Source organism: Kitasatospora sp. NPDC040550, from assembly GCF_055594965.1.
In genome coordinates this window covers 1-57,170 of the sequence record NZ_JBVIWC010000005.1, presented here as the reverse complement: position 1 = coordinate 57,170, position 57,170 = coordinate 1, and the positions used below count along the sequence as shown (strand labels likewise).

Sequence of the window (57,170 nt, the reverse complement as noted above, 5' to 3'; positions counted from 1 at the left end):
GGCAGTGGCGACAGGTCGAGACGGATCAGGGTCTGCCGCTGGTACTACCTCGGTCGACGATCGAACTACCGGCCGGAGGACGTGATGTCCGGAGGCCACCCCCACCTCGCAGGTTCCACGCGTCCACGGAGCATCCCCTCGGCCCCGTGGGCGCGCCCTGCCGTCCGCTAGCGCGGCACCGGGTACCCCATCTCCCAGGCGTGCACCGCGATCCCGACCCGGTTCGGCACGCCCAGCTTGCGCTGGATGCTGGCCACGTGGGTCTTCACCGTCCCCGCGGAGATGAACAGTTCGGCCGCGATGTCGGCGTTGGTGCGGCCCGCCGCGACGTGGCCGGCGATCTCCACCTCCCGCTCGGTCAGCGGCACCACCACCCCTGCCGCCGTCGGACGGGCCGGCCGCCGCGGCGCCGTCACGTGCTGGAGCAGCCGCACCGTGACCGACGGGCTGATCAGGCTCTCCCCGTCCGCCGCCGCCCGCACCGCCTCCGCCAGCAGGGCCGGGCCGGAACGCTTCAACAGGAACCCGGAGGCGCCGTGCCGCAGCGCCGGGTAGACGTACTCGTCGAGGTCGAAGGTGGTCAGCACCACCACCCGCACCGAGCCGGACAGCCGCCTGGTCACCTCCAGTCCGTCCAGCCGCGGCATCCGGATGTCCACCAGCGCGACGTCCGGCCGCAGTTCGGCCGCCAGCTCCAGCGCGGCGACCCCGTCGGCGGCCTCGCCCACCACCTCGATGTCCGGCTGGGCGTCGAGGATCCGCCGCACACCGCGCCGCACGGCCTCCTGGTCGTCCGCGACCAACACCCGGATCACCCGCGGGCACTCACCGTTCGCACTCGTCACACCGGGCAGTCTCCCGCACCGACCGGCGGGCGGGAAAGTTCACGCCACCGGTCCGGCGCGGTTCACCTCCGCCCGGTGAAGCTGGCCGCCATGAACGCTTCCAGTGGACGTCCGCCCGTCACCCCCTCCGTCAGCCGGCGCGGGCTCCTGGCCGGGGCGACCGGCCTGAGCCTCGGCGGCGCCGTCTCCCTCTCCGGCATCGCGGCCACCCCCGCCGCCGCCCCGCTGCTGTGGGAGCGGCCGGACCGCTGCGGCGCCCCGCGGGTCGGCGGACTGCACCTGCAGTTCGGCTCGGACGCCTCCCGCGAGGTCACGGTCTCCTGGCACACCACCGCGTCCGTCGCCAACCCCCGGGTGATGTACGGGACTTCGCACGGCGGCTTCGGGCGCACCGAGCAGGCCGAGACCCGCACCTACCGGGACGCCGACTCCGGCACCGAGGTCCAGGTGCACCACGCCCGGCTCGGCGACCTGCACCCCGACACGGACTACGTCTACGCGGCCGTCCACGACGGCGCCACCCCCGAACTCGGCACCGTCCGCACCGCCCCGCGCGGCCGGGCCGCCTTCACCTTCACCAGCTTCGGCGACCAGGGCACCCCCACCCTCGGCAAGCAGACCGCCAACGGCTACGCCAACGACAACCTCGGCAGCCCGGCCGCGGGCGACACCACCGCCGGGGTCGAGCGGGTCGCCCCGCTGTTCCACCTGCTCAACGGCGACCTCTGCTACGCCAACCTCTCCACCGACCGGGTCCGCACCTGGTCCGACTGGTTCGAGAACAACACCCGCTCGGCCCGCCACCGCCCCTGGATGCCCGCCGCCGGCAACCACGAGAACGAGAAGGGCAACGGCCCGATCGGCTACGGCGCCTACCAGGCCTACTTCGACCTCCCGGACTCCGACGCCGACGACGAACTGCGCGGCCTCTGGTACGCGTTCACGGCCGGCTCGGTGCGCGTCATCAGCCTCAACAACGACGACGTCGCCTACCAGGACGGCGGCAACAGCTACGTGCACGGCTACTCCGGCGGCGCCCAGCAGCGCTGGCTGGAGCAGGAGTTGATCGCCGCCAACGCGGACCCGGGGATCGACTGGATCGTGGTCTGCATGCACCAGGTGGTGATCTCCACCGCCGACAAGTTCAACGGCGCCGACCTCGGCGTCCGCGAGGCCTGGGTGCCGCTGTTCGACGAGTACGGCGTCGACCTGGTGGTCTGCGGCCACGAGCACCACTACGAGCGCTCCCACCCGATCCGCGGCCAGCAGCCCACCGACACCCGCACCCCGATCCCGGTCGCCACCGGCACCGAGACCGTCGACACCACCAAGGGCACCGTCCACATGGTCATCGGCGGCGGCGGCACCTCCGCCCCCTCCAACCACCTCTTCTTCACCCCGCCCAAGGCCCGGGTGATCACCGGCGTCGGCCCGGTCGACCGGGCCACCGGCAAACGGCCCCCGGTCTACGTGATCGAGGACGCCCCCTGGTCCGCCTTCCGCGACGCCCAGAACCCGTACGGCTTCGCCGCCTTCGAGGTCGACCCGGGCGAGCGCGGCGGCCACACCACCATCGCCGTCACGTACTACTCCGTGAGCGGCCCGTACGGCGACCTCGTCCCGGTCGACCGCTTCACCCTCACCCGCCCGCGCGGCCTGCGCGGCGGCGGCCGGGGGCGCTGACCCTCGGCTCCGTCGGCGGGGGCCCGGGCCCTAGATCTGCGTCCACCCGCCGCGCGCGAGGAGCACGATGGGGCCCGCCACGAGCAGGGCGGCGAAGACCGTCCCCACCGAGCCGCGGTCGCGCCGACCGGCGAGCAGCAGCATGACGCCGGACGGGAAGGCGAAGACGAACACCGGCAGCGGGAGCAGCACGTACGGCACCGAGCAGACGGCCTCGATGCCGAACTGGAACCAGCCGACGGCGAGGCAGGCACGCCGGAAGCTCGGCTCGCGAGGTACGGCCAGGGGCAGCACGGTCATCGCGAGGAATCCGACGTACAGGCCCCAGAACCACGCACTGTCGGGCCCCGACGACAGGCCCGCGACGGCATACGGTACCCAGGCGACACCGGCCAGGGCGACGAGGATCCGCCCGCTCGGTCTGACCCGGCCGCGGACGGGGCCGGTACGCGGCTCCCCCGGCCGGTCGGCGAACACGGCCCCGACCGCGAAACCGGGCTGCGCCGGCAGTAGCTTGCTCATCCCTACCCCCTGAGAACGACCCTGAGAACGGTCTCGAGAACGATTTGAACGTGTTCAACATAGCGCTCCGACCGTCCCCCGGAAATCCGGGGGTGCCCCTCGCTACCGCCCCGGCAGGGTGCAGCACACCTGCCAGCCCGACGGGCCCAGCGGGCCGGAGGTCAGGCTGCCGCCGTGGGCGGCGGCCCGGGCCGCCAGGCCGACCAGCCCGGTACCGCCCGCGCCGGGCCGGCGGCGCAGTCGGGGCCGTCGGGCGGCCGGACCGCCGGTGTCGCGGACGGTCACCCGGACCGCCCGGCCGTCCGGCTCGGCAGCCACCCGGACCGTCACCGCGGTGGCCTGCGGGGCGTGCCGGCGGACGTTGGTCAGGGCCTCCAGGACGACGGCGTACGCGGTGGCCTCGGCCTCGGCGGCGAGCAGTCCGACGACCTCCGGGGCGAGCTCCACGGTGGCGCGCGGGCCACCCGTCGCACCGAAGCGCCCCACCAGCTCCGGCAGGTCGGTCAGCCCGACCCGGCGGGTGGTCCCGGCCGTGGCCCGGCCTTCGCGCAGCGCCCCGACCATCTCGTCCATCGAGTCGAGCGCCCGCAGCCCCGCCTCCTCCAGACGCTGCAACAGGGCGGCCGTCTCCTCCGCCTCCTGGCCCGGGAGCTGGCCGGCCTGGGCCTCCAGCACCATGCCGGTGATCTCGTGGGCGACGGAGTCGTGCAGCCCGCGGGCGACGTCCAGCCGCTGCTCGCGCCGCGCCCGTTCGACGGCGCGCTCCCGGCGGACGTCCAGCACCCGCAGGTAGAGGCTCGCCCCGGCCACTCCGAGCACCGGCAGCAACGAGAACAGCACACCGCCCACCGGCCCGGCCGCACCGCCCTGCGGCATCCGGAGCACGAACCGCAACGGGAGCACCACGGCCGCGAGACCGACCAGCCCGCCGACCGGCCCGGCCCAGCGCTCGGGCAGCCGGCGGACGGCCCGGTACAACACGCCCAGCAGCGCGAGCCATTCGAGGGGCAGCCAGAACGCGGGCAGCCGGTACGGGCCCGGGTAGCCCAGATCGACCAGCAGCGAGACCCCGGCCGTACTGGCCGCCGCGGCGGCCAGCGTGACCCTGCCGAGCGGCCAGGGCAGCAGCGCCACCGTGGCGGCGAACGCGGCCGTCAGGGCGAGCAGCAGGGCCGCCCCACGGTCCCCCGGGTGAGCGAGCACGACGGGCGCGAGCAGCAGCGGGGCGGCGACGACGGCGGGCCGACGGCGGCGCCGGGCGGGGCGGGACTGACGGTCGGTGCGCACACCGCCGAGCCTACGGGCAGCTCTCCCGGGGGAGGTCCGCTCCTCCCCGCGCAGGAGGCGGCTCCCCTCCGCAGCGGGAGGTCCGGGCGGCCCGGGCGGGCCAGACTGGATGCCGTCGGAACAACCGCCGCACCGGAGGACGAACCACCGTGGATCTCCGAGCGCCAGGGCGCGGTAGCGTTCACCCGCACGACCGGCGCAGCCGTCGCCGCGCCCGGCTGACCACCGCCCGACCGGGGCCCTCCGGCGCCGACCTCCGGCCTCCGACCGGGGCGGGGCGGGGCGTCACCAGCCGCCCGACCCCCGGCCCCCTGGAGGACCAGATGCACCCCGACCACCCGATCCCGCCGGGGCCGACCGAAGCCGGCGCGGGGTTCAACGACCGTACCGGGGAGGGCCGTTGAACCCCGCGCCCGAAAAGCCGCAGGCGGAACAACCCCAGGCCGAACAGCCGCAGGCGGAACAACCCCGGGCGGAACAACCGCAGGCCGAACGACGGCAGCCCGACTACGCCCGCCTCGCCGCGCTCGGACCGTACTTCGCCCTCGACACCGCCCCCGCCGGTCCCCCGCCGCCCGGCTTCCGCCCGCTGCCGGAGTTGTACGGCAGCGGCCCGGACGCGCCGCTCGCCGCCCGGATCCAGGTGGTGGCGCAGCGCCTGGGCACGGCCGAACTCCGGGTCGCCGCCTCGATCCTGCACCTCGGCCTGGCCGCCCGCTTCTGGTCGGTGGGCATCGGCTCGGCCGTCCTGCTGGGTGCGGTCCCGACCCTGGAGCGCGCCTGGGTGCGGATCCCGGACCAGGGGCCGATCGACCTCTGGACGCCGCCGGAACCGGTCCGCCCGGAGCCCGGGGAACTCGTCGATCAGCTCCACCGCTCCGTAATGATCGGGCAGTTGGAGCCGCTGGCCGCAGCAGTGCGGGCCGCCGTTCCGCTCTCGGTACGCCTGCTGCGCGGCAACGCGGCCTCCGCGCTGGCCGGGACGCTCCGGGTACTGGGCGCCCGGGTGTCGCTCCCGGCAAGGGAGTTGGTGACGCAACTGCTGGACCGTCCGCCGCTGGCGGGCTCCGGCACGCTGCACACCGGCCCGCGCGGGGCCGTGTTCCGGCGAACGAGCTGCTGCCTCTACTACCGGACCGGACCGGGCGCCGGGCTCTGCGGGGACTGCTGCTTCACCCGGCCGCCCGCCCGGCGCGGGCCGCAGGAAACCGCCTGAGGCCCGCACCCGGCTTGTCCAGAGCCGGGTGCGGGCCGCTGTTCCCCACCCGGTTCCGATGCCCTCGCACCGGGTGAAGTCCCTTCGGGCGTACGGTCCTCAGACCGCGACCGCCTCCTCCATCTCCTCCTCGGCCTCGGCCTCCGCCTCGGCCCGCGCCGCCACCGCGCGGCGCCCCCGGCCCTCGTACGCCGCCGCGGCGACCAGGGCCGCCCCGCCCAGCAGCAGCCAGACCACCAGGGTCAGTACGTGCCCGCCGAGGCCGGCGCCGCCGTCGAAGTACAGGAGGTCGCGCGCGCCCTCCAGGTAGCCGGCCCCGGTCCAGAAGCCGTGCAGGGTGCCGAAGAACCCGTTCTGCAGTTCGGGCCGGTAGATGCCGCCGGAGGAGGTGAAGTTGAGCATCACGAACAGCACCATCAGGGCCAGCGTGGTCCACTTCTTCAAGAAGCTGTGCAGGCCGGTGCCGATCAGCACGATGCCCGCGGAGTAGAGCCAGCCGAGCGCCCAGACGGCGGCGTAGTCGTGATCGACCACGTGGAAGAGCGGCCCGGCGGTGGCGATCCCGATCACAGTGACCACCAGCGAGACGGCCACGCCCACCAGGGCCCGGATCCGCATCGGCAGCCCGGCACCGGCCGCGCCGATCACCGCGACGCTGGCGTAGGAGCCGATGCTCAGCGCGACCAGCAGGAAGAACAGGCCCTGGCCGGTCGGGTCGCCCTCGGCGGGGATGGTGAGGTCGGTGACGTGCAGCGGGACGCCCTGCCTGTCCGTGACGTTGGTGAACACCGCCGTGGCGGCCACCACCGAGGTGTCGGAGTTCCCCTTGGCCACGATCAGCTCGGGGCTCCTGGCGTCCGGGACGAAGGCGCCGACCAGGTCGCGGTCGCGCAGCAGCTGCTCGGCGGCGGAGCGGTCGGCGACGGTCCGGACGTCCAGCGCGGCACCGGCCTTGCCCTGGATGACCTGCGCCAGCTCCTGGGTCTGCGGCCCGGCGCCGACCACGGCGACCTCGAGGTGGTGCGGCTCGGGCTGGTGGAAGGCGCCCTGGTAGGCGAGCGCCATGCCGAGGCACATCAGCAGCGGGGTGAGCAGGTGGACGGCGAGGTGCTTGAGCGAGTGGCCCAGGGTGGGCGCTGCGGTGGGGGTCTGGGGTGTGCTCATGGCGTTCGTACCGTCCTCCGGCGATCTCTTCGATGACGATGGCAAATGCAACCAATACAGGTGGTAAATGCAACCATCTATGGATGTAGCTTACAACCATCCGACACGGAGCGGAAGCCGGGCCGCCGAAGAACGCCTCGACGGCCCGGCTCAGGCCCGGCTCAGGCCAGCTCGAACACCCCGTACGAGAACCCCTCGGCCCGCAGCTCACCGTCCACGACCCGCACCCCCTGCACGTCCAGCGGCCGCACCCCGCCCCCGCCCGGGAGGTCCGCCAGCCGGACCGCGCCCCGCTCCCGGCGCGGGTTCACCGCCACCAGGTACCGCCCGGACCGCACGTACACCAGTGGGTACCCGGCCTGCCGCACCTCCACCCCGCCGGAGGCGCCCAGCCCCGGGTGGGCGCGGCGCAGCGCGATCAGGCGCCGGACGGTGTGCAGCAGCGAGGTCGGGTCGGCGCGCTGGGAGAGCACGTCCGGGCGGTGCGGGTCCGGGTCCGGCGGCAGGTAGCACCGCTCGGGCGCGGCCGTCGAGAATCCGGCCGAGGGGCCCGGCGTCCACTGCATCGGGGTCCGCGACCCCGCCCGGTTGAAGCGCGGGCCGAGCACGCTGCCCTCGACGTCCGACAGTCCGGGCAGGTAGCGCATGCCGATCTCGTCGCCGTAGTACACGGCGGGCAGGGTCGGCCAGGTGAGCAGGAAGGCGAAGGCGGGGGCGAGTTGTTCCCCGGAGCGCGGGGCGGTGGCCAGCCGGGAGAAGTCGTGGTTGGCGGTGGGCAGCACGATGTGCCCGTTGCCCTCGGTGAGTTCGGCGGCGGAGCGCCAGGCGTCCAGGAAGGTCCGCGGGGTGCCGCGCCCCTCGGCCTCGAAGTAGCACGGGCCCTGCTGCCAGAACTCCTCGACCGTCCCGCCGCCGTTGTTCCAGAGCGAGCGCAGCGGGAGGCCGTGGTCGTCCCCGCCGAAGTGCAGGAAGAAGTCGGCGTGGAACCCGGCCGCGACGGCGGCGGCCGGTTCGCCCCACTCGGCGAACAGCGCGGCCTCGGGGTGGGTGCGGTCCAGCCAGTCCCGCAGCTCGGTCCAGAGCTTGGCGGTCTCCACCCGGCCCGGGTCGTCCTTGACCAGCGAGTACGCCATGTCCACCCGGAAGCCGGCCACGCCGAGGTCCAGCCAGTGCGCCATGATGTCGCGCAGGGCCGCCCGGTTGGCGCGCGGGCCCTCGGCGTCCACCGGCTGCCGCCAGGGCTCCGACGAACTCGTGCGCGCGTAGCCGAAGTTGAGGGCGGGCTGACAGTCGAAGAAGTTCGGCCGGTACCAGCCCGGCCGGCTCCCCGGCGAAGCCACGAAGCCGTCCACCGGCCGGTCGGACCAGATGTAGCGCTGGTCGGCCGGGTCCTCGGCGGAGGCCAGGAACCACGGGTGGCGGTCGGAGGTGTGCCCGGCGACCAGGTCCAGCAGGATCCGGATGCCCCTGCCGCGCGCGGCCTCGACCAGCGCGACCAGATCCTCGGTGCGGCCGTAACGCGGGGCCGGGGTGAGGTAGTCGGTGACGTCGTACCCGGCGTCGCGGAACGGCGAGGCGAAGCAGGGGTTGAGCCAGACCGTGTCCACGCCCAGCCAGGCGAGGTGGTCGAGGTGCTCGGTGATGCCGGCGAAGTCGCCGATGCCGTCGCCGTCGGAGTCCGCGAAGGACTGCGGGTAGATCTGGTAGAGGACGGCGTCGGCCAACCAGTCGGGGCCGGGGCGGGTCGAGGTCATGGGGCGGGTCCTCCTGTCGGGTCCGGGGGCCGCCCGGGCCGGGGGCCGAGGGGCCCGGGGTGAGCCGGGTGCCACCGATTCTCGTCCGATCCCGTCCGTCCCGACAGCCCGCCGCGCACCTTCACCTAACCGACGCCGGAGCGACGGCGGGCGATTGCGGGCGATTGCGGGTCGACCCGGCGCGAACCCGCTCCGCGAACCCCGCTCCGTGGGAGCCGCTACGCCCCCGCCGAGCAGGCCCGGGTGAACGCCCGGGCCCGCCTGGTGATCTCGGCCCAGTCCCCCGCCTCCACCGCCGCCGGGGGCACCACGTCCGTCCCCGCGCACACCGCGAGCGCCCCCTGCGCCAGGAACTCGGCCGCGTTGCCCGCGTTCACCCCGCCCGAGGCCACCAACGGCACGTCGGGGTACGGGCCGCGCAGGTCCTTGAAGTAGCCGGGGCCGAACGACCGGGCCGGGAAGATCTTGACGGCGGCCGCCCCCAGGTCGACCGCCCGGGCCACCTCGGTCGGGGTCAGCGCCCCCAGCACCACCGGCACCCCGCGCGCCCGCCCGGCCTCGGCGACCTCGGGCCGGCAGCCGGGGGTGACCAGGAAGGAGGCCCCGGCGTCGATCCCCCGCCCGGCCTGCTCGGCGGTCAGCACCGTGCCGACCCCGACCTTCCACCCGGCCGCCGAGGCGCGCTCCAGGTGGTCCGTCACCTCCGGTGTGGTGTAGGTGAATTCGGTGAAGTTGATGCCGCCCTCGGCGAGTGCGGCGCACAGCGCGGCGGCGTCCGGGATCCGGGGTGCGCGGACCACCGCGATCACCGGATCGTTCCGCAGCTCGGAGAGTGCGTTCGTGCGGTTCACAGCATTCGTGGCGTTCATCGGGCCAGCGTTCCTCGATCGGTGCGGCGCAGGGCGCGCCCGGGCCGGGCGCCGGTGGTGCGACCCTGCCGGACGACGGCGGTGCCGTTGACGTACACGTCCTCGATCCCCTCGGCGGGCAGCCGGGGTTGCTCGAAGGTGGCGGTGTCCCGGACCCGTTCCGGGTCCAGCAGCACCAGGTCGGCGTGGTACCCGGGGGCGATCCGGCCGCGCCGGTCCAGCCCCAGCCGGGCGGCGGGCCGGCCGGTCATCCGGGTGATCGCCTGCTCCAGGGTGAGCACGCCCAACTCCCTTCCGTAGTGGCCGAGGTAGCGCGGGAAGGTGCCCCAGGCGCGCGGGTGCGGCCGGGCCCCGACGAGCAGGCCGTCACTGCCCACGGTGTGGGCGGGGTGGCGCATCACCGCCCGGACGTTCTCCTCGTGCCCGACGTGCTGGAGGACGGTGGTGGCCAACTCGTCGCGGCGCAGCAGGTCGAGGAAGACCTCCGTCCCGCCGGTCCCGCGCTCGGCGGCCAGGTCGGCGACCGTCCGGCCGACCGTCGGCGCGAGGTCGGCCGAGCGGACACCGGAGATCTGGACGGTCGCCCAGTCGGCGACCACGCCGTGGCAGCCGTCGCTGCCGGTCCGCTCCATCGTGTACCGGATCCGCTCGCACGCGGCCGGGTCGGCGAGCCGCGCCAGGGTGGCGCCGGGGCCGCCTTCGGTGGCCCAACTCGGCAGCAGGGCGGCCAGGGTGGTGGATCCGGGCAGGTAGGGGTAGCTGTCCAGGGTGAGGTCGACGCCGTCCGCGAGCGCCCGGTCGACCAGTTCCAGGAACTCGCCGGCCCGGCCCCGGTTGACGCCGAAGTTCATCGTGGCGTGGGTCAGGTGCAGCGCGCAGCCGGACCGCCGGGCGATCTCCACCATCTCCGCGTAGCCCTCCAACGCACCCTTGCCGTAGGAGCGTTGGTGCGGCGCGTGGAAGCCGCCGTAGGCCGCGACCACGGTGCACAGTGCGACCAGCTCGGCGGTGTCCGCGTACAGACCGGGGGTGTAGCTGAGGCCGCTGGACATGCCGACCGCCCCGTCCAGCAGGCCCTGCGCCAACACCTGCCGCATCCGGTCGAGTTCGGCCGGGGTGGGCGGGCGGTTGTCCCAGCCCATGGCGAGCATCCGCAGCGAGCCGTGCGGGACCAGGTAGCAGGCGTTGACGGCGACCCGGGTGCGGTCGATCCGGTCCAGGTACCCGCCGACGTCGCGCCAGTCCCAGTCGAGGCCCGTCGGATCGCCGTTCCAGCCGGCCAGTTGGCGGCGCAGCGCGGGCAGGGTGGTGTCGTCCACCGGGGCGTAGGACAGGCCGTCCTGGCCGAGCACCTCGCAGGTGACGCCCTGGGTGACCTTGGCCGGGTGCTCGGGTTCGACCAGCAGGGCGAGGTCGGAGTGGGCGTGCATGTCGATGAAGCCGGGGGCGAGCACCAGGCCGTCGGCGTCCACCGCGGTGCCTCCGCCGAGGGCCGCGCCGATCTCGGTGATCACTCCGTCGGCGATCCGCACGTCCGCCCGGTAGCGGTCGGCGCCCGTCCCGTCGACGACCGTGGCCCCCTTGAAGACCGTAGCCCCCTCGGAGCCGGTCGCCCGCTCGGAGCCGGTAACCCCCTCGGAGCCGGTCGCCCCGCCGAGGACGGTCGCTCTCTCCCCCGTCGTCATCAGAAGAACGTCCTGACCAGCCCGGTGACCTTCGGCTCGGCCGCGTCCGCGGAGTCCAGCACCGGGATCGCGGTCCACTTGTCGAAGGCCGTGCACGGGTGGGAGACGCCGAGCCGCAGCACCGCGCCGACCGGTGCGAGGTCGCCCGCGTCGCGGAGGAAGGCGTGCTGGTCGTTGAGCGCGGTGATCCGGGCCGCCGTGCCGTTCAACGCCGCTCCGCCGCGCACCAGTTGCGGCTCGGGCAGGCCCTCGTCGAAGGGCAGGTCGCGCTTACCCGCGTCCAACAGCGCGAGTTGCGGCTCGGGTCGGGAGGCGACCCGGGCCCAGCCGTGCAGCGCACCGCGGAACGGGGTCGGTCCGCCGCCCCGGGCGAGCGGGGAGATGCCCCGGTAGAACCCGTCGTCGTGGGCGATGTACGCGCCCGAGCGGAGCACCACCAGTGCCTCCGGCAGGGCGGCCAACTCCTCGACCACCAGGTCGAAGTAGGCGCTGCCGCCGGCCGACACCACCGGTGGCGCGCCGTCCGGGTAGGCCCCGGCGAGCCGGCCGTGCAGCTCGCCGAGCGCTTTCAGGTAGCCGCGGACGGCGGCCAGTCCCTCGGCGGTGGCGTCGTGCGCCAGGGCACCCTCGTAGCCACCGACACCGGCCAGCCGCAGGGTGGGGGCGCGCAGCACGGCGGCGGCGACCTCGACGGCGGCGTCCACCCCGCGCACACCGGTCCGCCCGCCCGGGCCGCCGAGTTCGACCAGCACCTCGACCGGCCGCTCGGCCCCGGCGGCGCGCAGCGCCTCGTCCATCAGCCGTACGCCCTGGGTGGAGTCGGTCCAGCAGAGGAAGCCGAAGCCCGGGTCGGCGGTCAGTTCGGCGGCGAGCCAGGCGAGTCCGGCCGGGTCGAGCAGGGTGTTGGCGAGCAGGATCCGCTGCACGCCGAAGGCCCGGGCGACCCGCACCTGGGGCAGGTTGGCGAGGGTGATCCCGTGGCTGCCGGCCGCGAGTTGGGCCTGCCAGAGCTCGGGCGCCATGGTGGTCTTGCCGTGCGGGGCGAGCGCGACGCCCGCCGCGGCACACCAGTCGGCCATGGTGCGGACGTTGTGGTCGAGCGCGGCGCCGTCGAGGGTGAGCAGCGGGGTGGCGAGGGAGGAGAGGGTCGGTCCGATGGCGAGCCAGTCGCGGGTGGTGCGACCCCAGCTCTCCGGCGGGGCGGCCTTGAACCGCCAGTCGAGGGTCTCGTCGGCCAGTGCCGCGACCGCCCCCTCGGCGATGCCGGGCCCGTCCGCGCCGCTCGCGAAGGTGCCCCTGCTCGCGAAGGTCTGCTCCACCGTCGTCCTCCATCCGCCATGTTGCAACATGTGCAACGAGGGTTGCACATGCTGGCAACACGGTTCTAGCATCGGCGCCGGATCACGGTCAACGGAGTCGGACCCCACCGTCAGAGGTCGACACGCCGCCGCCGCAGACGAGGAGCCCAGCAGATGCCGCCACAGGACCACCCGGGGCCCGACCGCCCCGGCCCTCCCCCGACGGCCGTGTGTGTGGGCGAGTCGATGGCCGTGCTCCTGCCCGACCGCCCCGGCCCGCTGGAGTCCGTGGACACCTTCCGGCTGTCCGTCGGCGGCGCCGAGTCCAACGTGGCCGGGGCGCTGGCCGCGCTCGGCGTGCCGACCGCCTGGATCAGCCGGGTCGGCGACGACGGCTTCGGCCGCCGTCTGCTCGCCGAGGTCGCCGCCCGCGGCGTGGACGTCTCCGGCGTCACCGTCGACCCGCACCGCCCGACCGGCCTCTACCTCAAGGAGGTCGGCGGCACCACCGGCCACCGGCACGACCTCGGCCCCGGCCGCAGCCGGCTGCACTACCACCGGCGCGGCTCCGCGGCCGCCGCCCTCTCCCCCGCGCTGCTCACCGACCCGGCCGCCGCCGACCTGCTGGCCGGCGCCCGCCTGCTGCACCTGTCCGGCATCACCGCCGCGCTCTCGGACGACTGCCTCGCCCTGCTGCGCGCCCTGCTCGCGGACCGCCGCCCGGGGCGGCTGGTCAGCTTCGACCTCAACTGGCGCCCCGCACTCTGGCGGGACCGCGACCCGGCCGTGCTGCCACCGCTACTGGACGCCGCCGACCTGCTGCTACTCGGCGCCGACGAGGCCGAGGCCGCCTTCGGCACCGACGAGCCCGCCGCGCTGCGCCGCCGCTTCCCCTCACCCGCCACCGTGGTGGTCAAGGACGCCGCCCGGCTGGTCACCGCCCTGGAGCGGGACGGCACGGCCGTCGCCGAACCGGCCCTGGCCGTCGAGGTGGTGGAGGCGACCGGCGCGGGCGACGCCTTCGCGGCCGGCTACCTGGCCGGCACCCTCCACGCCCTGGACCAGCGCCGCCGGCTGCGGCTGGGCCACGTGAGCGCGGCCTGCGCGCTGACCGCGCACGGCGACCAGGCCGAGCTGCCGCCCGCCCCGGTGCTGACCGCCCTGCTCGACGCCTCCCCCGCCGACTGGGCCGCCACCCGGGTCAGTGCCGAGAGCATCGACTCCCCGGCCCTGCCCGCCGCCCGCCGTTGGCTGCGGACCGGGGCAGAGCCGCCGGTGCGGACACCGGCCCAGGCGGCCCAAGCGGCGGACCAAGCGGCCCAAGCGGACCAAGCAGCCGCCCAGGCGACGGCCCAGGCGACGGCCGGAGCGCGCGCCGACCGGGCCCGGGCACAATGAGCACCGACCCCCGCCACCCGACCGGAGCACGAGCCCGATGAGTCAGACCGTCACCCGCGCCCTGCGCATCCTCGCCGAACTCGGCGAGGGCGAACGCTCCCTGGACCAGTTGGCCGAGGTCCTCGGCGTGCACAAGACCACCGTGCTCCGACTGCTCCAGAGCCTGGAGGAGGAACGGTTCGTCTACCGCGACGCGGCCTACCGCTACCACCTCGGCGCCGGCCTGTTCGCCCTGTCCGGCCTGGCCCTGGAGCAGCGCGGCGTCCGCCGGATCGCCGCCCCGCACCTCGCCGAGCTGAACTCCGCCACCGGCCAGACCGTGCACCTGGCGGCCTACGAGGGCGGTGAGGTGGTCTACATCGACAAGTTCGACTCCCGACACCCGGTCAGGATGTACTCCCGGATCGGCCTGCGCGCCGCCCTGCACAGCGCCGCCGTCTCCAAGATCCTGCTGGCCGACCTCCCGCTGCCCGAGCGCCGCCGGGTGGTGGCCGGGATCGACTTCACCCCGCACACCGAACGCACCCTCACCACGCCCGAGGCGCTGCTCGCCGAGCTGGAGAAGGTCGCCGCCCAGGGCTGGGCGCAGGACCACGCCGAGCACGAGGCCTTCATCAACTGCGTCGCCGCCCCGATCCGGGACGCCAGCGGCCGGGTGGTCGCCGCCGCCTCCATCTCCGTCCCGGACGTCGTGCTCCCGTACGAGCAGGTGCTGGACCTGCTCCCGCAGCTGCTCGCGACCGCCCGGTCCGTGTCGGCCGACTGCGGCCGCCCCGACCAGAACTGACGAACCGTCACCGCACCGCCATCAACCGCAAGGAGCCCAGACCCCGATGTCCTCCGACAAGATCGAGATCCGCACCGACGGCGCCCCGGCCCCCGCCTGGATGTTCTCCCAGGGCGTCCGCAAGGGCCCGATCCTCCAGGTCTCCGGTCAGGGCCCGCAGGATCCGGCGACCGGCGAGTACCTCCACCACGGCGACGTGAAGGCGCAGACCCGCCGCACCCTGGAGAACGTCAAGGCGATCGTCGAGGCCGGCGGCGCCACCATCGAGGACGTGGTGATGTTCCGCGTCTACCTCACCAAGCGCGCCGACTTCCCGCTGATGAACGAGGTCTACGCCGAGTTCATCGAGGAGAACGTCAAGCCCGGCGGGGTGAAGCCCTGCCGCACCACGATCTTCGTCGAACTGCCGCAGGAGCCGATGCTGGTGGAGATCGACGCCCAGGCCGTCATCGCCTGACCCGCCGCCACGACGCCCCGAGGGCCCGGACGCCACCACGCGTCCGGGCCCTCGCCGCAGCTCCGCACCCCGCTGCACGCCTCGACGTCGCCGCGCGCCCACTTGCCACACCCCCAGGGGGACATTAGGTTAGGCTCACCTAACTACCAGGAGGTCCGTCCATGAGCATCACCGCCGGTGACGCCGAGGTGCCCGAGCCCACCACCGCCGAACGGGTCCGCAGCCTGCTCAGCGCGACCTCCTCGCTCACCGTCCGCGCCCTCGGCGAGCACCACGACCTGGACACCCCGGTCTCCGTCCACGGCTCCCGGCTGCGCCTGCGCGCCCCGCTGGACGCCCCGCTCGTCGCGGCCCTCGCCACCGCCACCGCCACCGACGGCCTGGCCGTCGTACTCGACGTCACCGACGTCTCCCCCGTGGCGGTCCGCGACCGCATCCGCGCCCGGCTCACCCTGGCCGGCCGGCTGCACCTGGCCCACCTCGCCGACGACGGCCTCAGCGTCCACCTGCGGGTCGACGTCGCCCACGCCGTCCTCGCCACCCCGTACGGCACCGGCGCGCTCACCGCCGCCGACCTCGCCCTCGCCGCCCCCGACCCGCTGGCCCGGCACGAGGCCGCCCTGCTCACCCACCTGGCCGACGACCACGCCGACGCCCTCGACCTGCTCACCCGGCTGCTCGACCCGGCACTGCTCACCCACGGCCCGGACGTCCGCCCGCTCGCCCTGGACCGCCACGGCCTGGTGCTGCGCCTGGACCACTCGCACGGCCACCGCGACGTCCGCCTGGTCTTCCCCGAACCCGCCCGCGACACCGAGGACTTCGGCCACCGGATGCACGACCTGCTGACCGCCGCCGAACACGGCCTCCCGGCCCGCCACCCCTGACCGCTGCCGCTGCCGCCAGGCGGCCGGTCAGCCGACCAGTCGGCCGACCGGCCGGTCACCGCTCCACCGCCTCCTCCAGCACGATCCGCCCGATCCGCGCGTACAGTTCCGGCCGCCGCCGGCGCAGCACCAGGGCCGTCCCGATCCCGCCCAGGAACACCCCGATCACCAGGTACGGCAACAGCTCGTACAGCACGGTGCCCGTCGCCGCCCCGGCCGCCGCACCCCGGTTGACCACCAGCAGCGCCACCACCGCCCCCATCGCCACCCCGCCGACCAGCGGCGCGACCAGCGTCCGGCACCAGTGCGCGGTCTCCGGGTGCCGGCCCTGCACGTGGAAGTACCCGACCACCGCGAAGGAGCAGAGCGTCTGCACGACCAGGATCGCCATCGTCCCCAACAGCGCCAGCAGCGTGTACAGATGGACGTACGGGTCCATCCCCGCCGCCAGGAACGCCAGCACCAGCCCGGCCGCGATCCCGGACTGCACGACCGAGGCCACGTGCGGCGAGCCGTGCCGCGGGTGGGTCCGCCCGAGCGCCGGGTGCAGCAGTCCCTCTCGCCCGATCGCGTACAAGTACCGTGCGGCGCACTGGTGGAAGGCCGTCGCGCAGGCGAACGAGCCGGTGACGACCAGCCATTGGAAGACCGTCACCGCCCAGCCGCCCAGGTGCGCCCCCAACGGGTCGAAGAACAGGCTGTTGCCGTCCTTGCCGGGCACCGCGCCGCCCGCCACCGCGATCGCGTGCCCGACTCCGTTGCCGGACACGATCATCCAGGACACGAAGACGTAGAACAGCCCGATCCCGACCACCGACAGCAGGGTCGCCCGCGGCACCACCCGCTTCGGGTCGCGGGACTCCTCCCCGTACATCGCGGTCGACTCGAAGCCGACCCAGGAACAGAACGCGAAGTACAGCCCCAGCCCGGCCCCGGCCATCCCCGAACTCCCCACCCCGCGCAGCGCGTTCAGCGGATTCACCGCCTCGCCGGCGAGGCCGTCCGGTCCGCCGCCGGAGACCAGGACGGCCAGCGAGAGCGCAGCCAGCACCCCGACCTCCAGGACCAGCGCCACCCCGAGCACCCTGGCCGTCAGGTGCAGGTCGAACCAGGCCGTCACCCCGATCACCGCCACCACGGCCAGCGCGTACCAGCCCCAGCCGAGGTCCAGGCCCAGCTGCGAACGGACCAGTCCGCGCAGCGAGTACGCGAAGAAGCCGATGACCGAGGCCTCGAAGACGACGTACGCCAGCACCGCGAGCAGCCCCGCGGCCATCCCGACCACCCGGCCCAGCCCGTGCGAGACGTACCCGTAGAACGCCCCGGCGGCCGTGAGGTGCCGGGCCATCGCCACGTACCCGACCGAGAACACCGTGAGCACCACGGTGACCAGGACGTACGCGGCGGGCGCGCCGACCCCGTTGCCCTGCCCGACGATGATCGGCAGGTTCCCCGTCATCGCGGTGATCGGGGCGGCGGAGGCGACCGCCATGAACACCACGCCCACCAGGCCGACCGAGTCCGGCTTCAACCGGTCGACCCCATCCGCACCGGCCCGCTCACCGGCCCCACCCGCACCGGCCCGCTCCCCGACCTCTTCCCCGCTCCGCACGGCCATCCGGCCTCCCTCGTCCACCCGGGCGCACCCGCCCGCCGGACCGGCCGGGCACTGACTGCCCGCCAGGATCGGCACATCGCGGTCGGCCCGCAAACGACGGTGACCGGCTTTCCCGGCAGCCGTGTTGACGTCGCGTTCGACGGCTCGAACGCGGCCGGGCGGGAGAACGGCAGCGGCCGGCCCGGCCGTACGAGAGGTGTCCCGTACGGCCGGGCCGGCCTTGGGCGTGTCCCGCGCCCAGGTCCACCGGTGCGGCGATCACCCGGTCGAGCGGTCACCCGACATGACCATCCCGGGCGGTCGATTCGCCCCGCACCAGCGGTGGTTCACACGTTCCTGCGGAAGGCCCCGGAGGGTCAGAGCGCGACGCCGTGCGCCCGCAGGTAGGCGACCGGGTCGATGTCCGAGCCGTACTCCGGACCGGTACGGATCTCGAAGTGCAGGTGCGGGCCGGTCACGTTGCCGGTCGCACCGGAGAGGCCGAGCTGCTGGCCGGCGGTGACGGTCTGACCGACGCTCACGCCGATCGAGGACAGGTGCGCGTACTGGGCGTACTTGCCGTCGGCGAGCTTGATCTCGACCTCGTTGCCGTAGGCGCCGTCGTTGCCGGCCTTCACCACGACACCGTTGGCGACGGCGCGCAGCGGGGTGCCGGTGGAGGCGACGAAGTCCTGGCCGGTGTGGTGGCCGGAGGCCCACATCGAGCCGGCCACGCCGTAGGCCTCACCCAGCACGGGGTTGGCGAGCGGGGCGACGTAGCCGGAGGTGGCGGCGACCGGGGCGGCGGTCACGGCCGGGGCCGGGGCGGCGGTCTGAACCTGGGTCTGCACCTGGGCGCCGGGCTTGGCGGCCTCGGTCCGGACCTGCACCTGGGTGTCCGCGGCGGCGGAGGTGTCCTTGGCGGCCGGAGCGGCCGGCTTGGCCGGGGCTGCCGGAGCGGCGGGCTTCGCCGGGGCGGCGGCGTGACCGGCGAGGGCCAGCTGCTGGCCGGGGAAGATCAGGTTCGGGTCGGCGCCGACCACCGAGCGGTTCTGCTCGTACAGCGCGTGCCAGCCGCCCTCGACGTGCTTGACGTCGGCGATCTTCGAGAGGGTGTCACCGCTGACGACGCGGTAGCTCTGCTGGGCGGCCGGGGCGGCAGCCGGAGCGGCGGCCTGGGGAGCGGCAGGAGCGGTGGTGGCCGCCGGGGCGGTGTGCGCCTGGGCGCTCATCGCGGTCACGAGCGGCAGGACGAACGAGGCGCCGGTGACGGCGGTGGCGATGCCGATGCGGGCGGCACGGGGCAGGGCGATACGACGAGCCTGTGCAGGCATGGAATTTTCCTCTCCGACGCCTGCGAGGTGAGCTGTCGGGTTCGGGCTGGAGTTGCCCGGCCGCATGCGCGGCTTCACCCCAAGCCGGCCCTGGTGGTCCACGCCCGAAAAGGCGCGAACTCCGGTCCGGCGACTTACCTGTGGGTCCCCCGCTCCTGCCGTACAGAGTTCGGTGCGAGCCACCGGGCAGCGGCAGGACTCGGCGTTCCACCCGGTGGATCCGTCCGGACTGGCCGGGCGGTCGCTGAACTAAAACTCATCCGTTCGGGTGAAGCAATGTCGATCTCTTGAATCGGCAACAACCCCCGCCGCCCCGTCACCCTCCGAATGATCCCTTGTACGGTCAGTGCACGATCCATTCACCCGGCGCCACTGATCCACCACCCTGCGCCGCCGACACCACCCCCGTGCGACCGTCCGTTCACGCACCGCCACCGACCGACACACCACCCGGTGACCCTTGTCACGTACGCCCCGGCGGGCGCAGGATTCGGCCCGTGGCCACCTCTCAAGCCGGCACTCTGCGCCTGGGCACCGCGCAGGGCCGCTGGGTACTCCTCGCGACCGTGCTCGGCTCCAGCATGGCGATGCTCGACGGCACCGTCGTCAACGTCGCCCTGCCCCGGATCGGCACCGACCTCGGCGCCTCCCTCGCCTCCCTGCAATGGACCCTGAACGCCTATCTGCTCACCCTGGCCGGCCTGATCCTGCTCGGCGGCGCCCTCGGCGACCGCTACGGACGGCGCCGGGTCTTCCTGATCGGCGTGGTCTGGTTCGCCGTCGCCTCCGCCGCCTGCGCCGCGGCCCCGACCATCCACGTGCTGATCGCCGCCCGCGCCGTCCAGGGCATCGGCGGGGCGCTGCTCACCCCGGGCTCGCTCGCCATGCTCCAGGCGGTCTTCCACCCGGACGACCGCTCGGCGGCGGTCGGCCTCTGGTCCGGCCTGGGCGGGGTGTCGGCCGCCGTCGGCCCCTTCCTGGGCGGCTGGCTGGTGGACGGCCCCGGCTGGCGCTGGATCTTCCTGCTGAACCTGCCACTGGCCGCCGCCGTGATCGCGGTGACCTCCCGTTACGTCCCGGAGAGCCGGGACGAGTCCGCCACCGGCCGCTTCGACGTGCCCGGCGCCCTGCTCGCCGCCCTCGCGCTCGGCGCCGTCACCTACGCGCTCACCGCCGCCGGGGAGGGGCTGTCCCCCGCCGTCTGGGTCACCGGTGCGATCGGCCTGCTGCTGGCCGCCGCCTTCGTGGCCGTCGAACGGCGCGCGCCCGACCCGATGCTGCCGCTCGGACTGTTCTCCTCCCGGCTGTTCACCGCCGTGAACCTGGTCACCCTCTGCGTCTACGCGGCGTTCAGCGGGGTGTTCTTCCTGCTGGTGGTGCAGCTGCAGATCGTCTCGGGCTTCTCCCCGCTGGTCTCCGGCTTCGCCCTGGTGCCGATCACGGTGCTGATGCTGACCCTGTCCGCGCGCGCCGGGCGGCTCGGCAAGCGGATCGGGCCGCGCGTGCCGCTCACCGTGGGCCCGCTGCTGTGCGCCGCCGGGGTGCTGCTGATGCTGCGCACCGGCCCCGGATCCTCCTACTGGGCGGACGTGCTGCCCGCGGTCGCGGTGATGGGCTCCGGGATGACGCTGCTGGTCGCACCCCTCACCGCCACCGTGCTGGCCGCCGTCGAGGTGCGGCACGCGGGCATCGCCAGCGGCGTCAACAACGCCGCCGCCCGCGCGGCCGGCCTGCTCGCGGTGGCCGCCCTGCCGGCCCTGGCCGGACTGAGCGGCGACGCCTACCGGGTGCCGTCCGCGGTGGACTCCGCCTTCCACACCGCGATGCTGATCTGCGCGGGCCTGCTGGCCGCCGGCGGGCTGATCGCCTTCGCCACCGTCCGGGGCAACGTGCTGGCACCGGAGGAGGAGCACCCGGTGGCCGAGCCGAACTGCGACTGGCCCTGCGCCACCACCACCCCGCCGCTCGACCCGGGCCGCCCCCGGGCGCACGAGGGCCCCGCCACCGGAACGGCGGCAGGGCCCTCGCCGGAAAACTGACGTTACGTCAGAGGATGTCGCCCGGGGCGTACTTGGCCGCCTCCGGGTAGGCCGCCGCGACGGCCTCCACCTGACGGACGACCTCGGCGACCTGCGCCCCGGCCGCACCGGTGAAGGACAGCCGGTCGGCGAGCAGCGCGTCCAGCGCGGCCCGGTCCAGCGGGATCCGCTCGTCGGCGGCGAGGCGGTCCAGCAGCTCGTTCTCCCGGGCGCCGGCGCGCATGGCCAGCGCCGAGGCGACGGCGTGCTCCTTGATCACCTCGTGGCCGGTCTCCCGGCCGACGCCCGCGCGCACCGCGCCCATCAGCACCTTGGTGGTGGCCAGGAACGGCAGGTAGCGGTCCAGCTCGGCCTCGATCACGGCCGGGAAGGCGCCGAACTCGTCCAGGACGGTGAGGAAGGTCTCCAGCAGGCCGTCGAAGGCGAAGAAGGCGTCCGGCAGCGCGACCCGGCGCACCACGGAGCAGGAGACGTCGCCCTCGTTCCACTGGTCGCCGGCCAGCTCGCCGGTCATCGACGCGTAGCCGCGCAGGATGACGGCCAGGCCGTTGACGCGCTCGCAGGAGCGGGTGTTCATCTTGTGCGGCATCGCGGAGGAGCCGACCTGGCCCTCCTTGAAGCCCTCCGTCACCAGCTCGTGGCCGGCCATCAGGCGGATGGTCTTGGCCAGGCTGGACGGCGCGGCGGCCAGCTGGACGAGGGCGGTGAGCACCTCGAAGTCCAGCGAGCGCGGGTAGACCTGACCGACGCTGGTCAGCACGTGGTCGAAGCCGAGGTGGCCGGCGACCCGGCGCTCCAGCTCGGCGAGCTTCTCGGTGTCGCCGCCGAGCAGGTCCAGCATGTCCTGGGCGGTGCCGACCGGGCCCTTGATCCCGCGCAGCGGGTAGCGGGCGATCAGCTCCTCCAGGCGGCGGAAGGCGACCAGCAGCTCGTCGGTGATCGACGCGAAGCGCTTGCCCAGGGTGGTGGCCTGCGCGGCCACGTTGTGCGAGCGGCCGGCCATGACCAGCTCGGAGTGCTGGGCGGACAGCTTGGCCAGGCGGACCAGGACGGCGACCGTGCGGTCCCGGACGTGTTCCAGGGACTGGCGGATCTGGAGCTGCTCGACGTTCTCGGTCAGGTCCCGGGACGTCATGCCCTTGTGGATCTGCTCGTGGCCGGCGAGCTCGCTGAACTCCTCGATCCGGGCCTTCACGTCGTGGCGGGTGACCCGCTCACGGGCGGCGATCGAGCCGAGGTCGACCTGGTCGACCACCCGCTCGTAGTCGGCGACGGCATTCGCGGGCACCTCGACACCGAGGTCCTGCTGGGCCTTCAGGACGGCGAGCCACAGGTGGCGCTCGAGGACCACCTTGTGCTCGGGGGACCACAGCTGGGCCAGGGTCGCCGAGGCGTACCGGGAGGCCAGGACATTGGGGATCTGGGGCTTCGCGCTCACGCTTCGCAAGCCTAACAGCCGAGGTCACGCCGAACGTCGGCGGATGGGGCAGGCCGGGCCGATTGAGCGCCCATCAGATCGAGAACTGGAAACTTCTCGCCGCCAGGTTACCACACTGATGAACGGAACACCGGCACCGACCGGAGCCCCCGACCCCGCCCTCACCCAGGCCCCGCGCAGCGAACGAGCCCCCTTCGACCGGCTCCGCGCCCACCTGGACACGGCCCGGGAGCACGCCCGCCGCACCCGCGACCACGCCCACGACGACGCCGAACTGCCCGCGCGGGACCTCTACGTCGCGCTGTCCCGCGCCACCCGCACGCTCACCCTGCCGCACCACCGGCCGTTGCCGCCGGTACTCGCCGACGGGCTCTGACCCGCCCCGCCGGTCGGGCGGGCCCGCTGGCCGCTCCTACTGCGGCGCGCCGCCCGTCCGGCCGGCCAGCACCGGCAGGACCTGCCCGCAGATCGAGTGCAGGGCGATCCGCTGCTCGTCGGTCATCGCCTCGAAGGCCTGGTGGGTGCGGGCCATCTCGCCGCGGATCCGGTTGAGGATCTCCCGGCCCTCGGCCGTGATCACCACGATCTTCACCCGGCGGTCACCGGCGGCCGCCTCCCGGTTGGCCAGGCCCAGCGTCTCCAGCCGGTCCACGATCCCGGTCACGTTCGACGCGTCGCAGCCCAGTCGCCCGGCCAGCGCGCGCATCGGCACCGGCTCCTGCACCGAGCCCAGCGCCTTGGCCTGGGAGGAGGACAGCCCGTGCCGGGCCGCAGCCGCCGCGAAGTCCTGGAAGTACGCGGCACCGACGGCGGCCAACGCCTCCATCAGCTCGGCGTTGGTCGGTACGGTCGTCGTCGAGATCGAACCCATGGGGCCAGCGTACGGCCGAGTGCTTCACTAACTCAAGCTTTGACCACGGCAACCGTCGGCGAGCCGCCTCACAGTACCCCCGTTCGGCCCAGAAGGGGCAGGAGGCGCAGGAGGAACGGGAGGCGCGGGACGGGCACGAGGGGCGGGACGGGCACGAGGGGCAGGGCCGGAGCGGCGGGCTCAGAGCACCAGCTGGTCGAACAGCCGCCGCAGCTCGGCGTCCGGGTCCGCGGTCAGCCCGGTGTGCACCGGCCCCGGCTGGACGACGGCGCTGCGCGGCGCCGTCAGCCAGCGGAACCGCTGCCCGGGGCTGTCCGAGGCCGCCGGGCCGGCCTGCGGCCCGCCCTGGCAGACCGCCTCGATCCCCTGCAAGGCCCGGCGCACCCCCTGCACGTCCGCGACCGGGTCCAGCGCCAGCAGTCGGGCCTGGTCCAGATGGGTCCGCGCACCCAGGTGGGCACTCTGCCGGCAGTACAGCAGCACCCCGACGTTCACGCACTCGCCCCGCTCGACCCGCGGCACCGCCCTGATCACGGCGTACTCGTAGTCGTGCAGCTCCACGACGGCCGGCAGCGCGGCCGGCAGCGGCTCGGTCATGCGGACACCTCCGGCAGCCAGTCCCGCGGACCGGCCAGTCGCTCGGTCAGCTGGGCGCGGTACGCGGCGCGCACGTCCTCGGGCGAGTCGAAACCGAACTCGTCCACCAGCCACACCTCGGGAATCTGCGCCACCGCCGCCTCGACGGCCTCCGCCGCGAGCGGCGCGAGCGCCTTGTCCGCCGCCGCCAGATCCGGCCGGGCGCGCAGCAGCGCATGGTCGGAGGCGTCGTACGGGCGGCGCACCCAGCCCGCGGCACCGGCCCAGTTGTGGTGGAAGATCAGGCTCGCGCCGTGGTCGATCAGCCGCAGCCCACCGGTCGCCACCAGCAGGTTCGGGTTGCGCCAGGACCGGTCCACGTTGCCGATCAGCGCGTCGAACCAGAGCACCTGCCCGGCCAGTTCGGGGTCCACCTCGAAGCAGAGCGGGTCGAAGTTCAGCGCCCCGCTGACGAAGGCCATCCCGAGGTTGGTCCCGCCACTGGCCCGCATCTGGTCCTGGACCTGGTGGTCCGGCTCGCTGCGCGCGAGCACCGGATCCAGGTCGACGGTCACCAGCTCCGGCACCGGCAGCCCCAGCCGCCGCCCCAGCTCGCCGGCCAGCACCTCCGCGACCAGCGCCTTCCGGCCCTGCGCGGCGCCGACCCATTTCAGCGCGTACAGCCGCCGGTCGTCGGCCTCGACCAGGCCCGGCATCGAGCCGCCTTCTCGCAGTGGCGTCACGTACCGGATCGCCGTCACCTCGGGGAGCACGCCCGACAGCTTATCGGTGCCCCGCCCACCCCCGTACGCACCGGCCCGCGCCTGCGCAGCCCGCCCCGCTCCCCCGACCTGAACCCCGCTCACACGTTCCGCCCCGCACCCCATCCCTCCCTCCTCCCCCCTCCGCCCCACCCCGGTGGCAGCCCCCGCTGCTCCGTGCGAGTGTGGCGGACAGTAATGGGGGCCTTCCGGTACGACCTGTACGGCAAAGGGATGAGCGATGGAACGACCTCGGATCCTGATCGTGGGCGGCGGCTTCGCAGGCCTGGAGTGCGCCCGCCGCCTCGAACGCAAGCTCTCGCCGTCGGAGGCCGAGATCACGCTGGTCACGCCGTTCAGCTACCAGCTCTACCTCCCCCTCCTCCCCCATGTCGCGGCCGGCGTCCTCACCCCCCAGTCCGTGGCGGTCTCCCTGCGCCGGAGCCTGCGCCGCACCCACATCGTCCCCGGCGGCGCCATCGGCGTGGACCCGGCCTCCCGGGTGTGCGTGGTCCGCAAGATCACCGACGAGGTGGTCGCGCAGAAGTACGACGCCCTGGTGCTCGCCCCCGGCAGCGTCACCCGCACCTTCGACATCCCCGGCCTGACCGACTACGCCCGCGGCATGAAGACGCTCGCCGAGGCGGCCTACGTCCGCGACCACGTGATCGCCCAACTCGACCTCGCCTCGGCCACCCTGGACCAGCGCGAGCGCGAGTCCCGGCTGCAGTTCGTGGTGGTCGGCGGCGGCTACGCGGGCACCGAGACGGCCGCCTGCCTGCAACGCCTCACCACCGCCGCCGCCCGCCGCTACCCGCGCCTGGACGCCCGCCAGATCAAGTGGCACCTGATCGACATCGCCCCCAAGCTGATGCCCGAACTGGGCGACGCCCTCGGCACGGCGGCCCTGGAGGTGCTGCGCGACCGCGGCATCGAGGTGTCGCTGGGCGTCTCGGTGGCCGAGGTCGGCGCCGAGACGGTCAAGTTCACCGACGGCCGGGTGATCCCCTGCCGCACCCTGATCTGGACGGCCGGCGTGGCCGCGAGCCCGCTGATCGGCACCCTGGACGCGGAGACGGTCCGCGGCCGCCTCGCGGTGACGGCGGAGATGCGGGTGCCGCAGTTCGAGGGCGTGTTCGCGCTCGGCGACGCGGCCGCCGTCCCCGACCTGGCCAAGGGCGACGGCGCGGTCTGCCCGCCGACCGCCCAGCACTCGGCCCGCCAGGGCCGCGCGGTGGCCGACAACGTGATCGCCTCGCTGCGCAGCCAGCCGCTGGAGCCGTACTACCACAAGGACCTCGGCCTGGTGGTCGACCTCGGCGGCAAGGACGCGGTGTCCAAGCCGATGGGCGTCGAACTACGCGGTGTGCCCGCCCAGTTGGTGGCCCGCGGTTACCACCTGATGGCGATGCGCACCAATGCGGCGAAGTTCCGGGTGGGCGCGAACTGGCTGCTCAACGCGACCGCCGGGGACGACTTCGTCCGCACCGGCTTCCTGGCCCGCCAGCCCGCCCGACTGCAGGACTTCGAGTACACCGACGCCTATCTGACGAAGGATCAGGTCCGCGCCCACGCCCAGTCCCTGCTCGCCAAGGGCTGAGCCGAGCGGCGACCGGAGCAGCGCACCGAGCGCCGACCGGAGCAGCGCACCGAGCGCCGGTCCGAGCCCCCAGCCGGGCACCGCACCGCCGCCCCCCGCCCAACACTCCGGGCGGGGGGCGGCGGCGCGCCCGCCTCACTCCGCCGTCAGGTACATCCCGCTCGCGTCCCGCCCGGCCGTGTTGTTGCACGCGTAGTTGCCGGTCGGCCGGGTCCACAGCTGCCCCAGACACGCGCCCAGCGCCTGCTGCCCGTAGTAGTTCGGGTGCATCGACTCCTGGAGCGCGCCCTGGGTGGTGTTGAGGCCGCCGTCCAGGAAGCGCGCCCACTCGCTGGTGGTCGCGGACGGGCCGGAGCCCGCGCTCGGCTGCTGCGCGGAGGTGGAGCACACCTCACGGCCCTGGAGCATGTTGGAGAGATCCAGGAACTGCGCCCCCTTGGCGGCCGCGACCCCGGCCAGCGCCTTGGAGATCTGCGGCACCATCGAGTCGCGCGCCCAGTCGGCGTCCCCGTCCCAGAACGGGCAGCCGCCGGTGTCGGACCGGCTCCAGCCGCTCTCCGGGTAGCGCATCTCGGCGCTGCGCGGAATCGGCGAGGGGTACGACTGGAGCACCAGCCGGTAGTCGGAGCGCGCGTAGCCCGCGTTGGTCATGACGGCCCGGATCTCGTCGATCGCCTTGCCCACCCCGGCCATCGCGGTGGGCATCTTGGAGTCGATCTGGGACTGCGCCGAGCTGTGGCAGTAGGAGTACCAGATCAGGTAGTCCTGCACGCAGTTGGAGATGATCCCGGAGAAGCCGAGGTCGTTGCCGCCGATCGACAGCGTGATCAGCTTGACGTTGTTCTGGGCCGCCACGGTGGCGAGTTGGTCGGCCTGCGGGGCCTCGCCCTTGAGGGACTGTCCGCCGTTGGCGGCGCGGAAGACGTTGCCGGTGACGGCGCCCGAGCAGGCCAGGTTGATCTGCTTCTGGGCGACGCCCTGGGCGCCGAGCACCTCGGCGACGTCGGAGCGGTCGCAGCCGCTGGCCGCCGTCGCGCCGTAGACCAGCGAGGGGTCGTACGAACTGCCGTTCCAGGCGCGGTCGGTGCCGGTCCGGTTCGCGCTGGAGTCGGCCGAGTTGCCCTTCCAGCGGCCGGCTTCGCCGGAGATGTAGCTGTCGCCGAGCGTGACGCTCGCGGTCGGTCCGCCGGGGGCGGCGGCCGGCGCGGCCGGGGCCGCCGAGGCGGGCGCGGCGAGGGCCAGCCCCGCCAGGGTCAGCGGCAGGGCGGCGGCTGCGGTGAGCAGCCGACGGCCGAGTCCAGGGGTGCTGCTGGTGCTGCTCGAACTGTTTTCGGGCACGGCGGAACTCCTGCGGCTCGGTCTCCCCGCGAGATGGGGACGGGAAGACGCGTACGTGAGGGAAGGCCGCCGGCCGGTGGCGCACGAAAGATGGCATGGCCGCGCCGGTCACCGCTAGGTACGTGCAGCAGGTTTCCCGCTTTGTTACCGACGGGTTCAGACCAGCCGGGTGTCGGCGCCGCCCGTTCCCAGAACCGCTGCCAGATCGTTGGCCAGGTCTCTTGCGCCCGCCCGGTCGAGTCCCGCGACGGTGAACCGCAGCCCGGGCGGCGACTGGATCCGGTACCGCGCCCCGGGCGCCGCGACCCAGCCGCGCTGCACCAGGGCCGCCAGCGCCGAGGTCTCGTCCGGCACCGGCACCCAGACGTTCAGCCCGCTCTCCCCGTGCGCCTCGATGCCGCGCGCCGCCAGCTCCGCCAGCAGCGCGTCCCGCCGCTCCCGGTAGGCGGCGGCCACGCTCGCGGCCGGCGCCGCGTCGGCGCGCCACAGCTCGGCGACGGTGCGCTGCAGCAGGTGGCTGACCCAGCCCGCGCCGAGCCGCAGCCGCCCGGCGACCCGTCCGACCGTCTCCTCGTCGCCGACCATCACCGACACCCGCAGGTCCGGCCCGTACGCCTTGGCCGCCGAGCGCACCACCGCCCAGTGCCGCGGCCCGGCGCCGACCAGCGGCCGGTAGGGCTGGTCGACCATGCCGTGCCCGTGGTCGTCCTCGATCAGCAGCACCCCGGGGTGCTCGGCCAGGACGGCCCGCAGCGCCGCGGCCCGGGTCTCGCCGAGCGCCGCACCGGTCGGGTTCTGCGCCCGACTGGTCACCACCACCGCGCGGGCCCCGTCGGCCAGCGCCGCGGCCAGCGAGTCCGGCAGCGGCCCCTCGTCGTCCAGCCGTACCGGCAGGGGGCGCAGCCCCATCGCGGGCAGCAGGTCGAGCAGGCTGCCCCAGCCCGGGTCCTCGACCGCCACCGCGTCGCCGGGGCGCAGCCAGGCGCCGAGGGTGCGCTCGATGGTGTCCAGCGCGCCGGAGGCGACGGCGATCGGGCCGCCGGGCAGTCCGTCGGCCTCGAAGGAACTGCGGGCGAGTTCGAGCAGCCCGGGGTCGATCCGCGACTGCCCGTACAGCACGGGCTCGGCGCGGGCGGCCGCGGCGGCGGCCGCGAGGGCGGGGGCGAGGTCGGGCAGCAGTGCCGGGTCGGGGTTGCCGGTGGAGAGGTCGCGGGCGCGTTCGGGCACCGGGATGCGGATCTGGTCGCGGGTGGTGAGCGCGGGTCGGGGCAGGATCCGGCTGCCCTTGCGGCCGGCGGTCTCGATCACGCCGCGGTCGCGCAGCAGCCGGTAGGCGGCGGCCACGGTGTTGGGGTTGACGCCGAGTTCGACGGCGAGGTCACGCAGCGGGGGGAGCGGGGTTCCGGGCGCGAGCTGTCCGCTGCTCACGCCCTGTTCGATGTGGGCCGCGATTTCGCTGGCGCGTCGCCCTTTCAGCGGATAGTCTCCTAGCACAAACCAGATTATGCACTAGTACATAGGGATTGTCATGTCGACCACGCCGGCGAACTCCAGGGGCACCGAGGACACCGAGGGCACCGACTACGCCCGGACCCCCCGCACCACCCCCACCCGCTACAAGGACCGCGCCACCTGGGAACGCGAGGCGATCCACGCCATCCTCGACGAGGCCTACCTCTGCCACCTCGGCTTCGTCGTCGACGGCGCCCCGGTCGTCCTGCCCACGGTCTTCGCCCGGGTCGGCAGCCGGCTCTACGTCCACGGCTCCACCGGCAGCCGCCCGCTGCGCGGCGCCGCCGACGGGCAGGGCCTCCAGGTCTGCGTCACGGTCACCCACGTCGACGCCCTGGTGCTGACCAAGTCCGCGTTCAACCACTCGGTGAACTTCCGCTCGGTGGTCGCCCACGGCACCGCGTACCAGGTCACCGACCCCGAGGAACTGGACGTCGCGCTGGCCGCGCTGGTCGACCAGGTCGTCCCCGGCCGCTCCGGCGAGATCCGCCCGGCCAACCCCAAGGAGCTCGCCGCCACCGCGGTGATCCGGCTGGAGCTGGACGAGGTCTCGGCGAAGACCCGCTCGGACGGCGCCGAGGACGACCCGGCCGACGCCGACCTGCCGCACTGGTCCGGCATCGTCCCGGTCAGCACCGCCTACGGCGCCCCCGAACCACACGACCCGAACATCCCGCTGCCCGCGCACATGCGCCGCTACCCCCGCTGAGGACGGCCGTCCGATGCTGATCAGATCCTGGGACCGCGGCGACGAGGAGGAGTGGCGCGCCTGGCTGGCCGAAGGCCGCGACTTCGGCCTGCTCGCCGCCAACGGCGGCCCCGACGAGGGCCCGGTGCTCGCCCCCACCCACTTCCTGCTGGACGAGGAGCACGGCGAGATCCTGCTCCACCTCGCCACGCCCAACCCGCTGCTGGCCGCCGTCCGCGCCGACCCGAACGTCACCCTGGCGGTCACCGACGGCTACGCCTTCGCCCCCGGCCACTGGCGCGGCGAGCCCGGCACGCCCACCAGCTACTACGCCTCGGTGCACTTCCACTGCACCGCCGAGGTGGTGGAGTCCGCCGAGGGCAAGGCGGAGATCCTCAACCGCCAGCTGGCGCACTTCCAGCCGGAGACCCCCGAGGTCCGGGTGGTCCCCGGCCGGACGGACTTCGGTCGGCTGCTGCCCGGTCTGCGCGGACTCCGCCTGACGGTCCGCGAGGTGCGCGCCAAGTTCAAGTACGACGACAAGAAGCCGGCCGCCGAGCAGCACGCGATCGCCGGTCGCCTGGCCGCCCGCGCGGACGCCCCCGCGCTCCGCCGCGACCAGGACGCCGCCGCCCGCGCCCAGTTGCTGCGGCGCCACGAACGGCGCCAGGAGCGGCGCCACCAGGGGCGCGAGGAGCGGCGCACGGCCACCGCGCGCGCCGCCGACTGACCCCGTTTCACCCGATCGGTCCCCAACTCAGGCGGGGCGGGCGCCGCGCTGCTCGAATGTGAGACGAGTCCTGCCCAGCCGTCGGGGCGGGCCCGTCCACCCGGGGAGCGCGCGTGTCCACAGTCCACCACCAGCGGGCCTCCGGCGAGGCCCACCTCGGGCACGTGATCTTCATCTCGGCGGCCGCCGCGATGGGCGGCTTCCTGTTCGGCTACGACAGCGCCGTGATCAACGGCGCCGTGACGGGCATCCAGAAGCACTTCGCGGTGGGCCACGGCACCACCGCCTTCGTGGTGGCCATCGCGCTGCTCGGCTCGGCCGCCGGCGCGGTGGTCGCCGGCCGGCTGGCCGACCACTTCGGCCGGGTGCGCACCATGCTGCTGGCCGCCGTGCTGTTCGCGGCCAGCGGCATCGGCTCGATGTTCCCGCCGAACATCGAGGCCCTCGCCGGCTGGCGCGTGGTCGGCGGCGTCGCGATCGGCATCGCCTCGGTGATCGCGCCGACCTACATCGCCGAGGTCGCGCCGACCGCCTACCGCGGCCGGCTCGCCTCCTTCCAGCAGATGGCGATCGTGCTCGGCATCACCGTCTCGCAGCTCGCCAACTACGCGCTCAACCAGGCCGCCGGCGGCGAGTCCACCGGCCACCTCGGCGGCATCCAGGCCTGGCAGTGGATGCTCGGCGTCGAGACCATCCCGGCCCTGGTGTACGGGCTGATGGCGCTCTCCATCCCGGAGTCGCCGCGCTTCCTGATCGCCGACCACCGGGAGGAGCAGGCCCGCAAGGTGCTGGTCGAGGTCGAGGGCGAGGACGTCGACCTCGACGCCCGGGTGGCCGAGATCCGCGCGGTGCTGGAATCCGCCCACAAGCCCCGGCTCAAGGACCTGCTCGGCGGCCGCTTCGGCCTGCTGCCGATCGTCTGGATCGGCATCGGCGCCTCGGTGTTCCAGCAGTTCGTCGGCATCAACGTGATCTTCTACTACTCGTCCTTCCTCTGGCAGTCGGTGGGCATCAACGAGTCCAACTCGCTGCTGATCAGCCTCTCCACCTCGATCGTCAACGTGATCGGCACGGTGATCGCGATGGCCCTGGTGGACCGGATCGGCCGCAAGCCGCTCGCCCTGGCCGGCTCGATCGGCATGGCGGCCGCGCTGGGCACCGCCGCCTGGGCGTTCTCCTACCGGCACGGCACCGGCGACACCGCGACCCTGGACAACACCCACGCCACCGTCGCCCTGATCGCCGCCCACGTGTTCGTGCTCTGCTTCGCCTTCTCCTGGGGCGTGGTGGTCTGGGTGCTGCTCGGCGAGATGTTCCCCAACCGGATCCGGGCGCTGGCCCTGTCGGTCGCGGCCTCGGCCCAGTGGATCGCCAACTGGGCGATCACGGTCAGCTTCCCGGACCTCGCCGACTGGAACCTCTCCGCGACGTACGTCATCTACGCGGCCTTCGCGCTGCTCTCGATCCCGTTCGTGGCCTTCTGCATCAAGGAGACCAAGGGCCGTGCCCTGGAGGAGATGGGCTGACCGACTGCGCCCTCCCGCTCCCCCGCCGCGCCCGGCCCGACCCATCGGACGGCCCGACCCACCGAGAGGAAGCCATGCCTGACCAGGGCGGCCCCCGGCAGAACGTCAGCTTCCCGAGCAACGGCCGCACCGCGCACGGGTACCTGGCCCGCCCTCCGCAGGGCGTCGGACCGGGCCTGGTGGTGGTGCAGGAGTGGTGGGGGCTCACCTCGCACGTCGCGGACATGGCCGACCGCTTCGCCGCCGAGGGCTTCACCGTGCTGGCCCCCGACCTCTTCGGCGGCGCCACCACCCACGACCGCGTCGAGGCGGCCCGGCTCAAGCGTGAACTCCCGGTCGAGCGGGCCGTCGAGGACCTCGGCGGCGCCGTCGGCCACCTGCTCGCGCTGGACGGCGTGGTCGGCGACGCGGTCGGCGCGGTCGGCTTCTGCATGGGCGGCGGCTTCGCCTTGATGCTGGCGGCCCGGGCCGGCGACGCGGTGGCCGCCGTGGTCCCCTTCTACGGCCTCCCGGCGGACCCTGACTTCGACTACCGCGGCCTCACCGCCCACGTCCTCGGCCACTTCGGCGAACTCGACGGCTCGATCCCGATGGCCGCCGTGGACGAGGCGGCGATCCGGATCGGCGAGGCCACCGACGTCCGCCCCGAGATCCACTTCTACCCGGCCGGGCACGCCTTCATGAACGACGAGAACCCGCTGGGCACCTACGACGCCCTCCAGTCCCGGATCGCCTGGCGCCGCACCCTCACCTTCCTCTGGGGCCACCTGGGCTGACGCCCCGCCCACCGGCCACCGACGCCCCGCTGCCGGCCGCCGCCGACGGACCGCCCCCACCGGTTCGGGTGCGAAATCCGGGTGACACCGGTACGAACTCCGACCATAGTCACCCGGGTGCCGACCCCACTCCCCCGCCGCCTCACCTGGGCGAGCCGCAACTTCCGGATCCAGACCGCCGCCACCGTGATCAGTGGCCTCGGCAACGCCGGCGCCCCCATCGCCACCGCCTTCGCCGTCCTCGGCAACGGCGGCGGCGCCACCGAGGTGGGCTACGTCACCGCCGCGCGGCTGCTGCCCACCGTGCTGTTCCTGCTGGTCGGCGGCACCCTCGCCGACCGGCTCCCGCGCCACCACGTGATGGTCGCCGCCAACCTGTTCAGCGGCGTCTCCCAGGCCGTCCTGGCCGCCCTGGTACTGGCCGGGAACGTCCAGCTGTGGCAGTTGCTGGTGCTCTCGGCCGCCGGCGGCGCCGGCTACGCCCTCTACTCCCCCGCGGCCGGCGGCATGATCATGCAGGCCGTCCCCCAGGAGCACGCCGCCCGCGCCTTCGCGGTCTTCCGGATGGGCCTGAACGCCTCCCAGATCGGCGGCGCCGCCCTCGGCGGGGCGCTCACCGCCGCCGTCGGCCCCGGCTGGGTGCTGGCCCTGGACGCCCTCTGCTTCCTGATCGCCGCCTCCCTGCGCTTCTTCCTGGAACCCGAGTCCGCGCCCGCCCCCTCCGGCGGCGGCATGCTGCGCGACCTGCGCGAGGGCTGGCGGGAGTTCGCCTCCCGCCGCTGGCTGTGGGTGATCGTGCTGCAGTTCGCCGTGGTGGTGGCCTGCATCAACACCGTCGAGTCGGTGTACGGGCCGACGGTGGCCGACGAACGCCTGGGCGGCGCGGGCGCCTGGGGCGCGGCGATGTCCGCGTACGGCGTCGGCCTGGTCGTCACCGGCCTGCTGATGGCCCGTTGGCGCCCCCGCCGGATCCTGCTGGTCGGCAACTGGGGCGTGTTCCTGTTCGGCGCCCCGGCCCTCGCGCTGGCCGCCGCCGCCCCGCTGCCGCTGCTGATCGCCGCGATGTTCCTGTCCGGGGTCGGCGTCACGGTCTTCGGCGTCAACTGGATGGTCGTGCTCCAGCAGGAGATCCCGGAGGAGATGTTCTCCCGGGTCTCCGCGTACGACGAGCTCGGCTCCTACTCGCTGGCCCCGGTCGGCACCGCGCTGGCCGGCCCGGCCGCGGCCGCGCTCGGCCTGTCCGGCGCGCTGTGGGCCTGCGCCGCGCTGTGCCTGCTGCTGAGCGCCGTCGTCCTGATCGACCCGCAGATCCGCCGGCTCTCCCGCCGCGACCCGCGCGGAAGCACCCCGGACGCACCGGTGCCCGCCGGAGAACCCGCGCCCGCGCCGTGAGCGCCCTGTGCGCCCCGCGTGCGCCCGCCGGAAAGCAACCATCGGGGCCGACGGTTCGTCCGACCGGGTAGGAAGATCCATCCACTTGGGGGCCACCGGTGCCGAAACCACTGCTGTTCCTGGACGTCGACGGGGTGCTGAACCCGGTCTGTCCGCATCCGGACGCCGGGTTCGACCCCCACACCCTGCTCGGCTACACCGTCCTGCTCTCCGCCGAGCACGGGACCTGGCTGCGCGAACTCGCCGGGACGTACGAGCTGGTCTGGGCCACCACCTGGGAGGAGCACGCCAACGCCCACATCGCCCCGGCGATCGGCCTGGACCCGCTGCCCTTCGTCCGCTTCACCGGGTACGTCCCCCGACCCGACGACCCGCGCGTCCCGTTGATGCAGCTGTTCTCCGCCCGCAAGTGGGCCCCGCTGCTGCGCTACGCCGAGGGCCGCCCGTTCGCCTGGGTGGACGACGTCATCCCGTCCCGGCTGGTCCGCCGCTCGCTGTGGCGCCGGGACCGCCTGCTGCTGCCGATCGACCCCGGCCAGGGCCTGGAGCGCCGGCACGTCGACCGGCTGCTCGCCCGCCCGCCGCGCAGCCAGGCCCTGCCGGGATCGCCGGTCAGGGGGTCGGCAGCCAGCTGACGTGCCCGGCGAGCAGCGCGTACCCGACGAAGGCCACCGTGTCGATCAGCGCGTGCGCCGCCACCAGCGGCATCACCCGCCCCCAGCGCCGGTACAGCAGGCAGAACACCGCCCCCATCACCATGTTGCCGACCAGCCCGCCGACCCCCTGGTACAGGTGGTACGAGCCGCGCAGCACCGAGCTGGCCACCACCGCCGCCGGCCACGACCATCCCCGCTGCCCCAGCCGGCGCAGCAGGTAGCCGAGGACGACGACCTCCTCCAGGATCGCGTTCTGCCAGGCCGACAGCACCAGCACCGGCACCCGCCACCACACGTCCGGCAGTCCGGAGGGCGCCACCGTCAGGTTGTACCCGGCTGCCTGCGAGGCCAGGTACAGCACCAGCCCGGAGCCGCCGATCGCCGCCGCGACGGCCGCGCCCCGGCCGAGGTCGCGCGGCTTCTCCCGCAGGTCGAAGCCCAGCACCCGCAGCGAGGTGCCCTCGCGCACCAGCAGGTACCCGACCAGCACCACCGGCATCAGCCCGCGCCCGATGTAGTACAGCTGCCAGGTCAGGTCCAGCCAGGGCCGCCCGGGCGCGCGCGAACCGTTCAGGGTGGCGACCTGCTGCCCGAGCTGGAGCGGTTCGGTGAGCGAGCCCGCGAAGCTGATCAGCGCGCTGATCCCGCTGGCCCCGAGCGAGAGGCCGAGGACGACCAGCAGTTCCACGCCGAGCAGGCGTCGGTCGGTCTGCGCGGTCTCCGGCGCGGTCGGGCGGGTCGTCACGGGTGCTCCAGCGGACGGACGGTCGCCCCGGTCGTCGGCCGACGACCGGGGCGATCATCCTGACACAGCGCCGGGCTCAGCCCACCGGCCAGGTGTGCACCGGTTCGCCGCCGCGCATGTGCTCGGCGTAGCGCCTGGTCATCGCGGCCAGCGCGGCCGGGCGGTCCATGCCGTACTGCTCGCGCAGCCGGTGGAAGGTGGCGCTCTGCCAGGCGGCGCCGTTGGTCCGGCGCAGGCAGCGCTGCTCGATGATCCCCAGGTAGCGGTCCCGGTCGGCGGGCTCCACGCCCCACGCGTCCAGCCCCTGGTAGGCCATCGGCAGCAGCTCGTTGAGCACCAGGTCGACCGCCGACACCGTCTGCAGCCCGCCGCCGCGGCCGGCCCGGCCGGGGCGCGGCCACTGGAACACCGCGTCGATGCCGTACCGGGCGCCCTGGCGGAAGTTCTCGTCCGCCCGCTCGAACGGCAGCCGGGTCCAGACCGGCCGGGGCTGCTCGGCGAGCACCCGCACCAGCCCGTAGTAGAAGGCAGCGTTGGCCAGCGTGTCGGCCACCGTCGGCCCGGCCGGCAGCGCCCGGTTCTCCACCCGCAGGTGCGCGACCCCGCCGGAGACGTCGTACACCGGGCGGTTCCAGCGGTAGATGGTGCCGTTGTGCAGCCGCATCTCGGCGAGCCTGGGCGCGCCGCCGGAGGCCAGCACCTTGAGCGGGTCCTCGTCGTCGCAGATCGGCAGCAGCGCCGGGAAGTAGCGCAGGTTCTCCTCGAACAGGTCGTACGCCGAGTCCACCCAGCGCTCGCCGAACCAGGTGATCGGGCGCACGCCCTGGGCCTTGAGCTCCGCCGAACGGGTGTCACAGGCCTGCTGGAAGAGCACCGGACGGGTCTCCCGCCACAGCTCCCGCCCGAACAGGAAGGGGGAGTTGGCGCCGAGCGCGAGCTGCGGCCCGCAGATCGCCTGGGCCGCGTTCCACACCGAGGAGAACCGCTCCGGCGTCACCTGGAGGTGCAGTTGCAGCGAGGTCGCGGCGGCCTCGGCGACCATCGTGATGGACTCCAGCTGGAGGTGCTCGACGCCCTCGATGTCCAGCGCGATGTCCTCCCCCCGGGCGGCCAGGATCTGGTCGCTGAGCAGGCTGTAGCGCTGGTTGTGGCTCATCGCGTCCAGCCCGGTGTGGTCGTGCTCCAGGGTCGGCAGGATGCCCACCATGACGATCCGGGCGCCGGCCTCGGCCGCCTGCCGGTCGGCGTACCGCAGCCCGGTGTCGATCTCCTCGCGCAGTTCCTCGAAGACGTGCCCGCAGAGCCGGTGCGGCACGATGTTGACCTCGATGTTGAACTGGCCCAGTTCGGTCTGGAAGTCGCTGGACCCGATCGCACTCAGCACCTGGGCGTTGCGCATGACCGGCAGGCCCTGGTCGTCGGCCAGGTTGAGCTCGATCTCCAGCCCCATCACGGCCCGCGGCCGGTCGAAGCGGTCCTCGCGCAGCATCCGCCCGAGCGCGTCGAGGCAGGCCTGGAGCTTGAGCCGGTACTGCTGCCGGTCCGCCAGATCCGCCCGTGTCGCCACGACCTTCTCGCCCACGGTCCCCTCCTCCTGAGACACCCGGCCGGTCGACCGTGCCAGCATCATGCCCACCTCGAAGATCGATACCCGAATGCTTGTACTGGCTTGCATTGCAAGGCATCTGACGGGAATTCAGGCCATCTGCAGACTTGCCCGCCACCACCGCCTGTGATAAACAGATCACCCTGCGCATTTGTTCGATGAACCGCTGAGTTCGCACTGCGCTCCGGCCGGTCCGCTCCCGCCCCGCGTCCCTCGTCGACGGCGGAGACCGCGCCGGCGCCGCGATCCTGCACAACCGGACAAGGCCGGCCCCCGTCACCGTGGACGCACCGAGCCGCGCCGGTATGCCGCACTCGCACGCCGATCTCGCTTGGAGAGGCGGATCCCGCCATGACCCTGCAGACCCCCCAGCCCCCACCGAGTGCCCTGCGCGCGGTCCTCGGCGCGCTCGACTCGGAGACCGCGCTGCGCCAGCCCGCCGCCGCCGCGCTGCGTCACCCGACCGGCCCACTGCTCCCCGCGCACCCGCTCGCGGTGCACGTCCTGGACGGCCCGCACCCCGAACTGCCCGCCGCCCGGCGCACCGGCTGGCGCTTCCTGATCAAGGACGGGCCGGACGTGGCCGCCGCCGCCGAGGTGGTGCAGAGCCCCGAGGGCCACACCTTCTCCCACTTCACGGCCGGCCCGTACCTCTCCTCCACCGTCCGGGCGCTGCGCGAGGCCTGGCAGCTCGCCCAGGGCTCCCGCTCCCGCCGCCAGCCCCGACTGCTCACCTTCCCCGGCCAGTACGCCACCGCGCTCTGGCTGCACAGCCCCGACGCCGGCCCGTCCGCCGACCTGCTGATCCCACTGGCCCCGGCCCCGCTCGGCGTCACCGCGCACCGCGCCTACCCGGCCGCCGAACTGCTCCCACTGCTCGCCCGCGCCCCGCTGGCCGGGTCCCTGCTGCTCGGCTCCCCCTGAGGACGCGCCCCGCACCGGCCGTCGGGCGCCGCGCCCGACGGCCCTTCGCCGCGCCCACCCCGCCCGCCACCCTCACCCGAACGGCCACCACCCGGACGGGCCATCCGCCATGGCCCCCACGGGCCATGCCCCGAGTGACCCACCGGTGCGCGATTTCTCCCCGGCCCCACCTGAACGGGTGATCTCTGCCCCGGAGTTGTGGCGCATGTCACGAAATCGCTGCGCGCGCGCCCGCAGATGCCGACACTGGGAACCAGCGTGGAAGGACCCCCTGTCCTACCCACTTGAGTGCTGGCCAAACCTGGCCGGCACGCGGACAGGATCCGACCACCACGGCGGCCCCGGACGGCTCGATCTCCGGGGACCGCACCACGGGGAGGATCGCAGAGCGAAGCGAGGGTACGCGTATGTGCCAGCACCGTCCTGAGTGCCCGACGGCCGAGTCCGAGGACCGCGAGGCGGCCGAGCCGGTGGCCTGCCACCCGGAGCAGGGCTGGAGCCTGCTCTGCAACGGCGTCCTCCTGTTCGAGGACACCGGCGAACTGCTGCCCGACGGCCGGGTGATCGCCCCGCACCGCCCGGTCGCCCACGCGGCCTGAGCCCTGCGGTCCGAGCCCGCCCGACCGGACCGGCCACCGGCCCAACGACTCAGGGCACGGCACCCGGCACCCGGCACCACACGAGACACGGCGACCGGCGCAAAGGGCAGGGCCCCGGCAGAAACGTTCTGCCGGGGCCCTGTCCGCTCGCTCACCGCGCGCGTTGCCTACCGCGCGTGTTGCCTACCGCGCGTCCGCTCAGACGCCGTACTCGTCCAGCGGCGGGCAGGAGCAGACCAGGTTGCGGTCGCCGTACGCGCCGTCGATCCGGCTCACCGGCGGCCAGTACTTGTCCGCCGGGTTCACGCCCGCCGGGAAGACCGCCTCCTGCCGCGAGTAGCCGTGCGCCCAGTCGCCGGCCAGCACGGCGGCGGTGTGCGGGGCGTTGCGCAGCGGGTTGTCGTCGGCCGCCCACTCGCCCGAGCCGACCTTGTCGATCTCGCCGCGGATCTCGATCATCGCGTCGCAGAACCGGTCGATCTCGTGCAGGTCCTCGGACTCGGTCGGCTCGATCATCAGCGTGCCGGCCACCGGGAAGGACATCGTCGGCGCGTGGAAGCCGTAGTCGATCAGGCGCTTGGCGATGTCGTCCACCGTCACGCCCGTCTCCTTGGTCAGCGGGCGCAGGTCGATGATGCACTCGTGCGCGACCAGCCCGCCCGGGCCGGTGTAGAGCACCGGGAAGTGCGGCGCCAGGCGCTTGGCGATGTAGTTGGCGTTCAGCACGGCGACCTGGGTCGCGTGCTTGAGGCCCTCGCCGCCCATCAGCCGGACGTACGCCCAGGAGATCGGCAGGATCGCCGCCGAGCCCCACGGCGCGGCCGAGATCGGGCCGACGCCGGTGGCCGGGCCGGCCTCCTCCTGGAGCGGGTGGTTCGGCAGGTACGGCGCCAGGTGGGCGCGCACCGCGACCGGGCCGACGCCCGGGCCGCCGCCGCCGTGCGGGATGCAGAAGGTCTTGTGCAGGTTCAGGTGCGAGACGTCCGCGCCGAACTTGCCCGGCTTGGCCAGGCCGACCAGGGCGTTCAGGTTGGCGCCGTCGACGTACACCTGTCCGCCGGCCTCGTGCACCAGGGCGCAGATGTCGGTGATCTGGGTCTCGTACACGCCGTGGGTCGACGGGTAGGTGACCATCAGCACCGACAGGTTGTCGCGGTGCTGCTCGATCTTGGCCTTGAGGTCCTCGACGTCCACGTCGCCGTCGACCAGGGTCTTCACCACGACCACGCGCATGCCGGCCATCACTGCGGAGGCGGCGTTGGTGCCGTGCGCCGAGGACGGGATCAGGCAGACGTCGCGCTGGGTGTCGCCGTTGGCGTGGTGGTAGGCGCGGACGGCCAGCAGGCCGGCCAGCTCGCCCTGGGAGCCGGCGTTCGGCTGGATCGAGACGGCGTCGTAGCCGGTGACCTCGACCAGCTGCTGCTCCAGCTCGCGGATCAGGGTCAGGTAGCCCGCGGCCTGGTCGACCGGCGCGAAGGGGTGCAGCTGGCCGAACTCCGGCCAGGTCACCGCCTCCATCTCGGTGGTGGCGTTGAGCTTCATGGTGCAGGAGCCCAGCGGGATCATGCCGCGGTCCAGCGCGTAGTCCCGGTCCGACAGGCGGCGCAGGTAGCGCAGCATGGCGGTCTCCGAGCGGTGGCTGTGGAAGACCGGGTGGGTCAGGTACTCGTCCTCGCGCAGCAGCGCGGCCGGCAGCGCGTCGGCGGCCTCGGCGACCTCGACCGCGGGGACGCCGAACGCGGCCCAGACGCCGGCCAGGTGCTCGCGGGTGGTGGTCTCGTCGGCGGAGACCGAGATCCGGTCCTCGCCGTCCTGGAAGACGTTGATGCCGTTGGCGCGGGCGGCGGCGGCGATCTCGGCGGCGCGGCCCGGGACGACGGCGGTGACGGTGTCGAAGAACTCGCCGTGCAGCAGCTCGACGCCGCCGGCCCGCAGGCCCTCGGCGAGGGCGGCGGCGTAGCGGTGGGTGCGGCGGGCGATGTCGGCCAGGCCGTCCGGGCCGTGGTAGACGGCGTACATCGAGGCCATCACGGCGAGCAGCACCTGGGCGGTGCAGATGTTGCTGGTGGCCTTCTCGCGGCGGATGTGCTGCTCGCGGGTCTGCAGGGCCAGGCGGTAGGCGCGGTTGCCGTCGGCGTCGACGGAGACGCCGACCAGGCGGCCGGGCAGCGAGCGGGCGTACTCGGCGCGCACCGAGAGGTAGCCGGCATGCGGGCCGCCGAAGCCCATCGGGACGCCGAAGCGCTGCGAGGTGCCGCAGGCGATGTCGGCGCCCAGCGCGCCCGGGGACTTGAGCAGGGTCAGCGCCAGCAGGTCGGCGGCGACGGCGACGATCGCGCCCAGGCCGTGCGCCTGCTCGATCACCGGGGTGAGGTCGCGGACCACGCCGGTGGCGCCCGGGTACTGCAGCAGCACGCCGAAGACGCCGCGCTCGGCGATCTCGGCCGGGATGCCCTCGGACAGGTCGGCGACGACGACCTCGACGCCGGTCGGCACGGCACGGGTGTTGATCACCGCGACGGTCTGCGGCAGGGTCTCGGCGTCGACCAGGAAGACGCCGCCCTTGACCTTGGTGACGCGGCGGGCCAGCGCCATCGCCTCGGCGGCCGCGGTGCCCTCGTCCAGCAGCGAGGAGCCGGAGGTGGGCAGGCCGGTCAGGTCGGAGACCAGGGTCTGGAAGTTGAGCAGGGCCTCCAGGCGGCCCTGCGAGATCTCCGGCTGGTACGGGGTGTACGCGGTGTACCAGGCCGGGTTCTCCATGACGTTGCGCAGGATCACCGGCGGGGTGAAGGTGCCGTAGTAGCCCAGGCCGATCATCGGCTGGAGCACCTGGTTGCGGCCGGCCAGCTCGCGCAGCTCGGCGAGGACCTGCGCCTCGCTGCGGCCGGCGGGCAGGTCGAGGGCGGTGATGGAGCGGATCGCCTCGGGAACGGCGGTGGCGGCGAGCTCGTCCAGCGAGCCGTAGCCGACGGAGGCCAGCATCTTCTCCTGCGCGGCGGCGTCGGGGCCGATGTGGCGGTTCTCGAAGGGGCTGGCCAGCTCAAGCTCGGTGAGGGTCGAGGCGCTGGTGGGGCGTCCCGCGTTCGGCTGGGCGTTCATGGTGGTCGAGGCCTCCTGGTCACGGACCGGCGGGGGTACGCACGCCGGCCGGTCGCGCCGCTGCGGACAGCGGACCGACCTGGGCGGGCGGACCCGAAAGGCCTCCCCCTCTGTCATCGGGACCTGAGAGCTTCGCCCGCACGCCGCGCGGTGGCGCGCCGTCGGCTTGCACCGTCGGTGAGGGTGGTGATCGCCGGCTCCCGCGCCGGCGGTCCTGCCCTGCTTTCCAGAGTGACCTATCCCGCACGGTACGGATGCCTGAGAGATTCCGGGGAGGAGTTGCTCCTTCGGCGCCCCGACCAGCGGTTTTCGCTGTCGGGGACTCTCCCGAGCGGGCTCGGCGGTCGCGGCCCAGGGTACCAGCGGGAGGCCTCCCGATCACGGGTGCGTCGGGTCACTCCGGGTCTACGCGCGTCCCCCGAACGGCCCAGCGCGAAGCCCGTCCGGCGCACCCCGGTCGCGCACGTCCGATTGATGGCTTTTGGTGTGAAGTGGCGGACAGGACGGGTGCTCCGACCGCCTCACCTGCGGGAGTTCCGCAGGCGCAGCGCTTGGAGGAAAGAGTGCAGACCGACATCGACCCCAGGGACCTCATCGGCCACAAGGCGGTCGACCGCAACGGGGACAAGATCGGCACGGTGGACGAGGTGTACCTGGACGACGCCACCGGGCATCCGGAATGGGCGGCCGTCCGCACCGGCATCTTCGGCCGGGACGCCTTCGTCCCGCTCACCACGAGCGAGTTCTCCGGCGACGAGCTCCGGGTGCCGTACGACAAGTCGCTGGTGAAGGACTCGCCGGACTTCGGCGTGGGCCAGCACCTGTCGCCGGCCCAGGAGCTCCAGCTCTACCGCTACTACGGCCTCGACACGCCCGTGGACGGCCGTCCGGCCACCGCGGAGCCCGCCCGGGACGACCGGCCGGACCTCGACTTCGGCACCACCACGGCCGCCGCGGCCGCCAAGCCGATCGCCTTCCACTCCCCCGACCCCGCCCCGACCACGACCGCGACGGGCACCATCACCACGACCAGCACCGGCACGACCCACACCAGCACCGACATCGCCACGGAGGCCCACGTGCGGACCCTCAGCACCCCCGCACCGATCGCCAACGGCACCGCCCCCGCGCCGGCCGCCGCCCACCTGGTCGAGCCGAAGCCGCAGCCCGCCGCGACCACCCCGGCCGCGAACGGCACCGCCGCCTCCTCGGCCCCCAGCGGCCCGGTCGAGATCACCTGCCGCGAGGAGCGGCTGGACATCACCACCGAGTGGCACGTGCTGGGCAGCGCGAAGCTGCGCAAGTACGTGACCAGCGAGGAGGTCGAGCGCCGCGTCCCGGTGGTCCGCGAGCGGGTCCGGGTGGAGCGGATGCCGGTCAGCGAAGCCGAGCTGGCCTCGCTGACCGAGAAGGAGATCGCCGAAGCGGTCGAAGAGGTCACCCTCCGTGAGGAGCGGCCGGTGGTCCGCAAGTACCTCGCCCCGATCGAGCGGGTCCGTCTGGTGGTGGAGCGCTACACGGAGGAGGAGGTGGTTCGGGACGAGCTCCGCCGCGAGCACGTCGAGGTCCACGACGACACGGCCGCCACCGTACCGGGAGAGGCGGGCGCCCAGCTCGTCCACGCGGCCGACGGCTCCCGGCCGGCCGCCCTGCGCCCGCTGGCCTGACCTTCCCCGATCACCTGATCCCCCGATCCCCCGAGGGCCCCGGACTCCGGTCCGGGGCCCTCGTCGTGTGCCGCAGTTCCCCACTTTGCCAAACCTTAACCACTCGATATTTGACATCATGAACTATCCACCCGCACAGTTACTTGAGTTCATTCACTATGTACGGGAGGAAGCAACCGTGAGTGAGGCACTACAGCCCACCACCGCGGCCGAGAAGCAGAGCAACGCCCGGGTCCTGCCGGCCCTCATCCTGGCGATGCTGTCGTTCAGCGTGGTGCAGACCGCGGTCGTCCCGATCCTGCCCTCGCTGGCCAAGGAACTGGACGTCTCCGGGTCGAACATCACCTGGCTGATGACCGCCAACCTGCTGTCCGCGGCCGTGCTGACTCCCCTGCTGGGCCGCTTCGGCGACCTCCGGGGCCGCAAGCCCATGCTGCTGATCTCGCTGGCCGGCCTGGTCGCCGGTTCGGCGCTGGCGGTCTGCACCCACTCCTTCACCTGGCTGATCGTCGCCCGCGTCCTCCAGGGCGCCGGCGGTGGCGTGATGCCGCTGGCGATCAGCATCGTCCGTGACGAGCTGCCCAAGCGGAAGGTGACCGGCGGCGTCGCCGCCATCAGCGCCTCGATGGGCGTCGGCTCCGGCCTCGGCCTGGTCGCGACCGGCCTGCTGCTGGAGCACTGGAACTACAAGTCGATCTTCTGGATGGGCCTGGCCTTCGGCCTGCTCGCCGTCGCCCTGGTCGCCTTCCGGGTCCCGACCGACCCGGTGACCGACAAGGAGGGCGGCGCCGACCCGCTCGGCGCGCTCACCCTGGCCGGCTGGCTCTCCGCCCTGCTGGTCGCGGTCAGCCAGGGCAACCACTGGGGCTGGACCTCCACCAAGACCCTCGGCCTGTTCGCCGTCGCCGCAGTGGTCGCCCTGATCTGGGGCGTCATCGAGACCAAGGTCGCCCACCCGCTGGTGGACCTCAAGATGATGGGCCGCCCGGCCGTCGCCTTCACCAACCTGGCCGGCCTGCTGATCGGCTTCGGCATGTACGGCTCGTTCATGGTCATCAGCAACTTCGCCCAGACCCCGGAGAAGCTGGCCCACTACGGCTTCACCGCGACCGTGCTGCACGCCGGCGTGATGCTGCTGCCGTCCGCGATCGGCTCGATGGTCGCCGCCCCGATCGGCGCCCTGCTGATCGCCCGCCGCGGCCCGCGCCTGCCGCTGGTCCTCGGTGGCGTCCTCGGCGCGATCGCGATGGCCTACCTGGCCCTGCGGCACAGCGCCGAAGGCGACATCTACACCGCCTCCGCGATCTTCGGTCTCGGCATCGGCCTCGCCTTCGCCGCGATGCCCGCCTTCATCAACGGCGCCGTCCCGGTCGAGCAGAGCGGCATCGCCAACGGCATGAACTCCGTGCTGCGCACCGTCGGCGGCGCGATCGGCACCGCCGTGATGACCGCCATCCTGACCGGCGACGTCATGAAGCTGCCGCCCCAGATCCACGTGCTGCTGCCCACCCTGGACGCCTACAAGCACGCCTTCTGGGTCACGGCCGTCGTCTGCGTCATCGCCGGCGCCGTCCCGTTCCTGATCCGCACCACCACTCCGGCCGTCACCGTCGCCGACGGCGCGGCCCGGCAGGACTCCAGCCCCGAGCTGGCCAAGACCGACGCCTGACGAGGCGTCCGGCCCGCGCGTTCAGGGACAGGACGCGCGGGCCCGGGCCTCCGCCCGGTCGCGAGGGCATCACGACCGTCCGGGGCCCGGCACGGTATGCGGCCCCACCCGGTACTCCTACCGGGTGGGGCCGTTCCGCGTTCCCGGGCCGGTGCGCCCAGCCCCCCTCCGCCTCAGTCCGCCTGCCCGTCCGGCTCCTCCGGCTCCGCCGGCTGCCGCAGCGGCAGCGGCCGGGCCGGCTCCAGCGCCGGATCGTCCACCGCGAAGGTCCGCACCCGCCCCGGCCCGCTCCACGGCGTCTCGAACCGCACCGTCACCCGCCCCACCCCGCTGCCCTGCACCCACCCCGGCCCCAACTCGGCGTGCCGCACGTCCTGTCCGGGCATCCAGCGCCGCACCAGGACCTCCTCCGGCTCCTCCTCGGCCACCGCCGCCTCGGCCACCTCGGCGTGCTCCGCCGCCTCCTCCCGCAGCGCCTGCGCGAAGAGGTCCTCCTGGGTGTAGTCGGCCAGTTGGGCCACGCCCACCCCGAGCAGCCGCACCCCGCCGGTGATGTCCACCTGCTCGGCGAGGCGCCGGGCCGTCGCCGTGATCACCGCCTCGTCGTCGGTGGGTCCGCCCAGGGTCTCCGAGCGGGTCAGCGTCGAGAAGTCGAACCGCCGCACCTTGAGCACCACCGTCCGCCCCGAGCGCCCGGCCGAGCGCAGCCGCCGGACGCAGCGCCCGGCCAGCGCCTCCACCTCCCGCAGCACCCGGTCCCGGTCGGCCAGGTCCACCTCGTAGGTGTCCTCCACCGAGACCGACTTGGCGTCCTGGTCGGGCACCACCGGCCGCTCGTCCAGTCCTGTCGACATGTGGAAGACCCCGGTGCCGTGCGCCCGCCCGAGCAGCTGGACCAGCTCCGCCTCCCCCGCCTCCGCGAGGTCCGCCACCGTGCTCAGCCCGGCCCGCCGCAGCACCTGCTCGGTGGCCGGCCCGATCCCGGGCAGCGCCCGGACCGGCATCGGGCCGAGCACGGCCCGCTCCTGCCCCGGCTCGATCAGCACCAGCCCGTCCGGTTTGGCCTGCTCGGAGGCGATCTTCGCCATCAGCTTGGAGCCCGCCGCCCCCACCGAGCCGGTCAGCCCGGTGAGCCGCTGGATGTCCGCCCGGAGGTCCTCCGCCAGGGCCAGCACCAGCCGCTCCCCGGTCTCGTGGTCCGCCTCCGACAGCACCGGACCGTACGGGCCGGCCGCCAAGTCGACGAAGGCCTCGTCCAGGCTCAACGGCTGCACCAGCGGCGACAGTTGGCGCAGCAGCCCCATCACGATCTCGCTGTTCTGCCGGTACGCCTCGAACCGCCCGGACAAGAAGGCCGCGTTGGGGCACAGCCGCCGTGCCTGGGCCATCGGCATCGCCGAGTGCACCCCGAACCGCCGCGCCTCGTACGAGGCCGTGGAGACCACCCCGCGCCCGCCGAGCCCGCCGACGATCACCGGCTTCCCGCGCAGGCTCGGCTTGGCCGCCTGCTCCACCGCCGCGAAGAAGGCGTCCATGTCGAGGTGGATGATGCTCGGCAGAGATCGCACCCGCCGATCATCGCGCACGGGTCCGACAGTGCGTACGAACCCGGCCGACGCCCTGCGCCCGCCGCCCCCTCGGCTACTGCTTCGCGGCCTCCGCCAGCGCCTTCGGGATGCCGTCCTCCTTGGGCCCGAGGAACACCGGGTCCGGCCGCAGCCAGACGTTCACGGCCGCCTTGCCCGCCCCGGCGACCTCCCGCAGCCCGCCGTACAGCCAGGTGGTGTCGTGCAGCTCCGGCACGCCGACCGCGTACGAGCGGATCCCCGCCGCCTCGCACAGCGCCAGCGCCCGCCGGACGTGGAAGTCCTGGCTGACCAGCACCGCGCGGTCCACCCCGAAGATCCGGTGCGCCCGGGTGCAGGAGTTCCAGGTGTCGAAGCCCGCGTAGTCCCGCACCACCCGGTCCCCGGGGACGCCGTGCTCGGTCAGGTAGCGGTACATCGCGTCCGGCTCGTCGTACTCGATCCGCCCGTTGTCCCCGGTCACCAGGATGGCCTTGACCTTGCCCTCCCGGTACAGGTCCAGTGCCGCCACCAGCCGGTGCTCCAGGTACGGCGACGGCTCGCCCTGGTCCAGCCCGGCGCCGAAGACCACCGCCACCGGAGCCGAGGGCGCGCTCTCCACGGTGCCCACCCGGTCCCCCGCCCCGAACCACAGCCAGGCGCTGGGCGCCAGCGCAAGCGAGCAGAGCAAGGTCGTCGCCTGGAAGACCCTGCGCTGCGTACGGCGCTCCCGCAGCCGCGCCCGCACCCCGCCGGCCCGACGCCGCAGCAGCTCCGATATCCCGGTGCCGACCTCCACGTGCCCCTCCCTCGATCGTTTCGCCAGGCAACACGACGAGGCCGTGGGCCGGAACGGTTCCCCGTTCCGGCCCACGGCCCCGTGGAGGTGCTGCCGGTCAGACCGCCCGGTTGCGCCGCTGCGCCAGCTCGTCCGCCGGATCGTCACCGACCAGCGTCTCGCCGGTGTCGGTCCGCTCCGCGTGCAGCCGCCCGAGGGTCAGCTCCAGCTCCTGCCAGACCGCTCCGACCGCGATGCCGAACACGCCCTGACCGCCCTTCAACAGGTCGACCACGTGCTGCGGCGTGGTGCACTCGTACACCGTCGCACCGTCGGACATCAGCGTCAGCCCGGCCAGGTCGGCCTGCTCGGCCGCCTGCAGATGGGCGACGGCCACCCGGATGTTCTGCAGCGAGACGCCGGCGTCGAGCAGCCGTTTGACGATCTTCAACAGCAGCACGTCGCGGAAGCTGTAGAGCCGCTGACTGGTCGCCGGGTACGTGGTGCGGACGCTGGGCTCCAACAACCCGGTGCGGGCCCAGTAGTCCAGCTGGCGGTACGTGATGCCGGCCGCCGCACAGGCCGTCGGGCCGCGGAAGCCGATCAGTTCGGACGTCGGGGCCAGCCGCTCGATCGCGGGCTGGCCCGGCTGCACGGCCGGGAACCTGCTCATCCTGGGCAGGTCCGACACGGTGCGAGCGGTGCGCGGCATGTGCACGGCGCACAGGCCTCCCACGGCCGCGTCATCGCCGGTGCTGCTCATGCCTACCTCCGTCCACTCGTGCTGCGGGCAACCGACTGCGGGCATCGGCCACCCGGACAGCCACTCCTGACGGTAGGCAGTCCCCTATGACCCGTCAACGATCGCCACGCCGGGCCAGACAAACCACATCACTCAGGAGAGTGGTTTTTCGTGCCCCCAGTGTGGGTAGGTGGACGGATTTTGGCAAAACGGCACGCTAAAGGGCCGACCAGCCCCGTCCGGACAGGCGCCCTACTGCGGGCCGCCGCCCCCGAAGTCCTCGGGCGACACCTGGTCGAGGAACTCGCGGAACTTCTCGACCTCGTCCTCCTGCTCGTCCGGGATCGCGATGCCCGCCTCCGCGAGCACTTCCTCGCTCCCGTAGATCGGCGTGCCGGTACGCAGGGCCAGCGCTATCGCGTCGGACGGCCGGGCGCTCACCTCGACCCCGCCGGCGAACACCAGCTCGGCGTAGAACACGCCCTCCCGCAGGTCGGTGATCCGGACCTCGGTGAGCTGCTGGCCGAGCGCTTCCAGGACGTCCTTGAACAGGTCGTGCGTCAGCGGGCGCACCGGAGTCATGCCCTGCTGGGCGAAGGCGATCGCGGTCGCCTCGCCGGGGCCGATCCAGATCGGCAGGTATCGATCTCCCCCGACCTCCCGAAGCAGCACGATCGGCTGGTTGGAAGGCATCTCCACTCGGACACCCACGACGTCGAGCTCATTCACACAGGCAACCCTATGGCTCCGACCCCGGATATGAAAGCGCAGGGCCGACGCCGCTGGTCAGCGCGGTGCACCGGGCCCGCCGAGGGCACTAGGAGCGAGGCCGCAGACCGGCCTGGACCATGGCCGCGTGCAGCCGTACGGACAGCGTGGCCAGCTCCCGTGCGGTGGCCTCCGCGTGCGCCCGGGTCTGCGGGTTCCGGTGCCGGCGCAGCGGCGCCACCACCTGCTCCACCAAGGCGATCTCGCGGTCCGCCGCCGCCTTCATCGCCCTCAGGTGCCGCGGCTCCAGCCCGTACCGGCCGAGTTCGGCCACCAGCCGGGCCACCTGGAGCGCCTCCCCGTCGTACCCGCCGTCCGAGCCCGGCAGGACCAGCCCGTACGCCTCCCACTCGGCCAGCTCCGGCTCCCCCGCCCCGGCGGCGGCCAGCAGTTCGGCCCGCCCCAGCCGGACGCCGGAGGCGACCTCGGCCGAGGCGACCAGCTCGCGGTCGGCCTCCTCCAGCGGGCCGGGCCGGGCCTCGGCGGCCGGCAGCGCCGGCGGGGCCTCACCCCGCTCGATCGCGTCCAGGTGCTCGCGGATCACCCGCAGCGGCAGGTAGTGGTCCCGTTGCATCCGCAGGACGTAGGCCAGCCGCTCCACGTCGGCGGGGCTGAACTTGCGGTACCCCGAGGGGGTGCGCTGCGGCTCGACCAGCCCCTCCGCCTCCAGGAAGCGGATCTTGGAGATGGTCACCTCGGGGAAGTCGTCGCGCAGGAAGGCCAGCACCGCGCCGATGCTCAGCAGTTCGTCACCGCCGCGCCGGCGGCTGGCGGGCCGGTCCGGACGGACCGGCTGCCTGGGGGCCGCGACCACCCCGCGCCCGCCGCGGTCCGACTGCGGACCGGACGACGACGCAGGGTTGGCCGCCCCGAGAGAAGAGGAAGGAGTATTCGTATTCACTCGGGCTCCCGCCGACGTTGGTTTCAGTACCCCCGGTTGTGGCCGGCGAAGAACACCAGCCGGTACTTCCCGATCTGCACCTCGTCGCCGTTGTTCAGCGACACCTCGTCGATCCGCTCCCGGTTGACGTAGGTGCCGTTCAGGCTGCCCACGTCCGCGACGCTGAATCCGGCCGGGGTGCGGCGGAACTCCACGTGCCGGCGGGAGACCGTGACGTCGTCCAGGAAGATGTCACCCTGCGGGTGACGCCCCGCCGTGGTGACGTCCGAGTCCAGCAGGAACCGGCTGCCCGAGTTCGGACCGCGCTGGACGATCAGCAGCGCCGAGCCCGGCGGCAGCGCGTCGATCGCCGACAGCACCTCGGCCGACAGCGCCGGCGTGGTGCCGGTGCCGGTGGTGGCGGAGGGGTCGTAGGACTCCAGGCCGGAGATCGAGATCGTCGAGGTGGTCTCCGCCGCCCCCTCCGGCAGCAGGCCGCCGCGCAGCGCCGTACCGCAGTTGGAACAGAAGCGGGCCGCGGCCGGGTTCTGGTTGCCGCACCTGGGGCACGGAGTGGGGCCAGCCATGTTCACAGCCTCCTGGCGCGGCACACCCGACGGGTTGTGCCCGGCGTACGGGTCCGGGGCAAACCCTCCACCAGAGGTTGAGGGTCCTGACGGGAAACCTATGCGCGGGTCGCCGGAGGGGTCAACCGACGCGCCGTAGCCCGCCGGATTACCGGCGTACTGCGCGGCACCGTCCCGGTACAGCTGCTGTCCGGCGTACTGACCGGCCTCGGGAGCGGGGCGCATGCCCGGCACCGCGGGCTCGTCCTCCGACCGGCGGTGCCGGGCGGTCGGCGCCTCGACGGCGGCCGCGTCGCGGCCCTTGTTGCGACCGAACAACTTCGAGAAGAAACTCACGGGCGAATCCCCTTGCGTGTGACAGACCCGCCCGCGGGGCAGGGTGAGAACCTCGGACAGGCTGCGGGCCCGGTTGCGGCTCGGGCCTGCTGGAGTGGTACTCCGACGTGTGGTGCTGCGGTTGGTGCTACGGAGCGTACTGGTGCGAACCAGTCTCTCCCACGCGACGACGACACCCCGCACCGGGTGCCGCGGGCCCGTGACGGGCCGTTGGTCGAGCGCCCCGTCACTTCGAAGCCGGCTTGGCGTACTGCGGCGTCTTCGGATCCACCAGGGCGTCCACGACCACCTTCTGCTGCTGGGTGATCGTCGCCCGCGCCTGGTGGCTCTCCAGGGTGCGCACGACGCCCCCCGGGATGTTCAGCGCGGGCGTCAGGTCCTGCGGGTTCCCCACGACGGTGAACCGATAGGGCTGCGAGACCTTCTTCCCGTCGATCTGCACCCCACCGCCCGACAGGTCGGTGAAGTAGGTGTTGACCACCACGCGCACATCGTTGATCTGAATCGCCTCCGCCCCCGCCGCTCGAAGTTCCTGCAGGGTGTCCAGCAGCATATCCGCCTTCACCTGCCCTTGGGGGTCATCGACCGTGAGGACGATGCCCGGACCAGTGGCTTTGACCGTACCGGCCAGCACACCCAGTTCCGTCATCTTCTTCCTGGTCTGCTCCTGGGCCTCCTTGGCCTGGTTGGAGCTGTTCTCCAACTTGCCCAGGGACTGCTCGAGCTCGGCCTTCTCCTGTTGCAGACGCTGCTGACGGCTGTCCAGTTCGTCGAGGATCCGGACCAGGTCCTCCTGGCGGGCCCCGCGCAGCTGGTTGTGGTGGTCGTTGGTCGACCGCACCTGGATCGCCAGCCCCAACCCGAGCGAGAACAGCAGCAGCGCCACCACCAGTTGCCCGCGCGACAACCGCGGCGGCCAGACCGCCGCCTTCAACCGCCGCCGACCGGCGTTCCGGTCCGCAGCGGGCGGCTCCTCGGCTCCCTCCGGCTCCTCGGCGCCCTCCGGTTCCTCGACGGCCTCCGGTTCCGCGGCTTCCGACGGTTCGTCGGCCCCGGCCGCGGCCTCCGGCCCGGGCTCAAGCTCAGCCTCAGCCTCAGCCCGATCCGACTCCCCGGCAGCTCCGGCCTCCGCCACGGCCTCCTCGACGGCCTTCTCCGGCAACTGCTCCGGCAACTTCTCCGGAGCCTTCCCGGCCGCGTTCTCGCCCGGCTCCGCGACGGTCCCCTCGACCCCCGGCACCGCTGCCTTCGCCCGCTCCTCCGCCGCCGCCTCGCGGCCCGGCTCAGGCACGGAAGACATGGCGCCGGATCGCCGCCGCATTGGAGAAGATGCGGATGCCGAGGACGACGACCACACCCGTGGACAGCTGCGAACCGACACCCAGCTGGTCGCCCAGGAAGACGATCAGCGCGGCGACCACCACGTTCGACAGGAACGAGACGATGAAGACCTTGTCATTGAAGATCCCGTCCAGCATCGCCCGCACACCGCCGAACACCGCGTCCAGCGCCGCCACCACCGCGATCGGCAGGTAGGGCACGACGGCGTCGGGCACCTCGGGTTGGACGAAGAGCCCGACGACCACCCCGATCACGAGACCCAGTACGGCAATCACGGTCTAGCTGCTCCTGTCCCTGTGGTGGTCTTGGTCGATCCGCCGGACGGCCGCCGCTTCGCGGACGGCGCGGCGCCGGGCGCGGACGGTGAAACGGACGCGAAGGGGCTCTCCGAGGTTCCCGGGCCGCCCGCCGACGTCCCGCTCGGACCGGCCGACGGAGTCGCCGACCCGGACGCCGACCCGGACGCCGATGCGGACGCCGTGGGCGAGGCCTCGGGCGTGACGGGCTGGGCGCTCCGCAGCGAGACCCCGACCGCCGCCGGCAGGGTCAGGCTCTTCTGGGTGGAGAGCGTCGACTTGATGCCGTACTTCTCCTCCAGCAGGCGCAGGTACTGCCCGGCCATGTCGTTCTCGAACGCGGCGAGGAGCTTCGGCCCGTCCCCGATCGCCTGGATGTTGTACGGCGGCACCAGCGGCCGGTTGTCCACCAGCACCGCCTCACCGGCGGCCCGGATCGCGGACAGCGCGGTCAGCCGCTGGCCGTTGATCGAGACGGCCTCCGCCCCGGATCCCCACAGACCGTTCACCACCAGTTGCAGGTCCCGGTCGCGCAGCCGGCCGCTGTTGGAGAAGCCCTGCCCGGCCCGGGGGTCGACGTTGCCCCCGCCGCCGGTGCCGGCCGCGTCCTCCAGGACCAGCTTCACCCCCGGCCCGGTGACCTCCCCCAGCCCGACCTCGCCGGTCAGGCCGCTGCTACTGCCGTCCCCGGAGGCCAGCGCCTGCTGTTGGGTGTCGTCCACCTTGCGCCGCAGGTCCTGGACCTCCTTCTGCAGGTGGTCCGCCGAGCCGTTGCTGTCGTTGATCCGGTGGATCAACGCGTCCCGCTCCTTGGCCAGTGTCGGCTCCGCCTTGTGCGCGTTCACCGCGCCCACCGTGACCACGGCTCCGACCAGCGCCAGTCCGGCGCCCAGCGTCAGCAGTCCGCGCAGCGTCCGGGGTATCCGGCTGTCGTGCTCACCGCCCCGGGCCGCAGCCGCTTCGGCGTAGCCCTCGTCCAGGCTGTGGTCCATCACGTTGGTCAGCAGGGACATCGAGGCGTCCGGGCGGTTGTACCGTCCGTTCGGAGCACTCGGCGTCGGCGTCGCTGGCATGCGGACCATCGTCCCACGACGACGGAGGGCCCTGAGCACGGCCCCTGAGCTGCACACACGCCACACACATCGACGGAAAGTGACGGACCCTTCCGAATGAGGTGAAAACGGACAACGGGGCGTGCGGATGGCACCGCACGCCCCGCCGTCCAGGCGGCCGTCCGCTCAGGACGTCACCGCCCCGCCCCCTCCACCACGGCAGCCCACTCGTCCAGCAGGGCGTCGGTGGCCTCGTCGTCCGGGCCCTCGGCCCACAGGTGGGTGACCGCCTCGGCCGGGTCCGGCAGCACCAGCGTCCAGCGCCCGTCCGCCTCGACGACCCGGACACCGTCCGTGGTGTCCAGCCGGCGGCTGCCGGCCGCCTCCACCACCGAACGCATCACCATGCCCTTCGCCGCCCACGGCGTCGCGATGTCCCGCCGCCGGATGTGCGCCTGCGGGATCCGCGCGTCGATCTGGCTCAGGGTGAGCTGGGTCCGCGCCACCAGGCCGACCAGCCGGACGAAGGCCGCGGCACCGTCCAGCACGCCGCTGAACTCGGGCACCACGAAGCCGCCGCGCCCGTCCCCACCGAACACCGTGCCCTCGGCGGAGGCCGCCTTCGCGAGGTCGTCCGGCGTGGTCGTGGTCCAGATGACCTGGGTCCCGTGGTACGCGGCGACCTGCTCGGCGATCCGGGTCGTGGTCACCGGCAGCGCCACCTGCCCGCTGCGCCGCTCCGCCGCGACCAGGTCCAGCAGCACCAGCAGGGCCCGGTCGTCGTCGATCACCCGGCCGAGCTCGTCCACGAACGCGACCCGCTCGCCGACCGGGTCGAACCGCACCCCGAAGGCCGCCCGCGAGGAGGCCACCAGCTCGCCGAGCCTGGCCAGCCCGGCCCTGCGGGTCTCCGCGTCCTCGGTGGGCCGCGCCTCGTCCAGCCCGCTGGAGACGGTCAGTGCCTCCACCCCGAGCCGGCCGAGGATGCTGGGCAGAACCAGCCCGGCACTGCCGTGCGCGGTGTCCACGACGACTTTCAGCCCGGCCTCCCGGACCCCGGTGGTGTCCACCGCCCGCAGCAGGTTGCCCGCGTAGGAGTCGAACACGCTGGACGGGAAGGTCAGGTCCCCGATCTCGCCCGGGAACGCCCTCCGGTACTCCTGACGCGCGTAGACCCGGTCGAGCTTGCGCTGCCCGGCCTGCGAGAGGTCCGCCCCGCGCTCGTCGAAGAAGAGGATGTCCAACGAGTCCGGCACTCCCGGCGTGGTCCGCAGGAAGATCCCGCCCGCGCTCCCCCGCGCCGTGTGCTGCCGGGCCACCGGCATCGGGACGTTCTCCAGGTCGCGGACGTCGATCGCGGAGGTCTGCAGCGCCGAGATCATCGCCCGTTTGAGCGCACGCGCACCACGCGAGTGGTCACGCGCAATGGTGACGGTGGCCCCCTTCTTCAAGGTCGTGGCGTACGCGCCCGCCAGCCGCACGGCCAGCTCCGGGGTGATCTCGACGTTGAGGATGCCCGAGACGCCGCGGACCCCGAACAGGTGCTCCTGGCCGCGCGACTCCCAGATCACCGAGGTGTTGACGACGGCGCCGGCCTCGATGGTCTTGAACGGGTAGACCCGGACGTTGGCGCCGATGATCGACTCCTCGCCGATCAGGCACTCGTCCCCGATCACCGCGCCGTCCTCGATCCGCGCGGCCCGCATCACGTCGGTGTTCTTGCCGACCACGCAACCGCGCAGATTGCTCTGCGGCCCGATGTAGACGTTGTCGTGCACCACCGCCTTGTGCAGGAAGGCACCGCGCTTGACCACCACGTTGCTGCCCAGCACGGTGTGCTCGCGGATCTCCACGCCGGCCTCGACCTTGGCGTAGTCCCCGATGTACAGCGGCCCGCGCAGCACCGCCTCCGGGTCGACCTCCGCCCCTTCGGCCACCCAGACGCCCGGCGAGATCTCGAAGCCGTCGAGCTCGACCTCGACCTTGCCCTCCAGGACGTCCGCCTGGGCCTTGCCGTAGCTCTCGTGGGTGCCCACGTCCTCCCAGTAGCCCTCGGCAACGTAGCCGTAGACCCGCTTGCCCTCCTTCAACAGCTGCGGGAAGACGTCACTCGACCAGTCCACGGACTCACCCGCGGCGACGTAGTCGAAGACCTCCGGCTCCATCACGTAGATACCGGTGTTCACCGTGTCGGAAAAGACCTGGCCCCAGGTCGGCTTCTCCAGGAAGCGCTCGACCCGGCCGTCCTCGTCAGTGATCGTGATTCCGAACTCCAGGGGATTCGGCACCCTGGTGAGACAGACCGTGACCAGTGCGTCCTTACTGCGGTGGAAGTCGATCAATTCGGAGAGATTGAAGTCGGTCAGCGCGTCACCGGAGATCACCAGAAAGGAGTCGTCCTTGAGCGCGTCCTCGGCGTTCTTGACACTCCCCGCAGTGCCTAGTGGCGTCTCCTCATGGGCATACGTGAGGTGCATGCCCAGTTCCTCGCCGTCACCGAAGTAGTTCTTGACGAGTGACGCCAGGAACTGCACGGTGACGACGGTATCGGAGAGGCCGTGCCGCTTCAGCAGCCGAAGCACGTGCTCCATGATCGGCATATTCGCGACCGGAAGCAGCGGCTTCGGCATGCTGGAGGTCATCGGGCGGAGTCGGGTGCCCTCGCCCCCTGCCATTACTACGGCTTTCATTACGGGTGCGTCCTCCTTCGCGGTGGTGGACCCTGCAGGTCCATCAAACCGTTCCAGAGGGTTCTCTACCCGGAAGGTATCGTCCGACGCACCGGGACGGCGTGGGACTTCTCTCAGATCACGTCTCAGGCTGTGGACGCCGAGCCCGCGGGGCCCGCCTTGATGATCTGCCGCGCCTGCACCGCGTAAAGGATCGCCGACCACCAGTACAACGTGGTCCCCCACCAGATGAAGGCCCAGCTCACCACCTCGGCCGGCCGGGCGATCCAGCTGTCGATGCCACCGAGCAGGAGAAGCGGAAACGCGTACATCAGATTGAAGGTCGCGGCCTTGCCGAGGAAACTCGTCTGGAGCGGCCCGTAACCGTGCCGGTTCAGAATGGGCAGCAACGACGCGATGAAGACTTCGCGGGCCAGCAGAATCGCCGTCACCCACCACGGCAGGAACTCACGCCACGTCAATCCGATGAGCGTGGAGAGCACATAGAGCCGGTCGGCCAGCGGATCCAGCAGCTGCCCCACCCGGCTGATCTGCCCCCACCGCCTGGCGAGCTTTCCGTCCAGGTAGTCGCTGACTCCACTGAGCATCAGGATCAGCAGCGCCCACCCGTCGTTCTTCGGCCCGCCGAAGACGGGCCACAGAATGAGCCAGAGAAAAACCGGGACACCGACCAGCCGGCCCATGCTCAGCAGGTTGGGGATGGTGAGGACGCGATCGGTCTGGACCCGCGTCTCCTGGACCTCCACCCGAGGCCTCCTGTCCTGTGTCACGACAATGCATGTTGACCTTACAACAGAAAAGCCCCCGCCCGGTTCACCCGGCGGGGGCTTTTCTGAATGATTGTTCGGCGGCGTCCTACTCTCCCACAGGGTCCCCCCTGCAGTACCATCGGCGCTGTGAGGCTTAGCTTCCGGGTTCGGAATGTAACCGGGCGTTTCCCTCACGCTATGACCACCGAAACACTATGAAACTGTCAACCGCACCAACCCGTCGTGGCGATCGGGTTGGGGTCGTTGTTTCAGAACAACACAGTGGACGCGAGCAACTGAGGACAAGCCCTCGGCCTATTAGTACCGGTCAACTCCACCCCTCACAGGGCTTCCATATCCGGCCTATCAACCCAGTCGTCTACTGGGAGCC

The 57,170-nt window shown here is 73.2% G+C and carries 49 protein-coding genes, 2 rRNA genes and 2 riboswitches; of the genes, 19 read left to right on the top strand and 32 right to left on the bottom strand.

Annotated elements, in window-relative coordinates:
• Window positions 1-167: 167 nt before the first annotated feature.
• Window positions 168-845, bottom strand: coding sequence for a response regulator (locus ACZ58X_RS09870; protein WP_470333150.1), 678 nt, complete (start codon window positions 843-845; stop codon window positions 168-170).
• Between the two features lie 90 nt (window positions 846-935).
• Between ACZ58X_RS09870 and ACZ58X_RS09865 the strand changes: the two genes are divergently transcribed.
• Window positions 936-2,528 (top strand): purple acid phosphatase family protein, encoded by a 1,593-nt coding sequence (locus tag ACZ58X_RS09865; protein ID WP_470333149.1) that lies wholly within the window; start codon window positions 936-938, stop codon window positions 2,526-2,528.
• Window positions 2,529-2,558: 30 nt separating this feature from the next.
• Here the strand turns inward: ACZ58X_RS09865 and ACZ58X_RS09860 are convergent, their stop codons facing one another.
• Together ACZ58X_RS09860 and ACZ58X_RS09855 are read right to left on the bottom strand one after the other, a co-directional pair.
• Entirely contained in the window at window positions 2,559-3,050 is a 492-nt protein-coding gene (locus tag ACZ58X_RS09860; protein ID WP_470333148.1) for a hypothetical protein, read from the bottom strand.
• Window positions 3,051-3,152: 102 nt separating this feature from the next.
• A complete protein-coding gene (locus ACZ58X_RS09855) occupies window positions 3,153-4,337 on the bottom strand; it encodes a sensor histidine kinase (RefSeq protein WP_470333147.1) in 1,185 nt (394 codons plus the stop codon).
• A 400-nt stretch (window positions 4,338-4,737) separates the two neighbouring features.
• Here ACZ58X_RS09855 and ACZ58X_RS09850 point away from each other — a divergent pair, with 400 nt between their 5' ends.
• On the top strand, window positions 4,738-5,553 hold the full coding sequence (locus ACZ58X_RS09850; protein WP_470333146.1) for a (2Fe-2S)-binding protein: 816 nt from the start codon (window positions 4,738-4,740) through the stop codon (window positions 5,551-5,553).
• Window positions 5,554-5,652: 99 nt separating this feature from the next.
• On the opposite strand, the gene ACZ58X_RS09845 is transcribed toward ACZ58X_RS09850, so the two are convergent.
• From ACZ58X_RS09845 to ACZ58X_RS09825, 5 genes are all read right to left on the bottom strand, one after another.
• On the bottom strand, window positions 5,653-6,717 hold the full coding sequence (locus ACZ58X_RS09845) for an ABC-2 transporter permease (RefSeq protein WP_470333145.1): 1,065 nt from the start codon (window positions 6,715-6,717) through the stop codon (window positions 5,653-5,655).
• A 161-nt stretch (window positions 6,718-6,878) separates the two neighbouring features.
• Window positions 6,879-8,471, bottom strand: coding sequence for an alpha-amylase family glycosyl hydrolase (locus ACZ58X_RS09840; RefSeq protein WP_470333144.1), 1,593 nt, complete (start codon window positions 8,469-8,471; stop codon window positions 6,879-6,881).
• A 218-nt stretch (window positions 8,472-8,689) separates the two neighbouring features.
• Window positions 8,690-9,340 carry a bifunctional 4-hydroxy-2-oxoglutarate aldolase/2-dehydro-3-deoxy-phosphogluconate aldolase gene (locus ACZ58X_RS09835; RefSeq protein ID WP_470333143.1) on the bottom strand — a complete coding sequence of 217 codons (651 nt, stop codon included), beginning with the start codon at window positions 9,338-9,340 and terminating at the stop codon, window positions 8,690-8,692.
• Window positions 9,337-11,025 carry an N-acyl-D-amino-acid deacylase family protein gene (locus tag ACZ58X_RS09830; protein WP_470333142.1) on the bottom strand — a complete coding sequence of 563 codons (1,689 nt, stop codon included), beginning with the start codon at window positions 11,023-11,025 and terminating at the stop codon, window positions 9,337-9,339. The genes ACZ58X_RS09835 and ACZ58X_RS09830 overlap by 4 nt, the downstream gene beginning before the upstream one ends.
• Window positions 11,025-12,344 carry a type III PLP-dependent enzyme domain-containing protein gene (locus ACZ58X_RS09825; RefSeq protein ID WP_470333141.1) on the bottom strand — a complete coding sequence of 440 codons (1,320 nt, stop codon included), beginning with the start codon at window positions 12,342-12,344 and terminating at the stop codon, window positions 11,025-11,027. Before ACZ58X_RS09825 ends, ACZ58X_RS09830 begins: the two co-directional genes overlap by 1 nt.
• 225 nt (window positions 12,345-12,569) lie before the next feature.
• Here ACZ58X_RS09825 and ACZ58X_RS09820 point away from each other — a divergent pair, with 225 nt between their 5' ends.
• The 4 genes from ACZ58X_RS09820 to ACZ58X_RS09805 all read left to right on the top strand — a co-directional run bounded on the left by ACZ58X_RS09820 (window position 12,570) and on the right by ACZ58X_RS09805 (window position 15,852).
• Window positions 12,570-13,721 carry a sugar kinase gene (locus ACZ58X_RS09820; RefSeq protein ID WP_470333140.1) on the top strand — a complete coding sequence of 384 codons (1,152 nt, stop codon included), beginning with the start codon at window positions 12,570-12,572 and terminating at the stop codon, window positions 13,719-13,721.
• Window positions 13,722-13,758: 37 nt separating this feature from the next.
• Window positions 13,759-14,508 carry an IclR family transcriptional regulator gene (locus ACZ58X_RS09815; RefSeq protein ID WP_470333139.1) on the top strand — a complete coding sequence of 250 codons (750 nt, stop codon included), beginning with the start codon at window positions 13,759-13,761 and terminating at the stop codon, window positions 14,506-14,508.
• A 46-nt stretch (window positions 14,509-14,554) separates the two neighbouring features.
• The gene (locus tag ACZ58X_RS09810; RefSeq protein ID WP_360242373.1) at window positions 14,555-14,965 is read left to right on the top strand and encodes a RidA family protein; all 411 of its coding nucleotides are present in this window, start codon (window positions 14,555-14,557) and stop codon (window positions 14,963-14,965) included.
• Between the two features lie 161 nt (window positions 14,966-15,126).
• The gene (locus tag ACZ58X_RS09805) at window positions 15,127-15,852 is read left to right on the top strand and encodes a DUF2470 domain-containing protein (protein WP_470333138.1); all 726 of its coding nucleotides are present in this window, start codon (window positions 15,127-15,129) and stop codon (window positions 15,850-15,852) included.
• Between the two features lie 55 nt (window positions 15,853-15,907).
• Here ACZ58X_RS09805 and ACZ58X_RS09800 read toward each other — a convergent pair whose 3' ends face one another.
• Both ACZ58X_RS09800 and ACZ58X_RS09795 read right to left on the bottom strand, forming a co-directional pair.
• Window positions 15,908-17,470 carry an APC family permease gene (locus ACZ58X_RS09800; protein WP_470333137.1) on the bottom strand — a complete coding sequence of 521 codons (1,563 nt, stop codon included), beginning with the start codon at window positions 17,468-17,470 and terminating at the stop codon, window positions 15,908-15,910.
• A 356-nt stretch (window positions 17,471-17,826) separates the two neighbouring features.
• The gene (locus tag ACZ58X_RS09795) at window positions 17,827-18,783 is read right to left on the bottom strand and encodes a M23 family metallopeptidase (protein WP_470333136.1); all 957 of its coding nucleotides are present in this window, start codon (window positions 18,781-18,783) and stop codon (window positions 17,827-17,829) included.
• A 2-nt stretch (window positions 18,784-18,785) separates the two neighbouring features.
• Window positions 18,786-18,968, bottom strand: a riboswitch (cyclic di-AMP (ydaO/yuaA leader).
• Window positions 18,969-19,280: 312 nt separating this feature from the next.
• On the opposite strand from ACZ58X_RS09795, the gene ACZ58X_RS09790 reads away from it, so the two are divergent.
• On the top strand, window positions 19,281-20,822 hold the full coding sequence (locus ACZ58X_RS09790) for an MFS transporter (protein ID WP_470333135.1): 1,542 nt from the start codon (window positions 19,281-19,283) through the stop codon (window positions 20,820-20,822).
• Between the two features lie 7 nt (window positions 20,823-20,829).
• Here ACZ58X_RS09790 and purB read toward each other — a convergent pair whose 3' ends face one another.
• Window positions 20,830-22,260, bottom strand: coding sequence for an adenylosuccinate lyase (purB, locus tag ACZ58X_RS09785; RefSeq protein WP_470333134.1), 1,431 nt, complete (start codon window positions 22,258-22,260; stop codon window positions 20,830-20,832).
• A 118-nt stretch (window positions 22,261-22,378) separates the two neighbouring features.
• Between purB and ACZ58X_RS09780 the strand changes: the two genes are divergently transcribed.
• Window positions 22,379-22,636 (top strand): hypothetical protein, encoded by a 258-nt coding sequence (locus tag ACZ58X_RS09780; RefSeq protein WP_470333133.1) that lies wholly within the window; start codon window positions 22,379-22,381, stop codon window positions 22,634-22,636.
• Between the two features lie 36 nt (window positions 22,637-22,672).
• Here the strand turns inward: ACZ58X_RS09780 and ACZ58X_RS09775 are convergent, their stop codons facing one another.
• The 3 genes from ACZ58X_RS09775 to ACZ58X_RS09765 all read right to left on the bottom strand — a co-directional run bounded on the left by ACZ58X_RS09775 (window position 22,673) and on the right by ACZ58X_RS09765 (window position 24,480).
• Entirely contained in the window at window positions 22,673-23,131 is a 459-nt protein-coding gene (locus ACZ58X_RS09775; RefSeq protein ID WP_470333132.1) for a MarR family winged helix-turn-helix transcriptional regulator, read from the bottom strand.
• A gap of 180 nt (window positions 23,132-23,311) precedes the next feature.
• Window positions 23,312-23,728 (bottom strand): DUF3037 domain-containing protein, encoded by a 417-nt coding sequence (locus tag ACZ58X_RS09770; protein ID WP_470333131.1) that lies wholly within the window; start codon window positions 23,726-23,728, stop codon window positions 23,312-23,314.
• On the bottom strand, window positions 23,725-24,480 hold the full coding sequence (locus ACZ58X_RS09765; RefSeq protein WP_470333130.1) for a HipA family kinase: 756 nt from the start codon (window positions 24,478-24,480) through the stop codon (window positions 23,725-23,727). Before ACZ58X_RS09765 ends, ACZ58X_RS09770 begins: the two co-directional genes overlap by 4 nt.
• A 229-nt stretch (window positions 24,481-24,709) precedes the next feature.
• Between ACZ58X_RS09765 and ACZ58X_RS09760 the strand changes: the two genes are divergently transcribed.
• Entirely contained in the window at window positions 24,710-26,068 is a 1,359-nt protein-coding gene (locus tag ACZ58X_RS09760; protein WP_470333129.1) for an NAD(P)/FAD-dependent oxidoreductase, read from the top strand.
• 135 nt (window positions 26,069-26,203) lie between these two features.
• On the opposite strand, the gene ACZ58X_RS09755 is transcribed toward ACZ58X_RS09760, so the two are convergent.
• Window positions 26,204-27,406, bottom strand: coding sequence for a GDSL-type esterase/lipase family protein (locus ACZ58X_RS09755; protein WP_470333128.1), 1,203 nt, complete (start codon window positions 27,404-27,406; stop codon window positions 26,204-26,206).
• A 156-nt stretch (window positions 27,407-27,562) separates the two neighbouring features.
• Window positions 27,563-28,900: an aminotransferase class I/II-fold pyridoxal phosphate-dependent enzyme gene (locus ACZ58X_RS09750; protein ID WP_470333127.1), complete on the bottom strand. Its 1,338-nt coding sequence runs from the start codon at window positions 28,898-28,900 to the stop codon at window positions 27,563-27,565.
• Window positions 28,901-28,934: 34 nt separating this feature from the next.
• Between ACZ58X_RS09750 and ACZ58X_RS09745 the strand changes: the two genes are divergently transcribed.
• From ACZ58X_RS09745 to ACZ58X_RS09720, 6 genes are all read left to right on the top strand, one after another.
• Complete coding sequence (locus tag ACZ58X_RS09745) at window positions 28,935-29,627, top strand: pyridoxamine 5'-phosphate oxidase family protein (RefSeq protein ID WP_470333126.1); 693 nt, start codon at window positions 28,935-28,937, stop codon at window positions 29,625-29,627.
• Window positions 29,628-29,640: 13 nt separating this feature from the next.
• On the top strand, window positions 29,641-30,336 hold the full coding sequence (locus ACZ58X_RS09740) for an FMN-binding negative transcriptional regulator (RefSeq protein WP_470333125.1): 696 nt from the start codon (window positions 29,641-29,643) through the stop codon (window positions 30,334-30,336).
• Window positions 30,337-30,527: 191 nt separating this feature from the next.
• A complete protein-coding gene (locus ACZ58X_RS09735; RefSeq protein WP_470333387.1) occupies window positions 30,528-31,862 on the top strand; it encodes a sugar porter family MFS transporter in 1,335 nt (444 codons plus the stop codon).
• Between the two features lie 74 nt (window positions 31,863-31,936).
• Window positions 31,937-32,638 (top strand): dienelactone hydrolase family protein, encoded by a 702-nt coding sequence (locus tag ACZ58X_RS09730; protein ID WP_470333124.1) that lies wholly within the window; start codon window positions 31,937-31,939, stop codon window positions 32,636-32,638.
• 117 nt (window positions 32,639-32,755) lie between these two features.
• Window positions 32,756-34,030, top strand: coding sequence for an MFS transporter (locus ACZ58X_RS09725; RefSeq protein WP_470333123.1), 1,275 nt, complete (start codon window positions 32,756-32,758; stop codon window positions 34,028-34,030).
• A gap of 98 nt (window positions 34,031-34,128) precedes the next feature.
• Window positions 34,129-34,665 (top strand): HAD domain-containing protein, encoded by a 537-nt coding sequence (locus tag ACZ58X_RS09720; RefSeq protein WP_470333122.1) that lies wholly within the window; start codon window positions 34,129-34,131, stop codon window positions 34,663-34,665.
• On the opposite strand, the gene ACZ58X_RS09715 is transcribed toward ACZ58X_RS09720, so the two are convergent.
• Together ACZ58X_RS09715 and ACZ58X_RS09710 are read right to left on the bottom strand one after the other, a co-directional pair.
• Window positions 34,643-35,431 (bottom strand): CPBP family intramembrane glutamic endopeptidase, encoded by a 789-nt coding sequence (locus tag ACZ58X_RS09715; protein WP_470333121.1) that lies wholly within the window; start codon window positions 35,429-35,431, stop codon window positions 34,643-34,645. The genes ACZ58X_RS09720 and ACZ58X_RS09715 overlap by 23 nt on opposite strands.
• A gap of 76 nt (window positions 35,432-35,507) precedes the next feature.
• Complete coding sequence (locus ACZ58X_RS09710; RefSeq protein ID WP_470333120.1) at window positions 35,508-37,013, bottom strand: glutamate-cysteine ligase family protein; 1,506 nt, start codon at window positions 37,011-37,013, stop codon at window positions 35,508-35,510.
• Between the two features lie 375 nt (window positions 37,014-37,388).
• Between ACZ58X_RS09710 and ACZ58X_RS09705 the strand changes: the two genes are divergently transcribed.
• Entirely contained in the window at window positions 37,389-37,961 is a 573-nt protein-coding gene (locus tag ACZ58X_RS09705) for a hypothetical protein (RefSeq protein WP_470333119.1), read from the top strand.
• 407 nt (window positions 37,962-38,368) lie between these two features.
• Window positions 38,369-38,560, top strand: a complete 192-nt coding sequence (locus tag ACZ58X_RS09700) for a DUF5999 family protein (protein ID WP_470333118.1) — start codon at window positions 38,369-38,371, stop codon at window positions 38,558-38,560.
• 198 nt (window positions 38,561-38,758) lie between these two features.
• On the opposite strand, the gene gcvP is transcribed toward ACZ58X_RS09700, so the two are convergent.
• A complete protein-coding gene (gene gcvP, locus ACZ58X_RS09695; RefSeq protein WP_470333117.1) occupies window positions 38,759-41,659 on the bottom strand; it encodes an aminomethyl-transferring glycine dehydrogenase in 2,901 nt (966 codons plus the stop codon).
• A gap of 236 nt (window positions 41,660-41,895) precedes the next feature.
• A riboswitch (glycine riboswitch) is annotated at window positions 41,896-41,999 on the bottom strand.
• Window positions 42,000-42,222: 223 nt separating this feature from the next.
• Between gcvP and ACZ58X_RS09690 the strand changes: the two genes are divergently transcribed.
• Together ACZ58X_RS09690 and ACZ58X_RS09685 are read left to right on the top strand one after the other, a co-directional pair.
• Window positions 42,223-43,326, top strand: coding sequence for a PRC and DUF2382 domain-containing protein (locus ACZ58X_RS09690; RefSeq protein ID WP_470333116.1), 1,104 nt, complete (start codon window positions 42,223-42,225; stop codon window positions 43,324-43,326).
• Between the two features lie 178 nt (window positions 43,327-43,504).
• Window positions 43,505-44,995: an MFS transporter gene (locus ACZ58X_RS09685; RefSeq protein ID WP_470333115.1), complete on the top strand. Its 1,491-nt coding sequence runs from the start codon at window positions 43,505-43,507 to the stop codon at window positions 44,993-44,995.
• 173 nt (window positions 44,996-45,168) lie between these two features.
• On the opposite strand, the gene ACZ58X_RS09680 is transcribed toward ACZ58X_RS09685, so the two are convergent.
• The 13 genes from ACZ58X_RS09680 to ACZ58X_RS09620 all read right to left on the bottom strand — a co-directional run.
• Entirely contained in the window at window positions 45,169-46,563 is a 1,395-nt protein-coding gene (locus ACZ58X_RS09680) for a DNA polymerase IV (RefSeq protein ID WP_470333114.1), read from the bottom strand.
• A 73-nt stretch (window positions 46,564-46,636) separates the two neighbouring features.
• A complete protein-coding gene (locus ACZ58X_RS09675) occupies window positions 46,637-47,359 on the bottom strand; it encodes a SanA/YdcF family protein (protein ID WP_470333113.1) in 723 nt (240 codons plus the stop codon).
• A 97-nt stretch (window positions 47,360-47,456) separates the two neighbouring features.
• Window positions 47,457-48,101, bottom strand: a complete 645-nt coding sequence (locus tag ACZ58X_RS09670; RefSeq protein ID WP_470333112.1) for a MerR family transcriptional regulator — start codon at window positions 48,099-48,101, stop codon at window positions 47,457-47,459.
• A 231-nt stretch (window positions 48,102-48,332) separates the two neighbouring features.
• On the bottom strand, window positions 48,333-48,809 hold the full coding sequence (locus ACZ58X_RS09665; protein ID WP_030062493.1) for a bifunctional nuclease family protein: 477 nt from the start codon (window positions 48,807-48,809) through the stop codon (window positions 48,333-48,335).
• A gap of 88 nt (window positions 48,810-48,897) precedes the next feature.
• Window positions 48,898-49,590 (bottom strand): transcriptional regulator FtsR, encoded by a 693-nt coding sequence (gene ftsR / locus ACZ58X_RS09660; protein ID WP_470333386.1) that lies wholly within the window; start codon window positions 49,588-49,590, stop codon window positions 48,898-48,900.
• A gap of 182 nt (window positions 49,591-49,772) precedes the next feature.
• Complete coding sequence (locus ACZ58X_RS09655) at window positions 49,773-50,315, bottom strand: FHA domain-containing protein (protein ID WP_470333111.1); 543 nt, start codon at window positions 50,313-50,315, stop codon at window positions 49,773-49,775.
• A gap of 562 nt (window positions 50,316-50,877) precedes the next feature.
• The gene (locus ACZ58X_RS09650) at window positions 50,878-51,951 is read right to left on the bottom strand and encodes a DUF881 domain-containing protein (RefSeq protein WP_470333385.1); all 1,074 of its coding nucleotides are present in this window, start codon (window positions 51,949-51,951) and stop codon (window positions 50,878-50,880) included.
• Window positions 51,935-52,267: a small basic family protein gene (locus ACZ58X_RS09645; RefSeq protein ID WP_030062488.1), complete on the bottom strand. Its 333-nt coding sequence runs from the start codon at window positions 52,265-52,267 to the stop codon at window positions 51,935-51,937. The genes ACZ58X_RS09650 and ACZ58X_RS09645 overlap by 17 nt, the downstream gene beginning before the upstream one ends.
• Complete coding sequence (locus ACZ58X_RS09640) at window positions 52,264-53,361, bottom strand: DUF881 domain-containing protein (RefSeq protein WP_470333110.1); 1,098 nt, start codon at window positions 53,359-53,361, stop codon at window positions 52,264-52,266. Before ACZ58X_RS09640 ends, ACZ58X_RS09645 begins: the two co-directional genes overlap by 4 nt.
• 173 nt (window positions 53,362-53,534) lie before the next feature.
• Complete coding sequence (locus tag ACZ58X_RS09635; protein ID WP_470333109.1) at window positions 53,535-56,030, bottom strand: sugar phosphate nucleotidyltransferase; 2,496 nt, start codon at window positions 56,028-56,030, stop codon at window positions 53,535-53,537.
• 125 nt (window positions 56,031-56,155) lie between these two features.
• On the bottom strand, window positions 56,156-56,776 hold the full coding sequence (locus ACZ58X_RS09630; RefSeq protein ID WP_470333108.1) for a CDP-alcohol phosphatidyltransferase family protein: 621 nt from the start codon (window positions 56,774-56,776) through the stop codon (window positions 56,156-56,158).
• Window positions 56,777-56,872: 96 nt separating this feature from the next.
• Window positions 56,873-56,989 (bottom strand): 5S ribosomal RNA (gene rrf / locus ACZ58X_RS09625).
• Window positions 56,990-57,077: 88 nt separating this feature from the next.
• Window positions 57,078-57,170: ribosomal RNA gene (locus tag ACZ58X_RS09620) — 23S ribosomal RNA — on the bottom strand; the annotation flags it as partial.

Coding starts and splice junctions, on each gene's coding strand:
- ACZ58X_RS09865 (WP_470333149.1), top strand. CDS start 936: ATGAACGCTTCCAGTGGACGTCCGCCCGTCACCCCCTCCGTCAGCCGG.
- ACZ58X_RS09860 (WP_470333148.1), bottom strand. CDS start 3,050: ATGAGCAAGCTACTGCCGGCGCAGCCCGGTTTCGCGGTCGGGGCCGTG.
- ACZ58X_RS09845 (WP_470333145.1), bottom strand. CDS start 6,717: ATGAGCACACCCCAGACCCCCACCGCAGCGCCCACCCTGGGCCACTCG.
- ACZ58X_RS09840 (WP_470333144.1), bottom strand. CDS start 8,471: ATGACCTCGACCCGCCCCGGCCCCGACTGGTTGGCCGACGCCGTCCTC.
- ACZ58X_RS09835 (WP_470333143.1), bottom strand. CDS start 9,340: ATGAACGCCACGAATGCTGTGAACCGCACGAACGCACTCTCCGAGCTG.
- ACZ58X_RS09830 (WP_470333142.1), bottom strand. CDS start 11,025: ATGACGACGGGGGAGAGAGCGACCGTCCTCGGCGGGGCGACCGGCTCC.
- ACZ58X_RS09820 (WP_470333140.1), top strand. CDS start 12,570: ATGGCCGTGCTCCTGCCCGACCGCCCCGGCCCGCTGGAGTCCGTGGAC.
- ACZ58X_RS09815 (WP_470333139.1), top strand. CDS start 13,759: ATGAGTCAGACCGTCACCCGCGCCCTGCGCATCCTCGCCGAACTCGGC.
- ACZ58X_RS09810 (WP_360242373.1), top strand. CDS start 14,555: ATGTCCTCCGACAAGATCGAGATCCGCACCGACGGCGCCCCGGCCCCC.
- ACZ58X_RS09805 (WP_470333138.1), top strand. CDS start 15,127: ATGAGCATCACCGCCGGTGACGCCGAGGTGCCCGAGCCCACCACCGCC.
- ACZ58X_RS09800 (WP_470333137.1), bottom strand. CDS start 17,470: ATGGCCGTGCGGAGCGGGGAAGAGGTCGGGGAGCGGGCCGGTGCGGGT.
- ACZ58X_RS09795 (WP_470333136.1), bottom strand. CDS start 18,783: ATGCCTGCACAGGCTCGTCGTATCGCCCTGCCCCGTGCCGCCCGCATC.
- ACZ58X_RS09780 (WP_470333133.1), top strand. CDS start 22,379: ATGAACGGAACACCGGCACCGACCGGAGCCCCCGACCCCGCCCTCACC.
- ACZ58X_RS09775 (WP_470333132.1), bottom strand. CDS start 23,131: ATGGGTTCGATCTCGACGACGACCGTACCGACCAACGCCGAGCTGATG.
- ACZ58X_RS09770 (WP_470333131.1), bottom strand. CDS start 23,728: ATGACCGAGCCGCTGCCGGCCGCGCTGCCGGCCGTCGTGGAGCTGCAC.
- ACZ58X_RS09760 (WP_470333129.1), top strand. CDS start 24,710: ATGGAACGACCTCGGATCCTGATCGTGGGCGGCGGCTTCGCAGGCCTG.
- ACZ58X_RS09745 (WP_470333126.1), top strand. CDS start 28,935: ATGTCGACCACGCCGGCGAACTCCAGGGGCACCGAGGACACCGAGGGC.
- ACZ58X_RS09740 (WP_470333125.1), top strand. CDS start 29,641: ATGCTGATCAGATCCTGGGACCGCGGCGACGAGGAGGAGTGGCGCGCC.
- ACZ58X_RS09735 (WP_470333387.1), top strand. CDS start 30,528: ATGGGCGGCTTCCTGTTCGGCTACGACAGCGCCGTGATCAACGGCGCC.
- ACZ58X_RS09730 (WP_470333124.1), top strand. CDS start 31,937: ATGCCTGACCAGGGCGGCCCCCGGCAGAACGTCAGCTTCCCGAGCAAC.
- ACZ58X_RS09705 (WP_470333119.1), top strand. CDS start 37,389: ATGACCCTGCAGACCCCCCAGCCCCCACCGAGTGCCCTGCGCGCGGTC.
- ACZ58X_RS09700 (WP_470333118.1), top strand. CDS start 38,369: ATGTGCCAGCACCGTCCTGAGTGCCCGACGGCCGAGTCCGAGGACCGC.
- gcvP (WP_470333117.1), bottom strand. CDS start 41,659: ATGAACGCCCAGCCGAACGCGGGACGCCCCACCAGCGCCTCGACCCTC.
- ACZ58X_RS09670 (WP_470333112.1), bottom strand. CDS start 48,101: ATGAGCAGCACCGGCGATGACGCGGCCGTGGGAGGCCTGTGCGCCGTG.
- ACZ58X_RS09655 (WP_470333111.1), bottom strand. CDS start 50,315: ATGGCTGGCCCCACTCCGTGCCCCAGGTGCGGCAACCAGAACCCGGCC.
- ACZ58X_RS09650 (WP_470333385.1), bottom strand. CDS start 51,951: ATGTCTTCCGTGCCTGAGCCGGGCCGCGAGGCGGCGGCGGAGGAGCGG.
- ACZ58X_RS09640 (WP_470333110.1), bottom strand. CDS start 53,361: ATGCCAGCGACGCCGACGCCGAGTGCTCCGAACGGACGGTACAACCGC.
- ACZ58X_RS09635 (WP_470333109.1), bottom strand. CDS start 56,030: ATGAAAGCCGTAGTAATGGCAGGGGGCGAGGGCACCCGACTCCGCCCG.